At 50.2% G+C, this 57,671-nt stretch carries 53 protein-coding genes (1 of these 53 running past the window's edge); 6 read left to right on the forward strand and 47 right to left on the reverse strand.

Translation table 11 applies throughout. The features are described from left to right. Nucleotides 1-343: 343 nt before the first annotated feature. The 3 genes from E3J62_07020 to E3J62_07030 all read left to right on the forward strand — a co-directional run bounded on the left by E3J62_07020 (nucleotide 344) and on the right by E3J62_07030 (nucleotide 2,731). A complete protein-coding gene (locus E3J62_07020) occupies nucleotides 344-1,531 on the forward strand; it encodes an ImmA/IrrE family metallo-endopeptidase (GenBank protein ID TET45503.1) in 1,188 nt (395 codons plus the stop codon). An 8-nt stretch (nucleotides 1,532-1,539) separates the two neighbouring features. Then, complete coding sequence (locus tag E3J62_07025; GenBank protein ID TET45504.1) at nucleotides 1,540-2,010, forward strand: DUF4411 family protein; 471 nt, start codon at nucleotides 1,540-1,542, stop codon at nucleotides 2,008-2,010. Between the two features lie 130 nt (nucleotides 2,011-2,140). Further along, complete coding sequence (locus E3J62_07030; protein ID TET45505.1) at nucleotides 2,141-2,731, forward strand: hypothetical protein; 591 nt, start codon at nucleotides 2,141-2,143, stop codon at nucleotides 2,729-2,731. Nucleotides 2,732-2,866: 135 nt separating this feature from the next. Here the strand turns inward: E3J62_07030 and E3J62_07035 are convergent, their stop codons facing one another. The 5 genes from E3J62_07035 to E3J62_07055 form a co-directional block, all read right to left on the reverse strand. After that, a complete protein-coding gene (locus tag E3J62_07035) occupies nucleotides 2,867-4,657 on the reverse strand; it encodes an ATP-dependent endonuclease (protein TET45506.1) in 1,791 nt (596 codons plus the stop codon). A gap of 118 nt (nucleotides 4,658-4,775) precedes the next feature. After that, nucleotides 4,776-5,279 (reverse strand): hypothetical protein, encoded by a 504-nt coding sequence (locus E3J62_07040; GenBank protein ID TET45507.1) that lies wholly within the window; start codon nucleotides 5,277-5,279, stop codon nucleotides 4,776-4,778. 24 nt (nucleotides 5,280-5,303) lie between these two features. Continuing rightward, nucleotides 5,304-7,478, reverse strand: a complete 2,175-nt coding sequence (locus tag E3J62_07045; protein ID TET45508.1) for a hypothetical protein — start codon at nucleotides 7,476-7,478, stop codon at nucleotides 5,304-5,306. A gap of 4 nt (nucleotides 7,479-7,482) precedes the next feature. Beyond that, nucleotides 7,483-7,713 (reverse strand): hypothetical protein, encoded by a 231-nt coding sequence (locus E3J62_07050; protein TET45509.1) that lies wholly within the window; start codon nucleotides 7,711-7,713, stop codon nucleotides 7,483-7,485. Between the two features lie 199 nt (nucleotides 7,714-7,912). Beyond that, nucleotides 7,913-9,400, reverse strand: a complete 1,488-nt coding sequence (locus tag E3J62_07055) for a T9SS type A sorting domain-containing protein (GenBank protein TET45510.1) — start codon at nucleotides 9,398-9,400, stop codon at nucleotides 7,913-7,915. A gap of 265 nt (nucleotides 9,401-9,665) precedes the next feature. Between E3J62_07055 and E3J62_07060 the strand changes: the two genes are divergently transcribed. Continuing rightward, nucleotides 9,666-9,956, forward strand: a complete 291-nt coding sequence (locus tag E3J62_07060) for an ArsR family transcriptional regulator (GenBank protein ID TET45511.1) — start codon at nucleotides 9,666-9,668, stop codon at nucleotides 9,954-9,956. A 413-nt stretch (nucleotides 9,957-10,369) separates the two neighbouring features. Here the strand turns inward: E3J62_07060 and E3J62_07065 are convergent, their stop codons facing one another. The 4 genes from E3J62_07065 to E3J62_07080 all read right to left on the reverse strand — a co-directional run bounded on the left by E3J62_07065 (nucleotide 10,370) and on the right by E3J62_07080 (nucleotide 15,216). After that, entirely contained in the window at nucleotides 10,370-11,275 is a 906-nt protein-coding gene (locus E3J62_07065; GenBank protein TET45512.1) for a hypothetical protein, read from the reverse strand. Between the two features lie 70 nt (nucleotides 11,276-11,345). Then, complete coding sequence (locus E3J62_07070) at nucleotides 11,346-11,825, reverse strand: DUF2321 domain-containing protein (GenBank protein ID TET45513.1); 480 nt, start codon at nucleotides 11,823-11,825, stop codon at nucleotides 11,346-11,348. A gap of 370 nt (nucleotides 11,826-12,195) precedes the next feature. Further along, nucleotides 12,196-13,503 carry a hypothetical protein gene (locus tag E3J62_07075; GenBank protein TET45514.1) on the reverse strand — a complete coding sequence of 436 codons (1,308 nt, stop codon included), beginning with the start codon at nucleotides 13,501-13,503 and terminating at the stop codon, nucleotides 12,196-12,198. Between the two features lie 24 nt (nucleotides 13,504-13,527). Then, nucleotides 13,528-15,216 carry a CRTAC1 family protein gene (locus E3J62_07080; protein TET45515.1) on the reverse strand — a complete coding sequence of 563 codons (1,689 nt, stop codon included), beginning with the start codon at nucleotides 15,214-15,216 and terminating at the stop codon, nucleotides 13,528-13,530. 344 nt (nucleotides 15,217-15,560) lie between these two features. Between E3J62_07080 and E3J62_07085 the strand changes: the two genes are divergently transcribed. Then, the gene (locus tag E3J62_07085) at nucleotides 15,561-15,896 is read left to right on the forward strand and encodes a hypothetical protein (GenBank protein TET45516.1); all 336 of its coding nucleotides are present in this window, start codon (nucleotides 15,561-15,563) and stop codon (nucleotides 15,894-15,896) included. Nucleotides 15,897-16,159: 263 nt separating this feature from the next. Beyond that, nucleotides 16,160-16,450, forward strand: a complete 291-nt coding sequence (locus E3J62_07090) for an ArsR family transcriptional regulator (protein ID TET45517.1) — start codon at nucleotides 16,160-16,162, stop codon at nucleotides 16,448-16,450. Between the two features lie 313 nt (nucleotides 16,451-16,763). On the opposite strand, the gene E3J62_07095 is transcribed toward E3J62_07090, so the two are convergent. The 38 genes from E3J62_07095 to E3J62_07280 form a co-directional block, all read right to left on the reverse strand. Beyond that, nucleotides 16,764-17,531, reverse strand: a complete 768-nt coding sequence (locus tag E3J62_07095; GenBank protein TET45518.1) for a hypothetical protein — start codon at nucleotides 17,529-17,531, stop codon at nucleotides 16,764-16,766. A 403-nt stretch (nucleotides 17,532-17,934) separates the two neighbouring features. Further along, on the reverse strand, nucleotides 17,935-20,100 hold the full coding sequence (locus E3J62_07100) for an NTPase KAP (GenBank protein ID TET45519.1): 2,166 nt from the start codon (nucleotides 20,098-20,100) through the stop codon (nucleotides 17,935-17,937). Between the two features lie 162 nt (nucleotides 20,101-20,262). Beyond that, entirely contained in the window at nucleotides 20,263-21,402 is a 1,140-nt protein-coding gene (locus E3J62_07105) for a T9SS type A sorting domain-containing protein (GenBank protein ID TET45520.1), read from the reverse strand. Nucleotides 21,403-21,938: 536 nt separating this feature from the next. Continuing rightward, the gene (locus E3J62_07110; GenBank protein ID TET45521.1) at nucleotides 21,939-23,450 is read right to left on the reverse strand and encodes a T9SS type A sorting domain-containing protein; all 1,512 of its coding nucleotides are present in this window, start codon (nucleotides 23,448-23,450) and stop codon (nucleotides 21,939-21,941) included. Between the two features lie 290 nt (nucleotides 23,451-23,740). Beyond that, the gene (locus tag E3J62_07115; GenBank protein TET45522.1) at nucleotides 23,741-24,325 is read right to left on the reverse strand and encodes a hypothetical protein; all 585 of its coding nucleotides are present in this window, start codon (nucleotides 24,323-24,325) and stop codon (nucleotides 23,741-23,743) included. A 763-nt stretch (nucleotides 24,326-25,088) separates the two neighbouring features. Then, on the reverse strand, nucleotides 25,089-26,804 hold the full coding sequence (gene rpoD, locus E3J62_07120) for an RNA polymerase sigma factor RpoD (GenBank protein ID TET45523.1): 1,716 nt from the start codon (nucleotides 26,802-26,804) through the stop codon (nucleotides 25,089-25,091). After that, on the reverse strand, nucleotides 26,805-28,547 hold the full coding sequence (locus E3J62_07125; GenBank protein TET45524.1) for a DNA primase: 1,743 nt from the start codon (nucleotides 28,545-28,547) through the stop codon (nucleotides 26,805-26,807). 222 nt (nucleotides 28,548-28,769) lie between these two features. Further along, on the reverse strand, nucleotides 28,770-31,091 hold the full coding sequence (locus tag E3J62_07130; protein TET45525.1) for an endonuclease MutS2: 2,322 nt from the start codon (nucleotides 31,089-31,091) through the stop codon (nucleotides 28,770-28,772). Between the two features lies 1 nt (nucleotide 31,092). Beyond that, nucleotides 31,093-31,719: a CvpA family protein gene (locus tag E3J62_07135; GenBank protein TET45526.1), complete on the reverse strand. Its 627-nt coding sequence runs from the start codon at nucleotides 31,717-31,719 to the stop codon at nucleotides 31,093-31,095. Between the two features lie 32 nt (nucleotides 31,720-31,751). Continuing rightward, nucleotides 31,752-31,928: a 30S ribosomal protein S21 gene (locus tag E3J62_07140; protein ID TET45527.1), complete on the reverse strand. Its 177-nt coding sequence runs from the start codon at nucleotides 31,926-31,928 to the stop codon at nucleotides 31,752-31,754. Nucleotides 31,929-31,964: 36 nt separating this feature from the next. Then, nucleotides 31,965-32,309, reverse strand: coding sequence for a histidine triad nucleotide-binding protein (locus E3J62_07145; protein TET45528.1), 345 nt, complete (start codon nucleotides 32,307-32,309; stop codon nucleotides 31,965-31,967). Continuing rightward, nucleotides 32,309-33,076, reverse strand: coding sequence for a 16S rRNA (uracil(1498)-N(3))-methyltransferase (locus E3J62_07150; GenBank protein ID TET45529.1), 768 nt, complete (start codon nucleotides 33,074-33,076; stop codon nucleotides 32,309-32,311). Before E3J62_07150 ends, E3J62_07145 begins: the two co-directional genes overlap by 1 nt. Continuing rightward, on the reverse strand, nucleotides 33,039-34,190 hold the full coding sequence (gene dnaJ / locus E3J62_07155; GenBank protein TET45530.1) for a molecular chaperone DnaJ: 1,152 nt from the start codon (nucleotides 34,188-34,190) through the stop codon (nucleotides 33,039-33,041). The genes E3J62_07150 and dnaJ overlap by 38 nt, the downstream gene beginning before the upstream one ends. Before the next feature lie 30 nt (nucleotides 34,191-34,220). Then, nucleotides 34,221-36,167 (reverse strand): molecular chaperone DnaK, encoded by a 1,947-nt coding sequence (gene dnaK / locus E3J62_07160; protein TET45531.1) that lies wholly within the window; start codon nucleotides 36,165-36,167, stop codon nucleotides 34,221-34,223. A gap of 27 nt (nucleotides 36,168-36,194) precedes the next feature. Next, nucleotides 36,195-36,863, reverse strand: coding sequence for a nucleotide exchange factor GrpE (locus E3J62_07165; GenBank protein ID TET45532.1), 669 nt, complete (start codon nucleotides 36,861-36,863; stop codon nucleotides 36,195-36,197). A 99-nt stretch (nucleotides 36,864-36,962) separates the two neighbouring features. Next, the gene (gene lepB / locus E3J62_07170; GenBank protein TET45533.1) at nucleotides 36,963-37,745 is read right to left on the reverse strand and encodes a signal peptidase I; all 783 of its coding nucleotides are present in this window, start codon (nucleotides 37,743-37,745) and stop codon (nucleotides 36,963-36,965) included. A 93-nt stretch (nucleotides 37,746-37,838) separates the two neighbouring features. Further along, a complete protein-coding gene (locus E3J62_07175) occupies nucleotides 37,839-38,762 on the reverse strand; it encodes a PorV/PorQ family protein (protein TET45534.1) in 924 nt (307 codons plus the stop codon). 295 nt (nucleotides 38,763-39,057) lie between these two features. Then, the gene (locus E3J62_07180; GenBank protein TET45535.1) at nucleotides 39,058-40,164 is read right to left on the reverse strand and encodes a hypothetical protein; all 1,107 of its coding nucleotides are present in this window, start codon (nucleotides 40,162-40,164) and stop codon (nucleotides 39,058-39,060) included. A gap of 341 nt (nucleotides 40,165-40,505) precedes the next feature. Then, nucleotides 40,506-41,762 (reverse strand): adenosylhomocysteinase, encoded by a 1,257-nt coding sequence (locus tag E3J62_07185; GenBank protein TET45536.1) that lies wholly within the window; start codon nucleotides 41,760-41,762, stop codon nucleotides 40,506-40,508. Continuing rightward, nucleotides 41,759-42,898 (reverse strand): methionine adenosyltransferase, encoded by a 1,140-nt coding sequence (locus E3J62_07190; protein ID TET45537.1) that lies wholly within the window; start codon nucleotides 42,896-42,898, stop codon nucleotides 41,759-41,761. Before E3J62_07190 ends, E3J62_07185 begins: the two co-directional genes overlap by 4 nt. A gap of 26 nt (nucleotides 42,899-42,924) precedes the next feature. Further along, on the reverse strand, nucleotides 42,925-43,911 hold the full coding sequence (locus tag E3J62_07195; GenBank protein ID TET45538.1) for a nucleotidyl transferase: 987 nt from the start codon (nucleotides 43,909-43,911) through the stop codon (nucleotides 42,925-42,927). Further along, on the reverse strand, nucleotides 43,911-44,972 hold the full coding sequence (locus tag E3J62_07200; GenBank protein TET45539.1) for a bifunctional phosphoglucose/phosphomannose isomerase: 1,062 nt from the start codon (nucleotides 44,970-44,972) through the stop codon (nucleotides 43,911-43,913). Before E3J62_07200 ends, E3J62_07195 begins: the two co-directional genes overlap by 1 nt. A gap of 2 nt (nucleotides 44,973-44,974) precedes the next feature. Further along, nucleotides 44,975-46,780: a phosphoenolpyruvate--protein phosphotransferase gene (gene ptsP, locus E3J62_07205; GenBank protein ID TET45540.1), complete on the reverse strand. Its 1,806-nt coding sequence runs from the start codon at nucleotides 46,778-46,780 to the stop codon at nucleotides 44,975-44,977. After that, nucleotides 46,737-47,003, reverse strand: coding sequence for an HPr family phosphocarrier protein (locus E3J62_07210; GenBank protein TET45541.1), 267 nt, complete (start codon nucleotides 47,001-47,003; stop codon nucleotides 46,737-46,739). The genes ptsP and E3J62_07210 overlap by 44 nt, the downstream gene beginning before the upstream one ends. 107 nt (nucleotides 47,004-47,110) lie before the next feature. Beyond that, nucleotides 47,111-48,121, reverse strand: a complete 1,011-nt coding sequence (locus E3J62_07215) for a T9SS type A sorting domain-containing protein (GenBank protein TET45542.1) — start codon at nucleotides 48,119-48,121, stop codon at nucleotides 47,111-47,113. Between the two features lie 142 nt (nucleotides 48,122-48,263). Continuing rightward, on the reverse strand, nucleotides 48,264-48,554 hold the full coding sequence (locus E3J62_07220; protein TET45543.1) for a hypothetical protein: 291 nt from the start codon (nucleotides 48,552-48,554) through the stop codon (nucleotides 48,264-48,266). A 386-nt stretch (nucleotides 48,555-48,940) separates the two neighbouring features. Continuing rightward, on the reverse strand, nucleotides 48,941-49,477 hold the full coding sequence (locus E3J62_07225) for a 3-isopropylmalate dehydratase (protein ID TET45544.1): 537 nt from the start codon (nucleotides 49,475-49,477) through the stop codon (nucleotides 48,941-48,943). A 1-nt stretch (nucleotide 49,478) separates the two neighbouring features. Then, nucleotides 49,479-50,732 (reverse strand): homoaconitate hydratase family protein, encoded by a 1,254-nt coding sequence (locus tag E3J62_07230; GenBank protein TET45545.1) that lies wholly within the window; start codon nucleotides 50,730-50,732, stop codon nucleotides 49,479-49,481. 15 nt (nucleotides 50,733-50,747) lie between these two features. Next, nucleotides 50,748-51,866 (reverse strand): isocitrate/isopropylmalate dehydrogenase family protein, encoded by a 1,119-nt coding sequence (locus E3J62_07235; protein TET45546.1) that lies wholly within the window; start codon nucleotides 51,864-51,866, stop codon nucleotides 50,748-50,750. Next, the gene (locus E3J62_07240) at nucleotides 51,859-52,347 is read right to left on the reverse strand and encodes a 3-isopropylmalate dehydratase small subunit (GenBank protein ID TET45547.1); all 489 of its coding nucleotides are present in this window, start codon (nucleotides 52,345-52,347) and stop codon (nucleotides 51,859-51,861) included. The genes E3J62_07235 and E3J62_07240 overlap by 8 nt, the downstream gene beginning before the upstream one ends. A 15-nt stretch (nucleotides 52,348-52,362) precedes the next feature. After that, the gene (locus E3J62_07245) at nucleotides 52,363-53,616 is read right to left on the reverse strand and encodes a 3-isopropylmalate dehydratase large subunit (GenBank protein TET45548.1); all 1,254 of its coding nucleotides are present in this window, start codon (nucleotides 53,614-53,616) and stop codon (nucleotides 52,363-52,365) included. Between the two features lie 8 nt (nucleotides 53,617-53,624). After that, on the reverse strand, nucleotides 53,625-54,152 hold the full coding sequence (locus tag E3J62_07250) for an HD domain-containing protein (GenBank protein ID TET45596.1): 528 nt from the start codon (nucleotides 54,150-54,152) through the stop codon (nucleotides 53,625-53,627). A gap of 47 nt (nucleotides 54,153-54,199) precedes the next feature. Continuing rightward, on the reverse strand, nucleotides 54,200-54,985 hold the full coding sequence (locus E3J62_07255; GenBank protein TET45597.1) for a hypothetical protein: 786 nt from the start codon (nucleotides 54,983-54,985) through the stop codon (nucleotides 54,200-54,202). 18 nt (nucleotides 54,986-55,003) lie between these two features. Further along, the gene (locus E3J62_07260; GenBank protein TET45549.1) at nucleotides 55,004-55,294 is read right to left on the reverse strand and encodes a hypothetical protein; all 291 of its coding nucleotides are present in this window, start codon (nucleotides 55,292-55,294) and stop codon (nucleotides 55,004-55,006) included. 329 nt (nucleotides 55,295-55,623) lie between these two features. After that, nucleotides 55,624-56,226, reverse strand: coding sequence for an epoxyqueuosine reductase QueH (locus E3J62_07265; GenBank protein TET45550.1), 603 nt, complete (start codon nucleotides 56,224-56,226; stop codon nucleotides 55,624-55,626). Next, nucleotides 56,192-56,887 (reverse strand): SagB/ThcOx family dehydrogenase, encoded by a 696-nt coding sequence (locus E3J62_07270; protein TET45551.1) that lies wholly within the window; start codon nucleotides 56,885-56,887, stop codon nucleotides 56,192-56,194. The genes E3J62_07265 and E3J62_07270 overlap by 35 nt, the downstream gene beginning before the upstream one ends. Before the next feature lie 10 nt (nucleotides 56,888-56,897). Then, nucleotides 56,898-57,473 (reverse strand): hypothetical protein, encoded by a 576-nt coding sequence (locus tag E3J62_07275; protein TET45552.1) that lies wholly within the window; start codon nucleotides 57,471-57,473, stop codon nucleotides 56,898-56,900. Nucleotides 57,474-57,585: 112 nt separating this feature from the next. Next, a protein-coding gene (locus E3J62_07280; protein TET45553.1) for a ComF family protein crosses the window boundary here: on the reverse strand, nucleotides 57,586-57,671 show its 3' end. The gene runs 631 nt beyond the window's last position; 86 of the gene's 717 nt are visible here — the last part of the coding sequence; the start codon falls outside the window, past its right edge — the gene reads right to left on this strand; it ends in the stop codon at nucleotides 57,586-57,588.

Consider the following 57,671-nt stretch of genomic DNA (forward strand, 5'->3'; position numbering starts at 1 on the left):
GCTCTTGCTCAACCCACGATCGATCATCAATCTCAGATCTACAATCTTCAATGTAGAGGCCTCTCCCCCAGTTTTTTGCCTTTACACCCCCCCACAAAAACTGCTACATTCTTCCTGGGAGACGAGAATTGGCAAAGTCAACTACCATACCAAGTTCGAAAATGTCAGAAAGTCGAAGATCCTTCGAGTATTCGGAGGACACGGTCCCCAATCTTGGTCGACGTGCCAATCGGAAAGATCAGGGAATCCATCGACCTGCCCCGCGAATACCGCAGGGCGCTCATCACCTTTGCGTTAACCGGCACAATTGGTGTGGAGGGCGACACTGGGGGGGAAATTACCGATGCCAAGTAAAGTTAGAGCAATTGTCACGCCCGAGCTGATGGTTTGGGCTAGAGAGAAAAGGGCTAGACTTACCTTGGAGGCTGCCGCCAAAAAGATCGGAAGACCCAAAGAAGAAATAGAGGGCTGGGAGAATGGCACTCTCAAGCCAACCATGCCTCAGGCCAGGAATGCGGAGGAAGCGTACAGAGTCCCTTTGGCCTGTTTTTACATGGAAAAACCTCCCAAGGGTTTCGCAGTCTTACGAGACTTCAGGTTCCTCCCGGATGAGTACAGCCCAGAATACAGTCCTAAGCTTTCTTTGCTTGCAGAGGAAACGCAGGACCGCCAACAGTGGATGCGTGATTATCTGATTATGGAGGGAAGGAAGAGGCTGGATTTTGTCGGCTCTGCCGACGTTACAATGGAGCCACGGGACCTGGCCAAGTCCATACGGAAGACCCTCAAGACAACGCCAGACGATCAGATTTCATGCAGTAGTAGAAGCGATGCACTTAAACTGTGGATGCAGAGCGCTGAGCAAGCAGGTATCTTTGTCTCTCGCGCTCGAGACGTTTCCTGCCTGGAGGCCCGCGGATTCGCGATCTGCGATCCCTACGCTCCTATCATTTTTCTTAATACTAATGATAGCAAGGCTGCGCAGTTCTTTACGCTGGCCCATGAGCTTGTTCACATATGGATCAATCAGACTGGCGTTTCTAACCTTGAAGATATCTACTCCATGCCAGATACTGATGAAGCTCGAATCGAAATATTCTGCAACAAGGTTGCCGCCGAAGCCGTCCTTGACTCCAAGACATTCAACCATCTCTGGGCTGAAAGGTCGAAAAACCGTACGATCAATGAGCAAATTGAGGTAATTTCCGGGGTTTTCAAGGTGAGCGAGGAGGTAGTGGCGCGGCGGCTTCTTGATAAAGATGTAATCTCCCAGCATCGCTATCGTGAGTTGCGTGAATACTATCAAGAACGCTGGAAGGAAATGGAGGAAAAAAAGAAGAAAGGCTTTGCTCCCTATCACCTTAGGATGGTGGTGAAACGGGGCTACACGTTTACACAGTTGGTCCTCGGAGCTTATTACAGGGGATCTGCGGCAGCAACCGAGGCGTCGGCTTTACTGGGAGCTAAGGTCAACCATTTCAATAAAGTGGCGTATTACGCGCATCTTCCGGAACCTCCGAGCCAGAGATAATACATACTATGGAACTGTACTGTCTTGATACGAATGTTCTTATTGAGGGCTGGAATAGGTACTATTCAATAAGGATTGCACCCAATTACTGGACCACGCTTGATAGACTGGCCATGAAAAAGAGAGTGTTCTGCACAATGGAGGTTAAACGGGAGATCAAGAGAAAAGACGATACATTATATGAGTGGGTTAAGAACCGTCCGCACCTCTTCTGGGAAGTAGACCGAGAGGTTCAAAAAAACCTCAGATGCATAATGAAAGAATACCCGGCGATCGTCAGTCAATGCAGGAATCGCAATGCTGCCGATCCTTGGGTAATTGCCCATGCATTGACATTGGGAGCAATAGTTGTTACAAAAGAAGAACCTGCATCAATGAGGATTACGAAGATCAAGATTCCTCACGTTTGCGACAAGCTTGGAGTGCCGTGGATGAATGACTTTCAATTTGTGGAAGAACTAAAGATTCGACTCACCTGATTATATGGTTACGGACACACCTGGGTGCTTGACTTTTGGCACGGTCCTATAGTTGTCGGAACTTGAGTCTGAATGACAACGTAGAAGGAATTGCCTGACGCCGAACTTGTGATAACGAGATGAGAGGATTATGAAATCTGTCGATGAGAAACGCCTATCGCGCAACGAGCGCAAGATCAGCGAGTGGTTAGAACTCTCTTCAGTCTCAGAATTGCCCGAGTTCCCATTCAGTTCTCTTGAAGAAATCAAATGCGCCAAGCAATCAGGGGATATCTCTTTTGCCGCTGTATATAGATGGAACCTCATCGGAGTGCTGGGGACTCGTGCTGACACTATCATCAGTTACCTCGGGAGTTTGGTTCCCCTTCTGATCAGCATTACCTTCATTGTCGTATCCTTCATAGCATCCAATCTCTATTACCTTGTTGGGACCCTTTCCACGGCTTTTGGCTTGGCACTTACAAGCTCATATATAAGAGGATGTGTCTATACGCTATTAGGCCTCTGTTGGATACCTGGTATCTACTTCGCATTCAGGAATCCGGCCTTGAGCTGGGTGATAGGTGGTTTCTATGCAGGATACATCTCCGGAGGTATGATCAGGTGGCGTTTTGGGAGACTGGTTGAAACACGTGCGTTGCAGTCCGAGGTATTCTTCTGCTACCTCTACCTTAACAAGGTTCTGATCATCAAAGACAACAAAACAGGCATGCTCATATAGCAGGTCTTTGGCATGGGGTCAAGAAATAGTCTTCTTGGAGACGGTGTATGACATTTCATTTTCAAAGACGATATTCTCGTCACTTCCCACGAGCGGTTCCATCCCAGGTCCTGAGACTTCTGGAAGAGGCTGTACTTACATAAGTAATCCTAGGCCTTCGGTGAAAATCGTCTTGAGGGTTTCCTCGTGTAAGATTGACTGCTCCCCGCTTCTGACTCTTCTTGCTGCCTCTACATACTTTCCCTTCGAGCTCGCAGACAGCCCGACATAGTCCTCAATCTCGCCGTGGGGGAGCACCCAAATTCTGCTGTTTTTCAGTTCCTTAAGAATGATTTCCCTTTCCTCCTGAAAGTCCTGGTCTATGATTTCTGCGGCCCTACGCTTCTTGCCTCTCTTAATACTCTTTTGCCCAGCATTTGTTTCAACAATTCCTTCCGCGCCCGCTTTTTCCCAGAAGCCCTCAAGAAACTTGGAGTATTCGCCCCCCTTGCACACCACTCCAGCACCACGCCAGAGGAAATCGACATCTGTGACGCAGATCGCCTCTAGTCCAAGGTCCTCTAGCATTCTAGTGCAGTCAAGGGAGACATCCTTGGACTCGCTATCGATTATTGCCAGACCAAGAGAATCAAGGGATTTTTCCGCCCACTTCTCAACGATTGCTTCGTATAAAATCACGTCTGATGGACCTTCTACGACTGCAACCTTGTCGGCAAAGAGGAATTTGGAACTCCTCTGATACTGCAGCAGGTCTCGAACTCTCCTCTCGTTAGTTTTGAATAGGTCTCCACTATGAGCAGTCAGCTTAGTGGTTTTCGCTTTTCCGGTTTTTGCCGAGGACTTCCTTACCAAGATGACATCCGGAAGTGTCTGCCTGCTAACCATACTTGGAGAGTGGGTCGCAAGCGCGACTTGATTTGATTTCGAGATATCCTCCAGTGCATCGCGCATAGTCCCCAATACCGTGGGATGAAGGAATATTTCCGGCTCCTCGATGAGAAGCAAGAATGGTCTCTTGAGTCCACTCTCACTCTTCTGGTCCTCGCGCAGTTGTTCCGCCAGGCTACGCAATAAAGCCACATACAGCGCTCTCTGGACGCCTTCTCCCTTTCCTTCCGTAGGCGTCCAGGTGCCGCCGTCAAAAAGTTCCAGTCGCGAGCTTGCCATCAGTCCAGACACCTCTGGGAAGTCTATCTTAATCCGAACATCTACATCTCCAAATACACGCTGCAGGTTCGCACGGATTCTTCTTTCAATGTCTTTAATGCCCTGAGCTCTCTGATCGACTTGCTTGGTTTTGCCGTTATCTGTAATGATTTCGGCCACATTGAGAAGATGATTTGCCTGCTCATAGGCTTCGGCCAACTCTTTGGATACTTCTTCTTGAACTCTCGCTAGAACCTGTTTTATCAGCTTCCCAAGGGTTGCGGAGGACTTCCCCTGCGCCTCGGCGCTGGGGTCTTGAAAAGCCTCAATGAAGATGACTTGTGGCAGAAGTTGTTTTAGGGCTGCATCTATGCCAGTCTTCAGTCCATAGGCGCCTTCGTTCAAATCGAAAACTTCCAGCTTTCCAGCAGAACCAGTTGGGTCAACTTTCCTACGAACTCTGAGACGCCCGTCTTTGATGTCCGATTCAATCTTTGCCCGGTGGGCCTTGGAACTCAAATCCAGAAAATGATCGACATTCTCTATTTTGGCTTCGAATTCGATGCTAGTATCCGTTGCATAGAAGTCCTCCTGTGAGAAATCCTTGCTTGTACCCTCAAGCAGAAGCCTAAGTGCACACAGAACATTTGATTTCCCGACATTATTCTTGCCTATCAGAACGGAGAACGGCTCGAAGGAAAATTCTTCCTTCTCTATCGACTTGAAGTTTTTTACCGACATCTCGCTTATATACATGACCTTGGTTCCACTATCCTGCATTTCTCCCCCTCTTTCTGACAGGCTTCCCAAGGGTCAGAGGCCGGCTCCCTTCGGTTCGGCGTCAACAAACCAGGATGTCGCTCAGGAGCTTGGCTTCACATTTACCATGCTCGTCGCGCTACCGTGTTAAGTCTTTCTCCTCGCTGAGTTTTTCATACAACACCTTGGTACCAAGGGTTGCCAATTCAAGTCGCTCTTCCAGTACATGCGGAAAGACTTCATTTACTTGGTCTTCCAGGGAACCTATGGAATGCTGCTTGAGAAATGAGATCGGCCATTTCCCCGGACTCAATTCGTCGGCTTTGGCAAGAACCCAGAGGCAGTCCAAATCCGGATAGGACAGAACGGCGATTATCGAACTGTCGAGATACTCCTTGACACCTTCTAGGTCATCATCTTTGATTGCTGCTTCGGCGCTCGATTGAGTCTTAACCTCAATTGCAAGCTTTTCGTCGCCCCCGATAGCAACCATATCAGGTCTGCCAGACAGCTGGAATATCTGAATCTTGAAGCCTAGTCTGAGGAGACAGAAGCCAAGTAGGATTTGACATATCTTTCCGAATTCCTGGGCGCCATGTCTCGCCCACAGCTTTTCCAACTGAGAGTAAACCTTGGTTCTCACTCTTTCACCCTATTGCCTTCTCCCTTACATCTTGACTATGGGGCCCTCCTTGCTCCAGCCTTCATATTTGAGGACGACATATCCGCCTTTGGGGGAAAAAGCAGTCTCGACTTCGTTTCTTAATTCTGAGTCCTGTGTGGAAATTATTACTTGATGTTGGTTGGATACGTCTTCTAACACTTTCACTAGAGATCGCTTATGCTCTGTATCAAGGCTCTGAGAGGGGTCATCCAGTATGATGAAGTTGGTCTTACGGTCCAAGATTGAGGCAAGAGAAAGGAAAACCGAGAGAGCAGCGCAGTTCATCTGACCTGCACTGAACCGTGTACTTATAAGAGTCTGCTTTTTGTCCTTGATATTGAGTGCTCTGATGTTGTAGGTGTTTTTTTGAACTCCGCGAACATTGCGCTGGTCTGCGTCTATTCGTATAGCGCTGTAATAGGGATGATTACAAAGAGTATTGTAGTAGCTGGACATTTTCTTTTTTCCTTTATCAATAAACTCACGAGCAAGATTGGTCTGTGTCGTTGCCAGAGCATCCGAAATCTTTTTCAGGCGCTTGTGGAGCGAAGCTATCTCGGTAATCTGTCCTTTAAGTGTCCTTATCTGGGAGTCTTCCTTGGCGAAGGTTGCCCTAATTTTTTCGTATTCTGAATCCTTTTCAAGCACGCGTAAAATGACTCTGCATTGGTCCACGGATTCTTCAATTCCCTGAAGGGTCTCATTCTTTTTGCTAAGAGTTTTTTCTGCTTTCGTCGCCTTATCCTTCAGCTCAGCTATCTTTCTATGCGCCTCCCCGATGAGACTGGAAGCTTCCTTGGACTTTGATTGGAGGATCTTCGCCAGGGAGTCAATTACCTTGTCTTTTGCCTCTTTGGCCTCCTGGACAACCTCGATTGCCTTAGATATGGTTCTCCTGTGGTCTCGAGATTGCATCAAGTCTTCCCTTATTTTGTTCCGTTCTTTATCGATTTCCGAAAGCCTTCTCTTGAGACCCACGCTGACCTTCTTTTCCAGCCTCGTGCGGACATCGTGGGCGTCTATTCTGCCATCGCAGAGCGGGCAGTTCTTCGGCTTTAGCTTGGAAAGTATCTCTATTCCGTCCGCTACGAGCCTAGAAGTGCTGTCCACGGCTTCTCTCTCACTTCTCAGCTTGTTTTCCTTGTTCTTGAACTTGATCTCACTCTTTTCTATCTCCTCTATTGTACCCCATTTTTTCTCCATTGCCCTGTGTTCGTTTGTAGCCCCCTTCAGTTCGGAAACAGCCGTTTTCAATTGCCCCTCCCCACTTGCCAGTTTCCGTAAGTCTCTTTGGAGTTTGTCGAGCCTTGATGTGGCTGCAATCTGTGTTCTGCACCTGTTGACCGCAGTCTTGACTTTCCTTAGGCCTTTGGAAATATCTTCCTCAGTGGACACCTCCAAGAATGGAGGTTCTTGTATGCCACAGTCTTCAGCTGCACCTAGTGTGTCGCTTTTGATCCCTTTGAACCTTCTGAGACATTCCTCAAGCTTGAAGTCCTTCCTCTTCAAGCCCAGGTCGAATGCTTCCTTCCTCGCTTTTGCTATCTCTATCTCTGCCTGCTGAGTCGCACCCTTTATCCTTTCTTCCAATTTCTCCTTCTCGTCCACAAGGGTGTCGTGTTCGTCTCGGACCTTTGTGATCGGTATTGCTGACATCAACTCTCTCGTCTTCTCGAGTCCAAAAAGTCTATCTAGAGCTGAGTCCCTCTCCTCCGGATTCTCCGTTAGCATCGCTCTCACTGCTTCTTGATGTAGGAACACCGACCGATGGAAATCCTCGAAAGTACCGAATATCGAGTGGATACGATTTGCAGCGTCATCACCCACTAGTTCTTCTTCGGGACTTGTGAAAAGCAAATCAGAGCTTCTTTTCTTAGCGTGTTTCTCCCTGCAAATGGTGTATTCTGCATCGCCGTCTTTCAATTTGAGTGTGACCCTCGCCGTTTGATCTATCTTGTTCGCATTGACGAACTCTGCCTGTGTGCGACTTTCAGAACACTTTATGTGAGCAATGCTCCCAAACAGTGCCCACTCTATTGCACATAGAGTGCTGGATTTGCCTGTTCCTATCGGACCCGTCAGGAGGGCATGCGAACTCGCGAAGTCCATCGTCTGAGGACCATTGAACCCTCTCAGCCCTTCTATGGCAATACTGTCTATTACAAAACCTGTCGGCATCGGTTCACCTCCTGGTTCTGGTTTTTCTCTTCTTGGGCATTGCTTTCTTTGTTTCTCTAATTTGCTTCCTGGCAACGCTCTTGATGTTGTTTGCCATTTTACTAATGCCCTCACGTACTACGTCTGGCCCTCCCACTTCAAACCACTCAGTCATTTTCCCCCAGAGCTCAATTGTTTTCGAGTCAGCACCGGTCTCTTTGAGGTGTTTTGTCACCATGTCCTCTAGTGTCACCATGCTTCTCACCTCCTCGGCACATCAATACCTACCGTGCTTGAACACCTTCATATTGCTTCTCACACTCTCTGCCACAGCACCAGACAGGCACGCGTGGCAGCTGAACCTTGGCTCGGTGTTTAACACTATGACAGTTCTATTCCGGTTTGCGCATTCCACCGTTTGCCCTTCTGTAAAACCCAGCAACGGAAGAGAGCTTCTACCGAGAAAGTACAATTACCTTTTCAGTTTCAACAGAACCCTCAACCGCAACGCGACAGACATATGAGCCTGATGGGAGATTGCCAGCGTTCCAGATCTCGCTGTAAATGCCCGAGGCCATGTGTTCGTCCATGAGGGTAGTCACGAGCCTGCCGGAGACATCGTAGACACTCATATTGACATACGCCGAAGTTGGTAATTGATACTGAATTCTTGCGGTTCCAGAACAAGGGTTGGGATAAATCAGGAGGTGGGGCTTCGCGTCATGGCCTAGTATTGTGGCTTCATTCTCTTCTTCAACCCCCACCCTGCCGAGGGCATCCGTTTTTATGACCAGAAGGTCTTTATCGACTGGGCCGCGCGAGATCAATCCAGTGATGACGTATCCGCCGTCTTCCGTCTGCTGGACCGAGTTACCCCACATACCGTCAAAGACTCTCACCAACTGCGTCTCGCCGTCCGTATCGACTTTCAGAAGGAACACATTCTTGGATGATCCACGGATTCCAGTCGCTACTACGCCTCCATCGTCTGTAACCCATACAGAATATATAGCCCTAAATTCAAGTACACCGTACTCCTTAGACCATATGAATCCACCTAGGGAGTCACGTTTCTCCAGAGTCGCAGTTCCACCCCAAACAATCTCCAGCTCTCCGCCGAGAATATAACTCCCATCTTCAGTCTCTTGGACAGCGTAGCCTGCGTCATATCCGTCAAGACCAATCGTTTCCGTCCAACTGACATTCCCATTTGAATCTGTCTTCACAAGCCACTGATCTAGGTCACCCCAGACACTGTATGACCGCGTCATTCCAAACATGATGTATCCGCCATCCCTTGTTTGCTGTACACACCGTGACTCCTCAAATGCTGTGTCGCCATAGGTTCTTGCCCACATGCTGTCGCCGCCCGCGTCTGTCTTAAGCAACCAGATGTCTGCTTCTCCTGCACCATAGGAATATGTTCTGGATATCGTGATGAATCCACCGTCCGTTGTTTTTTGAATGCAGAATCCTTGTTCCCATGAATCCCCACCATGTTTCTTCTCCCACGTGATTTCGCCCAGTGTATCCGCTTTTATGACCCACAAATCTGCGCTGGTGCCACCGAACGTCTCGTTCATGCCAGCAATGATGTACCCTCCGTCCTCAGTCTGTTCTACCCAGTAACCCCAGTCGCGACCGGAGTCTCCGTAGGTCTGGCTCCACAGTTCGTTGCCGAAAGCGTCTAGCCTCAATAGCCAAACATCTCCTTTATCGTGGGATTCTGTTCTAGCGCTTGTTCCCACGACTATATATCCACCATCTGAAGTCTGTCGCACACAGTAGCCCTCGTCTAGAGAATCGCCTCCGAAGGTCCTTATCCAGGAAATGGCTGAGTCGCCTCGTTCAGCAGTGCAAAAGACAGCAATCAGTGCCGCCGCCAAGGCGTAGACAATTAGCCCCCTCATTCCGTCCTCCAGTTTTTGTTTTTGTGGGCGCATGGGCGCCCTCCAATTTCTTTGCCAAAACTCAACTGAGTGTAGCAGGAAACACCCGATACGTCAAGAGGCTGTCCACAACTACATCACCACATCCCCACCATTCCCCAACCCCCCTACCTTCTTACATGCGCATGTTCACATTTGCGCAATTGCGCAAATGCGAGAATCCGCGACCGGAGATTCTGGTACTTGACTGAAGCCCCTCCGTCTGCTACGCTAGTGTCGCAGTGGCCTCTCTCATTCCCGCCGATTCAAAGAGGTCTCAATGGAAGATCTAAGAAGGGCTTTCAATGCCCTCGGAAATAGAAGGCGTCTCAAGATTCTCGTGTCACTTCTGGAATCAGGTGGGGCCACAGTCGGCGAGATCGCCCAAAGACACAGGATCCATATTACCAGCCCCTCCAGGCACCTGACGAAGCTTGAGTCCGCCGGCCTCCTAAGAACCCGGCAGCGCGCACAGTACGTCTACTATTCACCTGACACGTCCAGCAAGTCATCTACGATCCGAACCATCCTCGACCTGATCCGAAACTCACCCAAGCGCCGTATCAAATAATGTGCTTACTTGCGCATTTGCGCAAATGCGCGAATGTGCAAAAAGAATTCCGGCAGGGTCAAGGGATGGAGGGGACACACCTCGGTGCTTGACATTTTGACCCGACTACGTCTCCCTTGACTCCGTCGGGCTTCGCATTTTTCTTGTGGTTTGCGTGCATGGGCGCCCTCCAGTTTCTTTGCCAAAGCTTGCCTGAGTGTAGCAGACAACCCCTCGCCCGTCAACCCCCACGGTTGAAGGATATGAAAAGAACGAAAACCTTGGACTGCCCCACACTTTCAGCCGAACACGTTGATATGTTGACACCCTTCGGCTTTGCTCAGGATCCCAACTATTTAAGTGCCCATATTTCGGTTAATTGTGCACATGTCGATGACTTCAGAATGCATCTAGTGTGATACCTCAACAGCCCACTATCCTCCGTTGGTGGTATCGAGAAGCCACTGCTTCAATTCGTCATAGCCCCAAACATGTCTTTGTTTCCATCCGAAAGGAACCAACAACCGCATCATGTCGCGCTGCCTTAAATCGGATGAAACAAAGGCATCGCCGGCAGCTAGATAAACAGCCTGTGCTGTATCGATACCTCCAGGGGTTCGTCTCTTGCTGAAATGGTGACTCCTCACGGACCGCACATAGAAACCGTAAGTCATCCCGACCCAAAAGAAACGCCAAGTCTCCAGCTGTTCCATAGCCTCGTAGGTTGATGCTCTTGTCACCGACTCTACGGCCTGATTGATGACCGTTCCACAGGTGAATTCGGCGACAAAGTCCCTGCGACTGCACAAATATCGGACTAGTTTTGCAAATCCACTTGTGATTACATCCCGGTCTGCTTTAGAGAGTCCGGCTATGAACTGTTGGACATGGGGCCGGCCCTGTTCATGGATATCGTCATACCATTTTTGATGTTGTTTCCTCCACCCGTCAACTGTTGAATAGAAACTCTCTGCGGCTTGGTCGGGATGGTAAAGAGCGTGTGACACCGCACCCCATTCAGGTCCGATAGTCGGATCTACATCTCTAGACCCACCTTGGAGAGCAACCAGGGACCTGTCCAGGATCTCTTTCGGCATAGCAAGCAGCTTATAGCCGGAGAGAAGCTTTCTGGCAAGGTTGATGAGCCCGGTCCTTCTCTCTCTGCAGGGAGTGGACGCCAGCTCAAGAAACGTATATAGACTCAGGCGAACATGTGACTCGCCGACGAGCCTTATAGTTAGCGCACCACACTGCGGATCATCGTACAACGAGTTTATTGTTGAAGTATCAAAGTATAGCGCGGATACTACAAATGATTCGGACTCTTGACGCTCTACCAAAGTTAGGTCCACCTAGTTGAACTTCATAGAGATGAGAATGACCTCGCCCGTTCTGACGTCTGCCGACTCCCTACTGAGGCCATAAGACTTTCTTTGCTGTATCGCTTGCAACATCGACCAGAATCTCCTTGAAAGCCTCCGCAACGGGTTTACCTGCTTTGCTCACTATCTTCTTGAATCGTGTGACTGCCACCGTGGTCGACGGACTGTCCTTCACTATCTCATCTATGCTTTTTGTCAGCTTTTCCTTCTCTTCATCAGAGATCCCATCTAGCTCTCCGGCAAGCTGGTGGGCAGCCTCGATACGCGCCTGAGTCCAGGGATATGGTTTCCCGCAATATATGCAGAAGGCAGGAGCCCTTCTTGTAGTAGTATAAGATGTGATCAGTCCACCGCGTATCTCACCTCCGCATAACGGACATGTTGTAATCGCAGCAGCTCCACACTTGTCGCAGAAGTCCTTGCTGCGCTCCGGCGAGGTCTTGGTAAACCCATTGACGACATGACCATTCTCACAGATCTGAGCCACGTCAAATTGAAACTTCTGCATCATGCCTCCTCATACTTGGGGACGGTGCTTGACCCCCTCCTTCGCTCTTACGAGCTTCGAATACTCCCCTCGATACACTCGGGATTTCACGAAGGATTTTCAGCATTCTGACATTCTTGTTGTGCTTTGGGTGCATGGGCGCCCTCCAATTTCTTTGCCAAAACTGTCCTGAGTGTAGCAGACAAGGCTTCTGAGGTCAAGGAAGTCAACAAAAATGACATCTAATCTGTGCCAATTCTTGACCAAGAGCGGGCAGAGCTGGCATAATCATGGCGGTACAGAACAAAGCTGAAACCCCAGTGCGGCTCTTTGTTGGAAAGTCGTCCACCGTCCACAAGGTTCTTGGTATTCACCTCCGTTAATAGAAAATTCACTCCCTTGCGTAACACACCAAGCGGTCCTCGAACTTAAAGGCTATCTGGCCAGCACTTGGGGAGATCGCACAAAGCGCCGGGAGGGGAGTTATCCCGAAACCTGCACCTTCGAATGTTTTGCTCCAAACCAGGTCACCTGCAAGCACGCCAAAAACTGAAACCCGGGCATGTTGGTGGCTGTGGCGCACTGTCATGTGAGTTTCAACTACAAGCCAGGATCCATCGTCTGACATCAGGATTTTCGCAGGTCGATATTCGAATTTTCTGCGAAAGATACTCCTGCCGCTTGCCGTCTCGTATACCTTTACGTTCCGCTCTACCGCGTTGGAAAGAGCAACAAAACGAGCGTTTTTTGAGAAACTCGACCGATGAAACAGCATCGGTTCGCTCAATCGGATTTCCTTGCCGCCCACGTCAAACAAAGAGGCAGATACACCTTCTATCGGCCCCCTAGGTGCCCTCATTCTTCTACCTGAGGCAACAAGGTATTCTCCTTTGGACGAGATATCTATGCTTACGCCAATTTGCGCGCCCGTCGGCTCCTGCTTCCACAATTCACGGCCGGACCTGTCATAGAGGGCAACCCACAGAATTCGATCGACAGCGTCGCCCGAGGATTGTCCTTCTCCCATAGGTTCGCCGAACATCGCCGCAAAATACTCACCGTCGTCGCTAAACCGCCCTGCAGGTTGCAAGGGTGCGTAAGCGATATCTCTTTGATTCTCGCCACGAAGGAAGCGAATGCCGCCAAATCGAGAGCGCATAAAGGCAATTGAGCCATCTCGGTCAGAGACTTGAAAATTGGGTGACTCATCATAGGCCAGAATGGGTTTGACGGTTCGCCAGACTTCTTCGCCCCGATCATTAAAGATCCTAAGCTCCCGCTCAACAATTTCATGGTTCTGTGTTTGAGTTAGTACGCGAAACACAGCCACGTACTTTCCGGATCTTGATAGGAATACTTGTGCGTCTATGCGAATCCTCTCAACGACTGGGGCTCCGGGCTCGTTCGCCTCGACCATATCTCGTGTATATAACAAATCTAGCGAGTTAATAACACTACCCAGACTACTCAAAAACAGAAGCTTATCCTCTAGCACGACAATCCTTGGGTAGATGTTTCCGCCTTGGGAGCCGAAAATGGCACTTTTAATCTCGTTCTCATATTGTTTTTCCCAAAGCACTTGATATGTTACGGCGCGTTTAGCTTGAGAGAGGGCCGTGCCCGGAGCAATTAGTGCTAGAGTGCCTATCAAGCAGAAGTAAGCCGTAAATTGACACAGGCTTTTTCTTCGATCTGCCATTTCTAGCCTTTCCTTTTTCAAATGTTATCGGATTAGCTCCAGGCGCCTTCTCTCCTGAAGCTCCCCAATTCTTAAAACACAGAAATAGACACCACTCGGTAATTTGTTGCCAGCTCGATCTGTTCCATCCCAATGAGTTTCATAGACTCCAACTTGACACTTGGACCTCAGCAAGTTTGCGACATGCCGACCGGTTATGCTGTATACGTCCAATGACATTGATCCGACGGCCGTAGATGGGCATCTCTTGATTTCACAGGGAATTATCGTTACTGAGCGAAACGGATTGGGTTGATTCTGCTTGAGCCTTAACACCAGACGCGCACTCTCATGTCCCTCCATGCTCTCATCTATCCCAGTCACAGCACAATCTTCCCTCACATTGAGAACAGCTGGAGGTATCACATCCTCTACCAGACATACTCCCCCACTCACTGGCCAGGTTACCTCGACATCAAAAGTATCCCCGGCGGGGACCCCGAACTCCGCCTCCAATGAGTTCATCGAGCAATAGCCACTCCCTGCACTGACTTCTCTGAAACCTCTGAGGTTGGTTGTCCCTGCATCGTATATCTTAACCTTTGCTCCTATGCCATCTTTGTTGCTGTACCCGGGTGGACCCAGGCCTTCAAGTCTAACCTTTATGTAGTCCCCATCATCCTCATCGTTTCGGCAGAGCTTGTTCTGTCCTCTGTTGGCGACCGCCAGGTCCAGATCGCCGTCGTTATCATAGTCTCCCCAGGCAAGAGCATAAGTCTCGGCATCACCGCCAACGGGAATAACTCCTGGGGGAATGAAGTCTGTTCCATGATTTACGTATATCTTGTTTCCACTGGTTAGGCTTGAGACCGCAAGATCCAAATCGCCATCGTTATCGTAGTCTCCCCAGGCGAGATCAAAACCCACCCCTGTTCCAAAGCGCAAGAGTTCAGTGAAAATGTCCCCGCCCACATTCCGGTACAACCTGTTCTGTTCGCCATAATTGATGACCGCAAGATCCAGATCACCGTCGTTATCATAATCGCCCCACGCAAGACCTCTGGAGTTTCCCGAACCAAATCTGTCGAGCTCAATGAAGTTTCCTGAGCCGTCGTTCTTGAACAACTTGCTTGGTTGTGAGTTACCGTTCGCCACTGCCAGGTCCAGGTCACCGTCGTCATCGTAGTCTGCCCAAGCAACACTGTAGGTTCCCCAACCCGAAAAATTGCTTAATTCTGCGAAAGTCCCGTCTCCAAGATTCTCGACCAGTATGTTCGGACCACCGTTTCCAAGGGCAAGGTCCAGGTCCCCGTCATTGTCATAGTCGCCCCAGGCCAAGGAGAGTGTCCGGAAGGCTTCTCCAAAAGTGTCGACTTCGGCAAAAATGTCGCCCCCATCGTTCCTAAAGAGTATGGTGCGCCTTTCATTCTGTGATGCTGCCACATCCAGATCACCATCATTGTCAAAATCTCCCCAGGCTAGCCCCCCGAACCCTTTCCCAGCAGCATTCAATCCAAGGAAGACTTCCGCTCCATCGTTTCTGTAGAGTCTGTTCTGTTCATTCAAATTGGAAATCGCCAGATCCAAGTCGCCGTCGGCATCATAGTCCCCCCACGCCGCGCCGGAACTGACGCCGGACCCAAATTGATCGAATCCAGTGAAGCCTGCAAAGGAAGGGGTTACTAACCCTAGAAGAACTGCGACTATTGTAGAATTGACTCGCCCGTGTATCACTTCAACCCTCAGCTTCTGGAGGGATTTGGGGATGGTGCCCCTTTACAACTTAGAACACAGATCTCAGAACGCAGAACTTTAAGCGATGCCACCATCACTTCCAAGATCAAACCCTGGAGGCGGTGTTTGACATTTTTCTTTTGCTCTGGGCGCATGGGCGCCCTCCAATTTCTTTGCCAAAACTCAACTGAGTGTAGCAGGAAACACCCGATACGTCAAGGGGCTGTCCACATGTAGTTTTGCATTTGAAATGACCTAGTTTTTTGACATTTGAACTGTCCGCTTCATGTAAGCTACCTTCGACGAGGTTTGTCCAGCAAGACTTTGTCAGAGAGAACTTCGGCGTGGAGTCCATCGACGAACTGAATCGGAGGTTCGTTCGCTGGCAAAGGTGGTTTAACTACCAGTTCCATTCTAATGTCCCGGGAATGGCTCAGCGGACCCCTGGCGAAGCTTACCATCCCTTCAGGAGAAGAAGAAGCCCAAGAGAGCTGAGAACGATGCTCGTGATCGAGGACAGAAGAAAGGTGATGCGAGATTCGAGAATCTCTCTTTACGAGCATCGCTATCGAGTACCGCCTGGGTATATCGGCTGTCGTATATGGGTGAAAATCATCGGAGACAAAATCATCTTCGAGGCAATGAACAGGGTCATCTGGAAACAGAGGCTGAGGCTCTGATCCCGCCCCTCCAAAGGATGAAGTTGGGACAATTCAAACGCAAGAAAACCGGACAAATCAAATGCAAAGTTACATCCACAAGTACATCACCAAATCCCCACCATCCCCCAACCACCTTCTTATATGCGCATGTTCACATTTGCGCAATTGCGCAAATGCGAGAATCCGCGACCGGAGATTCTGGTACTTGACTGAAGCCCCTCCGTCTGCTACGCTAGTGTCGCAGTGGCCTCTCTCATTCCCGCCGATTCAAAGAGGTCTCAATGGAAGATCTAAGAAGGGCTTTCAATGCCCTCGGAAATAGAAGGCGTCTCAAGATTCTCGTGTCACTTCTGGAATCAGGTGGGGCCACAGTCGGCGAGATCGCCCAAAGACACAGGATCCATATTACCAGCCCCTCCAGGCACCTGACGAAGCTTGAGTCCGCCGGCCTCCTAAGAACCCGGCAGCGCGCACAGTACGTCTACTATTCACCTGACACGTCCAGCAAGTCATCTACGATCCGAACCATCCTCGACCTGATCCGAAACTCACCCAAGCGCCGTATCAAATAATGTGCTTACTTGCGCATTTGCGCAAATGCGGGAATGTGCAAAAAGCATTCCGGTAGGGTCAAGGGATGGAGGGGACACACCTCGGTGCTTGACCCCCTCCTTCGCTCTTACGAGCTTAGAATACTCCGCTCGACTTCTCTCGGGAGGCCGTGAAACGGCCCGGGCAGGCGGGATTTCACGATGGATCTACGACTTGACCCTCCGAGTACTCGAAGGATTTTCAGCATTTTGACATTTCTGACCGCACCTAGTTGTATGCCAACTACCAGGCAAGTAACTGTATGGAGACAGTCCTACCGATGGCTGGATTCGGTCAGAGGTTATCCTGGTCCTTTTGCCAGATCGTCAGTCTTCCTTCTTCGTCGTGAATCTTTATCCAGCCCAACGGAGGCATCTTGCTGTCGTCACCTAGGGAGTCCTCCTGCCAACCCTGTCTTATCTTCACGAAGTCACCCTTCTGTTCAATGATCCTGAACGTCTTGTATTTGTAGTCATCCTTCTTAATGACGGTTGCCTCTGCGTCTTCCTTGGGCTGGGCATAGATCTTTCGTGTTCCGTCTTTTGAGCCGAAGAAGACGTCACTAACAAACCAACTAGGCGTCCCTATGGAGTCCAGCATGGCAACGTACGTGAAGAAATCCCGTTCCAGTTCTTCCAACTTGACCCATGTTCTAGAATTCTCGATCTGCTTGTACACTATCCGCAAGTAATCACCGGACCTACCCACAATGGGAAACCTGTAGCTCGCCACGTGCACTTCGATGAATTCAGGGTGGTATCCGAAATTGCTGACTGGTACCGTCCCGGCAAGCACATGAATGGGATTTGCGCGCGTGAACTTGCCGAGCGCTTTGTTGTAGGCCTTCATCTGAGCTTTTCCTGGCTCACGTGACGTAATCGTCAGAATACCCACAGCATCCTTCAGAACGTTTCCTGAGATGCTATCATACGGCACATGGTAGAGCTCGAAAGGTGCACCAGCAAAAGCAGCACTAGAAAACGAACAGACTGCAAAGCCAAGTGCAAAAGCGATATATCGGTTCATCCTCGAATAGTCCTTTGGCAAATTGTTTGGGTGCATGGGCGCCCTCCAGTTTCTTTGCCAAAACCCAGCCGAGTGTAGCAGAGAACACCCGATACGTCAAGGGGCTGTCCACAAGTACATCACCAAATCCCCACCATGTCTCAACCAACCCACGCTCTCACATGCGCATGTTCACATTTGCGCAATTGCGCAAATGCGCACATATGCACGCATTGGTCGATTCCGCCTTTTCGAGAAGCCGAAAAAGGCAAAAGTCGAATATCTCCTCAGCCGAACATGTTGACAATTGTGCACATGTCGTCATGTCGCTATTTTTACCAAGGGACTGTGCTTGAGCGCCGAGCATACCGAGGGGTACCTCGATTCAGTGGGTACTAATGGGACCTTGGGCGTTGAGTCCCGAGTCTGTCGGGGGACAAAGGTGATGTCTACAGTCCTTTCACTTTCGCCATGCCATCGGGGAATCTGGGTCTTCTCCGCGCTGGCGCATTTTGTATTCTTCTACGAACTGCGCTGCTGCGCTTCTCTGCCTTTCTGTCAGTTTCGCGCTATCCCTTAGACGTCTTACCCTATCAATAATCTCATCAGGATCAAACAGATGTTCAAACCACTTCGGGTCAAGCCGATAATGCTCTGTACCAGCCACGTCTGAGACGGACTGCCGGAAGCTTTTCTGTAGAAAACGCTCCAGGAGTATGACAAGGCCTGAATCATCCTTGATGACTCCATTGACCCAGGATTTGACTTCATCTATGGCATCCCAGTTTTTCCACATTGACAGAACTCGTGGCAATGCTGGCGCCTGCAAAAGTGTCTCCCCGGAGGCAGCCTGTCGTATCTTTTCGACAGCCACATTTTCAAGTTCTTTGAGATGTGCCTCAGTAACGAACCTTTTTTCCTCCTGATACGGCTCCTTCACGCCGTATTTTCCGTGTTCTTGGCCCAAGGTCGCAACCTCATCGACAATTGTGGAAATGGCGCCACCATTTGACATCCCCTCCCTCAGTATCTTGAATCTAGCTGGCTCATCCAGTCTCCGTAGCAGTTGTCTCAGAACACGTCCTATGTTAATCCCGACCCCGAGATCGAACATACTACTCCGTTCCCCTTCAGCAGCCACCAGATTGTCCCCCACTTCGAATAAGGCCTTTGCGATCTCGGGAATATGGTCAGGCGGGATTGCCTCTGCTGTGTAGTCTTCTAGTCGATTCAAAAATGCCCTAGCCTTCGTTCTCCCACCAGGGTATTTGTGCCCTGCAAGGTCCACCAGAGTATTCCCCAACGCTTCCGCATCTCCTGTATGTGCCAACAAAATCTCCATCTCGAGGTTAGAGATGCCAGTCTCCGGCACACTAAGGCGGAAATAGACCGAGAAGACATCTGCGCTGCACACGCGGAGTTCTTTGCGCCATGTGGACTCCCAATCAGATCCATAGTGCATGTTCGACCAGACTGCCTCCAGCTTCGGAAACACCTCCATTATGAGCTGCTTGATAGACTCTTGGTCAGTTTCAGCGATCTTCTTTAGCCACGATTCGTGGAAGGGCTTGAGCTCATCATCCAAAGACCCCCCACTAATCCCGTCGGAGCTCGGTCCAACAAATGCTTCAGGATTCCTCCGGATGATGTCGTATACGAAAGGACAGAAAACGCGCAGAGCCTCCACAGCAACAAAGTCAACGGGATTTACTTCTCCTCTGACAGGTGCGTACGAAACAGTTAAAGCATTGGACAGACGGACAACGTCCCTTGGGGTGTTTATGAAATGGTCAATTCCTTTTTTGTAGACATTGGCGAAGCGTGTACGATCAAACAACTCTTCATCAGTGCCAGCGGACACGGCATCAAGTCTCTCGAACAAGAGTTCTACGAGCGAGAACTTTTCGGGAAGAGGGAGTTCAAATGGTACTTGGACAATTTTCTCTAGATAGGCCTCGCCAGACATCCCCTGAATGGGCTGTAGGGCCTCTACAACAACCTTCCGGTCAAATACGAGAAGATAGATAACATTAGGAAAATCGGCAACTGACTTGATTACACGAAAGAGACTCCTTATTTCTTCTGCGGCAAGTCTGTCTATGTCGTCCATCACGACTAGTATTCGGTTCTTCTGATTCCTGAGCAAGCCGGAGATCCTAGACTTCACTTCGGGGACATCTCTCTCCTTGGGGCGTACTCTTCGGGCAAACAATTTGGCCCCAGCTGTGTACGGGGTCGGAATCACAGAAACCAGCTCAGCGAAGTCGGCAATTCCGACTCTGATTCCATCCCATATGTCCCCTCGGCTCCGGAGCACAGCCTGCAGTTGCACAAAGAAGCGCCTTGTGAGATCCTCATGGCCGGAAAACCACCAAGGGTTAAATCTCACGACGACTGGCTGTTCGGATTCAGACATCTGCTGCAGATAGTGAACCACGAAGTTCAGCAGCGTTGATTTACCTGAACCCCACGGCCCGTAGACGGCCATAACAAGACCCTCAGTGGGTGCCATTCTGCAAATTGACTCTGCAAGATGCTTCGCGAACGGAGCGTAACCCAGGTTGTCGTCGTCCGGATGCTCTTTCGGCCTATCAGCTGATAAAGTACCTTGGCTAACTTCTGTCATAGCAATCTACCTCCAGAAGACACGAGAAAGCTCTCTCTCGCGTCTCTCAATTCGAAACCTTGGCTCAACCTTTCCCCGGTGCTTGACACTATGACAGTTCTATTCCCGTTTACGCATTCGAGCGTTTGCCCTTCTGTACAACCTAGCAACGGAAGAAACCTTCTACCGACTCAGTACGATTACCTTCTCTGTTTCCACAGAACCCTCGACCGCGACGCGACAAACATATGAGCCTGATGGGAGATTACCAGCGTTCCACATCTCGCTGTAAATGCCCGAGGCTATGTGTCCGTCCCTGAGGGTAGTCACCAGCCTGCCGGAAACATCGTAGACGCTAATATTGACATAGCCTGAAATTGGCAAGGAGTAGTGAATTTTGGTGTTACCGTAGCAGGGGTTCGGATAGATATATAGCGAAATTGTCCGTTCAGGGCTGGTCTTAGGCTGCACCTCCATCTCCGCTATACCGGGCACAGTAAGCCAGGGATCGTAATCCACATAGTTGCTTACAATATCGCCTTTTCCGCCAGGATTTGTCCAAGGGTTGTAGGGACCACTGGCATCTCCCCACCAATTCCACTCTGCATCGACGAAGCCTGGACCGCCAGCCAGGTTCTGGACTCCGAACATGGTGTTACCAAAGATGTTATTGTAGGTCAACACAGTATTAGCGCTGGTAAGGCACGCCCCCCCTCCATCTGGCGCTGTATTGTACGCAATGGTGTTATTGCGACAGATACACCTGTCGCCACCGCCATAGATACCGCCTCCTCGCAAATCGGCAGTGTTGTAAACAATCAAATTCCATTCGATAATTCCATAACCTGAAATCGCACCTCCGGTGGTTGAACGATTGTTTTCGATCACATTTCCGCGAATTGTGGCTGAACCTCCCCCGATCGCTGCCCCCTGTGCACCGGGTGCGTAGCCATGGCGTATTGTGAACCCCTCAACCACAGCCAGTGAATCAGAGCGAGAGAAGCTAATAATGGGGTCTCCGGGCTGACTTAGGCCATTAATAATGGTGGAGTCAGGACCGAACTCGCTCCTGAGCACAATGGCTGGGACGTTTTCCGGCCACTTTACACGCAGAGTCTCGTGGTCTGCGAAATAGAGGCCAGGGGCTGCGAGAATGGTGTCCCCTGAATCCGCTAGAGTAAAAGCCTGCGGTATATTTGGCCAGCTGTCAGGGTAGCAGTGGATGGTCTTTGCTTGAAGAAGACAAGGGAACATAACAAGAATTACACAGACAATGAATATGCCTCTCATCCCGCCCTCCAGTTTTTGTTTTTGTGGGTGCATGGGCGCCCTCCGATTTCTTTGCCAAAACTCGGCTGAGTGTAGCACGCAAGGCCCGATACGTCAAGAGGCTAGCCACAAGTACATCACCAAATCCCCACGCCCCTATTTGCGTATGTTCACATTTGCGCAAATGCGCAAATGCGCACATATGCACGCATTGGTCCATTTTACCTTCTCAAAAAGCCGAAAAAGTCGAATATCTTCTCAGTCGAACATGTTGACATGTTGACAATTAACCAAAACAGAGACATTCAATAGTTGGGATCCTGAGCGAAGGCGAAGGGTGTGCACATGTCGTCATGTGGCTACTTAACCTAGTGCCTGTCCCCGATACTTCGAAATTCGGAAACAGTCCCCCACCTCACATATGCATATCTGCTCATGTGCTCAAATGAGCATGTGTTCAAATGTTCATGTGCTCATGTGCTCAAATGAGCATATGAGTATGTGAGAATGTGAACATATGTGTGAACGAGCATGTTTTGTCTCAGGTGGTGTGTTGGGGTCAAAGCTTGAGAATTGAATTATCACGCTGATCAACGGAGCAGTAGCATCTTCCTGGTGTCCGTGAAGACACCTACCTGTAGCCTACAGAAATAGATGCCGCTGGGGTTGTCCTTTGAGTTCCATTGAACCTTATGTGCACCACGCTCCTGTGTCTCATTCACGAGGGTCTCCACCAGTCGTCCGGTGATGTCAAACACCTGTAGGGTAACGTAAGCGGAGGCTGGCAGGGAGTAAGAGATCAAGGTGGAACCATGAAATGGATTCGGCTTATTCTGGAGCGGTTTTCGTTTTTCGATTTTCAATTCTGGATCTCGTTCCTGGATTCCCAGTACTTGCCCAAGACTGTCTGTCTTGATCAAATATATGTCATACGAACCCGCACCAAAAGACAACGTGAATCCTGCGATGATATACCCTCCGTCGGAGGTTTCCTGAACTGAGGAACCACCATCGGGGAAACTGCCACCGGGGTAGGTTCTTTCCCAGAGGAGGATCCCCCCAGAGTCGGTCCTGATAAGGTAAACATCCCATGTAGGCCAATCCCCGGTAACGCCTGTGATGATATACCCACCGTCAAGTGTCTGATACACAGACCTCCCCACATCGGCATAACTCCCACCGTAGGTTGTGTCCCAGAGGACGGTTCCCGCGGAATCCGTCTTAATCAGGTAAACATCTGTCGAGCCTGCGCCAAAGGATTCTGTTGCTCCTGCAATGATATACCCGCCATCCTGTGTCTGCTGGATCGAGGAGCCACGATCCGACAAATTCCCACCAAAGGTTTTTGTCCAGAGTGTGTCTCCCAGGGAGTCCGTCTTGATGAGATACACATCGCTGCTGTCTGAACCGAAGAAGAGGTAAGTCGAGCCTGCAATAATGTAGCCACCATCTTGAGTTTGCACAACTGAGTAGCCGCCTTGATACAGACTATCGCCGTAGGTCGCATCCCACGTAAGGTTCCCTAGAGAGTCCGCCTTAACAAGATAGACGTTAGTGCTGCTTGGTCCCATGGTTCTACCAACGACTATATAGCCCCCATCAGAAGTCTGCTGGACTGAAGAACCAATTTCATATGAAGAGCTGTCACCATATGTGGCATCCCACAGGAGGTTTCCTAGAGAATCAGTTTTCACCAGATAGAAGTCGCGATATCCTGCTCCAAAAGATTCTGTGAATCCTGCGATAATGAATCCTCCATCCAGAGTCTGCTGAACAGAGTAGCTTGCATCATCGAGATTCCCACCATAGGTTGTGTCCCATGTAACGGTCCCCATTGAATCTGTCTTGACAAGATAAAAGTCCCACAGGCCTGCTCCGAAGGACTCTGTGAATCCAGCCACAACATATCCCCCGTCGGGGGTCTGCTGGACGGAGGTTCCCCAATCCCAGGAAGTCCCTCCATATGTCTTCTCAAAGGTGATCATGCCGTGAGCCGGAACGCCTGCCAGCAGTATCCAAACGATGGCAATCAGTATCACTGACGAAGCGTGAATGCCTGAGGCTTTCATTCCGCCCTCCAGTATTTGTTTTTGCGGGTGCATGGGCGCCCTCCAGTTTCTTTGCCAAAGCTCGGCTGAGTGTAGCAGGAAACCCTTCGCCCGTCAACCCCCATACGCTATGCGACATGACAACATCGAAAATCGAAGACTGCCCCGATACTCTCAGGAACATGACGACATGTTGACAATTGTGCACATGTCGTCATGTCGGTGTTTAGCGTAATTGGAGTCAAACCCTGACATTTCCGTTTTGCCAGGCCAGGCGTTGGAGAGATCTATGCACGCTCATCACAGGTCAAAAGTCCATGCCTGTCCCCATGGTTTTCCTATGATCACCTTACGCCGAGTGTGATAATCTCTGGTTGCCCTACTCGTGCTTGGGTGAATCCCAGGTAGCCAGGAGGCGAGGAAAAGCCAAGTTCGTACTGCAAACTGTCCACACCCACAGAGGGGTAGGTCAAAACTGAGACGCCAGAGGAATCGGTGCTGGCTTCGAGAGTTGTATCAGCTGGTGGAAATAGGCGCACATAAAACTCAATACCTCCCACGGGGGCTGCTGTCTCAGGATCTACAGTGGTAACATTGAATCGGAATAGACTGTCGGAAGCTGCAGTTGGAACTGTAAGTGAATCGCGATAGGACGTGGTATCTCCTACCACAATGACAGTGTAAGTTCCGGCAGCAAGAACTCCTAGGGAGACAGCGTCTATTCTTGTCCAAACGTCATCGGGGCACGCGCCGCCCGTAAGATATTTGCCAAAGGGAGTTATGATGATATGATGATCAGAACGGTTTACTTCCACATATGCTATGGATCGTAGACAGCCCCCGCCATGCCAGATGTATTTGACCACAGCGTTTTCCCCTGCATCGATTCTGCCGGGGATGATCAAACCACGCAGAGGTACTTTAACCAATATGTAATCGCTTCCCGTTGGACTATGACACGAGGTACAAGCACAAAGTACCAGCACTGCGAGTAATATAGGTCCAACAAGACTCTTCATGATGGCCTCGGTCCTGCCACTCCTGTTGCCATTTGCCGTGGCAGGATTTGCAGTCAAGCCTTGAGAGTTGAGTATTGACAATCCTTCACCCGTCGCTCGTTTCCACAAAGAGGATGTTCTCGTCGCTTCCAAGATCAAACCCTGGAGCCCGTGTTTGACATTCTTCTTGTGGTTTGGGTGCATGGGCGCCTTCCAGTTTCTTTGCCAAAACTCAACTCAGTGTAGCAGGAAACCCTTCGCCCGTCAACCCCCCACTGAGATTACGAAATTCCCGTCATCGTCTCCCTGCACCTGCGAAATTGCGAAATTGGAAGAGCTTGCCGGAGATTGCTTCGCCCGCCTTCGCTCTTCCCAGCTTCGTCGGGCTTCGCCGGTGCGAGTTCAATCTGGCAAAGGTTAGCCACCACCTCCTACCCATCAGTAATCACCCCTCGCCCCTGGGGCGCGCCGCAAGCGGCGCTACTCCAGAAATACGAAAATAGAACCGAAAAAGCGAAGGATTCGCTTGAACCAGATTGCTTCTTCGCCCTTGCGGGCTCATCGCAATGACATTTGTTTTCTTGCTTTGGGTGGGTTATGCGCTGGGAGATTTGTTTCGTGTAGGAAGCTGAGGGGGAGGACGATCAACAACTGAGGGCCGCTGGCGACAGCGGCCCTTTTGTACTTTGTCTATCTATTCCGGCATTTTAAGAAAACCTTTCAGCTTTTTCGCTCGGGTGGGGTGCCTCAGCTTCCTCAGAGCCTTGGCTTCTATCTGCCTCACCCTTTCCCTGGTAACATTGAAGATTAGCCCAACCTCTTCGAGGGTTCTCGGACATTCATTATCAAGACCGAATCTGAGTTGAAGGACTTTCTGTTCCCTTTTGGAGAGGCTTCCAATCACATTTCTCAGCCTGTCCTGGAGCATCGCCAGTGCTGCTGAATGTGCGGGCGAGGTTTCCTTCACGTCCTCCAGAAAATCTCCAAGGTGCGTCTCTTCATCTTCGCCAATGGGTCGATCCAGGGAAATTGTCTCCTGGGCCACCTTGTATACTGATTTCACCTTTTCGGTGGGAAGCGAAAGCCTCTCCGCGATCTCTTCTGGTGAAGGCTCTCTTCCGTATTCCTGGACAAGGACCTTGGAAGCCCGGACAACCTTATGCATAACTTCAATCATGTGGACTGGAACCCTTATGGTTCTAGCCTGATCTGCTATGGCTCTCGTTATCGCTTGCCTGATCCACCAGGTCGCGTAGGTGCTGAACTTGTAGCCTTTTCTGTAATCAAACTTGTCCACAGCCTTCATCAACCCACCGTTACCTTCCTGAATCAAGTCCATGAACTCCAGGCCCCTGTTCGTATATCGCTTCGCGATACTGATGACAAGTCTCACGTTGGCCTCTATCATCTCCTGTTTCGCGCCTCCCACAACCCTTTCCCACCTTTCTATTTGACCAACCAGGGATTTCAACGAGGCACTGTCCATGCGAAACTCATGTTCATCCTTCTTGATTTCGGATTGATGGTCCAGTATCACCTTGGCCATTTCTTTCAGTTGGGCCTTCTTTAGTCCCAGCTTCCTGATCTGCCGGGCATTTGCCTTGCTTCTACTCCGACTTAGCCTTACAACCTCTTCAGGGGTAGCGGCCACTCTCCTTACTGTCCTTGAAATTTCGCGCTCCTCGCCCCTGATCCGCGCGCATGCAGCTTTCAGCTCCACCACGAACTTGTCCCGCTCTCTGTTTTGAACCTTGAGATTCATAACCCTGAAAAGAATCTTCTCCTGTTTCTTTTCTATTCGCGCCAGGCTTTCTTCCCGTTTTGACTCGGTCTTTAGCTTCTCAAGTCTGGTTCGGAGTTTTCTCACCTCACTCAAATCCCGGCCAACGGATTTTATAGTCCTTAGAACCTTCTGCTTCTCTCGCCAGCCGGTATATCTTGGAGACCAGTCACTAACATCAGCCTGAATCAACTCTTCGATATGGAGTTTTCCGTTCTTCAGCAGATCCTCAAATTGGAGGAGTTTCTCAACACTCCACGCCGCTGAGAAAACGGTTTCAGTCACCTTTTGATGGCCCTCCTCTATTCTCTTTGCGATTTCTACCTCTTTCTTCCTGGTGAGAAGGGGCACCTTCCCCATCTCCCTGAGGTACATCCTAACAGGGTCATCAAACTTCATCTTTGGTCTGAACTTCCCCGGAAGTTGAGTTGCAATCGCGTTCGAGTCCACGACCACCAATCCCATCCCCTGGAGCTTGGAGATAATCTTATCAAGTTCCTCAGAAGTTACGACCTCACGAGGTATGTGCTCGTTTATGTCCTTGTACGTAATTGAACCTTTTGAGCTTGCAAGCTCAGCAAGAGCATTCAAGTAGGGTTCGCGCCGCATAAAGCGTTTCCTCCTTGCCATCTATTTAACTACAGACTCCTTCCGCCTCAACTCAATAAGGCTCTGATATTCCTTTTGCAGGCGGCTTACGTCCTCTCCCCTGTCTTCCCTATCTCTCATCTCTTTCAGCTTATGTTTCATACTCCTTTCTATCCGGCTCTTTCTAATCTTTGAGATCAGACCTTCACATTCTTTGATCACATCAAACCCAGGCCCAGCGACCATCATCGAGCCTGAGATCGCTTTCAGCGCATCTCGGTCCGTTACCGGACTCAACAGGTCTGCGGCTTTCACCTCCCTCCCATCATCCTTCAACTCATAAATCTTACTGAAAACCTCTCTGGAAGCCGTTCCCAAAAAGTCATCAATGGTGAGCGACTCACTGGCCAGGCTCAGGGCTGCACTATCTGCAAGCATGAGCCCCAGAAGACGCAGTTCCAGTTCTTGTGGCCCCGCCGGCAAGACTGACGCCTCTGGCAAATCTTCCTTAAATGATGATCCAGGCATTGACCGGATGAGTGCGTCTTCCGACACAGAGAGTCTTTCGGAGAGCTCCCTCACCCAGAGGTCCCTTTTCACGATGTCTGGTATCTTGACCAAGCTCGAGGCTATCTCCTTTATGGCGTCGGCTTTTGCTCTCACCTTTGACATATCATATTTCTTTTTCAGAAGGCCGAGTTTGAAGTCGAAAAAGGTCAAGGGCGATTTGATGAGATCTAGAAGCACCTCTCCACCTTTTTCGCGCGCGAAGGAATCCGGGTCATAACCTCCAGGCAGAGAAACGACAGAAACATCCAGCCCGTGCTCCAGGAGTATGTCAAGGCTTCTCACAGCAGCTTCATCTCCAGCAGTGTCTGCGTCAAAGAGAATGACAACAGCTTCTGTGTATCTTGCTAGAAGTTTCGCCTGTCCGTCTGTCAACGCGGTTCCGAGAGATGCGACGACCTCTTCAATTCCCACGGACCGCAGTGACAAGAGATCAGTGTAACCTTCAACCATGATGGCCCGGCCACTCTTTCTGATCTCCTGCTTGGCCTCCCAAAGTCCATAGAGGATGTTCCCCTTTCTGTAAACCGCCGTGTCAGGAGAGTTCATGTACTTGGGGGTTGAATCGCCGACAGACCTACCTCCAAATCCCACAACCCTGCCTGAGAGGTTCCGAATAGGGAACATCAGCCTGTCCCTGAATCGATCGTAGGTTCTTCCACTTTCCGACTTAACAAGGAGCCCGGCTTTCACCAAAACATCTTCAGACTTGGACTTCGCAGCACTTTTGAGGCCATCCCAGGAAGATGGGGAGTAACCAAGGTGAAACTTTTCAATGAGCGTCTTACCAAACTGCCTCTTCTTTACATAGTCTCTACCCCTCTTCCCTGACTCCTTTCCCGCAAGAGTCTCAAAGAAGAAGTCATCAGCCCACTCGTTCGCTTTGTAAATGGCTTCCCTGGGCCCGCTAGTCTTGTCGGGTTCCTTGAGCCTTATCCCGGATTTCTTGGCCAGCAGTCTGACTGCTTCCGGAAAACTCAGTTTCTCCATCTCGATCAGGAAGGTGTATACATTGCCACCGGCCCCGCAGCCGAAACAGTGGTATACCTGTCTTTCAGGAGAAACATAAAAAGAAGGCTTCTTCTCCGAGTGAAAAGGGCAAAGAGCCGTATAGTTCTTGCCCGCCTTCTTGAGGGAAATATACTCGGACAGAAGCTCTACGATATCAGTTGCTTCTCTTGTTCCATCTATGTCTTCTTGGCTCAGCCGGGCCGCCATCGGAGCGATAATATCTCCTTAGAAATCATCTTAAATATAGCTAAAATGATGGACTTCGCAAGTCCACGGACGCATTTTTCTTCAAGAACTTAAGCTAGGCCTTCCTAAGTGCCTTGATTCGCAGGTACAGTGACGTTCCATTCAAGAGACACTGCCCCAGATTGCTCACTCAGCACTTGTCCTGAGTGAATGAATTCGTCATCGAATTCGTGAATTGAAGGACTAAGTATTTAGTTTTACGATAGTTACACCCCATCCACCCTCTTCTGGTACGCCCTCCCTGAATGATTCAACCCTCGTATCGGCCCTCAGGGCCTCCTCAATTGCTCTCTTTAGAATCCCCTTCCCCTTCCCGTGGACGATGCTCACTCTTGTGAGCCCTGACATCACGGCTCTATCTATATGTCTATCAAGGGCTTCCAGTGCTTCCTCCTTGGTCATTCCCCTCAGGTTGAGCTCGAATTGTCCCGAGGGTTCGGGCAGTCTGGTCGTAGAAGCCAGGTCCTCGGCTGCAACCTCAAGCTTCCTCACAGACCAGATTGGGACTTCGCACCTCACCTTGCCCACGTCAATCCGTGCTGAGTTCTTTGAAATAGAAACGACTCTGCCAGCGGTCTTAAAGGGCTCCACAAAGACGAGGTCTCCCGGCTCGGGTGGTTCTCCTCCCACCTTCTGACTCTGTTCAGATTCCTCGTACTTCCTGAGTTCGCTCTCCAGAAGCTTCTTTCCCTTCCTGACCACGTCGGAGCGGGCCTGGGATTCTTTTATTTCTCTGACCAGATTCTCAACCAGAGCTCTTGCATTCTCAAGCTCGCGTCTTGCCTGTTCTTTTCTCCTTTTCTTGGCGGTTTTCTCTTGCTTGCGAATGCTCTCAATCCTCTTGTCGAATTCAGAAATGAGTCCGTCGAGACGCTTGCTCTCCAGCATTGCTTCCTCAGCAAGTCTGTCCGATTCAGCAAGCGACTTTTCCAGGGAGGCAATAATGTCTTCTGCCCACGAACTCCCCTCAACAGCGTACCTCCTGGAGCTCTCCAGAAGCTTGGGATCCATGCCAAGTCTTTCGGCTATCTCAAAAGTGTTACTCGAGCCGGGAATCCCCATTCTCAATCTGTAGGTTGGCTGGAGTGTTTCTGGATTGAATTCAACACTGGCATTGCTCATCCCTCCTGCTGCTTGTACAAAAATTTTGAGATCTCCATAGTGACTTGTGGCAATGGTTCGGACATCCCTTCTGGTAAGCTCTGAGAGGACTGCCATGCCAATACCTGTGCCTGAGCGTGGATCTGTGCCTACTCCAAGTTCATCAAGGAGGACCAGAGTTGTGGAATCCGCTTCCTCCATGACCTTGACAATGTTCCTTACATGCGATGAAAATGTGGACAGGTCGCTTTCAATGGATTGTTCGTCTCCGATATCTGCAAATACCTTTCTGAATATGGGAAGATTGCTCCCTGGGCTGGCAGGAACATGCATTCCGCATTGACAGAGGAGGACAAGAACTCCCACTGTCTTCAGGGCAACCGTCTTTCCTCCCGAGTTTGGACCGGATATAAGAAGTGTCTTGTACTCAGGTCCAAGTCTCAAATCCAAAGGGACAACTCCCTCAAACCCCTTCTTCTCAACAAGAACAGGATGCATCCCTCCTCTCACATCTATCTTCCCGGAATCATTTATGTCTGGCCTTGTGCAGTGGAACTCTGAGGAAAACCTGACCTTTGCAAGCAAAAGGTCAAAATGCTTCAGGACATCAACGGATCTTCTTGCCTCTTCAAGCCTCTTTCTCAACATCGTACTGAGCCTGCCGAGGACTTTCTTTATCTCTTCCTCTTCTCTCCTCCTGCTGCTCTGTAGTTCGTTGTTCCGCTCAAGAACAGAAAGAGGCTCCACAAAAAGGGTCGCTCCGCTTGCAGATGTATCATGGACAACGCATTTCAGCCTTGCCTTCGCTTCACTCTTTATGGGAATCACATACCTTCCCTGCCTCATGGTCACCAGGCTTTCCTGGACAATATCCTGTTTTGACCGTATCAGGGAGTTCAGTTTCTCCCTTATGACCTCCTTCGTTTCTTCTCTTCTCCTTCTGATCGAAGCAAGCTCTGGACTTGCCGAATCGAGGACCAGTCCCTCCTCGGATACGGATTTGAAAGCAGCATCCTCAAACTCCTGGTAGGACAAAAAGTCGGAGGCCAAAGAGGAGAGAAGTGGATAGTCCTCCTTATTCTTTTCGAAGTAGACCTTTGCCGTTCTTCCAGCCTTCAGAGTCCCGGCCACACCGAAAATGTCATCAGGGGATAGAACTGCTCCCTCCAGAGAGCATCTCTTGAGAGCATCCCTTATGTCTCTTATGGTACCAAAAGAGAAACCACCCGAGTCCAGCGCCTCGCCAAGCTCAGTGACTCTATCCATTTCATCCTCAATCTCCTGGAGGTCAAATGAAGGAGCCAGTTCCTGTGCTGCAGTAGTCCCGAGGGGAGAGGTTGCCTTTGATGCAAGAATCGATCTTATCTTTTCGAACTCCAGCACCTGAAAAGTGTGGGTATCCATCTTAGATTCGCCTGGTGGAGAAGATCCCTGATACAATCTCAGAAATAGCCAGGGCCGGATCAGCCTGTGTTGATTCGCCAACAGCGCGAAATTCGGGCAGCCCGGACCTGATTTTGCCTCTTGTACGGTCCAGGATCCTGAGCAGGGCAGGTGCAGCTGCCCGCAGATATTTCCTGAAAACTGGTGCTGTTTTCTCAACAGCCCCGTACATGAATGAACCCTTCATCTGGCTTGCCGCCCCACCTCGGAAAGGAACAACAGATAGGAGCAAGAGGATGACAAATATGATGAGACCGGCCTTTAGAAGGCCTAGCAGCCCGCCGCCCAGACGATCGAATATGGAAAGAGGAGACGCTCGAACAATCTTATGGAGAACGTACCCAACAATATGAAACACCACAACGAGTCCAAGAAAGACTGCGACGAACCCAATCAGAAGCGAAAGCGCCGCTGGTATGGCCACCCACTTCTCCACCCAGGACGCCGCAAATCCCATCAAATGGAGGGAAATGAAGAAACTCACTACTATTCCGGCGAGGATCAGGACTTCTCGTATGAAACCCTTCACCAACCCCATAAGAAAGAAGATGGATAGAACCAAAAGACCCAGCAGGTCAATCCAGTTCATTCAGATTCCACCCCAGACCAGATAGCGCTAGACTACCGCTTGCTCCTCCTTCTGGCAGCAAGCACCTTTTTCTTCTTCTTCTCACTCGGTTTCTCGAAATGCTGGTGCTTGCGTATCTCGCTGAGGATCCCGGCCTTTTCGCAGGCCCTCTTGAACCTCTTGAGAGCTGACTCAAAGGACTCGCTGTCCTTCACTCTAACTTCGGCCATAACCTAGAATTCACCCCCCCATCCTTCAAGTATTGTTCATCCAGGCGGCCACTCCATCGGTCTTCCACCCATCAAGTGAAGATGGATGTGTTGAACCAACTGGCCACCATCTTTTCCATAGTTCAGTACAAATCTGTAGCCTTTCGATTGAAGCCCTTTCTTCCTTGCAACGGATACTCCGGCCTGCACCATTTTTCCAAGAAGACCTATCTTCGATTCCGGGATGTCCACGACTGTGGCAATATGCTCCTTGGGTATTATCAAAATGTGAACCGGTGCCTGCGGGTTTACGTCCTCGAAAACCAGTACATCCTCGTCTTCCTGTAGTATCTTTGATCGTATTTGTCCTGCTGCGATCTTACAGAAAATGCATCCTTCCATCAGATGTCACCTAACCTTTGAAGAACAAGAGTGGTAAGCACGACGGAAGCAGTTTCTGATCGGAGTTTCCTTTCACCAAGAGTCAGAGTAATTGCTCCGGCAGACCTTGCAGCCTCAACCTCACTCTCCTGCAAACCCCCCTCTGGGCCGACTCCAATCAGAACTGAGTTTGTTCTCTTAGTGTCAACATCGATCATCCTGTTCTTCTTCTCTTCTTCCCATCCTAGTACAAAAAGATCATACTCCTTAGACAGAGTGAGCAGGTCGTCAAAGCTGACGACCCCTGAAATCGCCGGGAGTATGGATCGCTCTGACTGTTTCATGGCAGCTACGGAGATTCGACGCCACCTCTTTACTTTCCCTCCCTCGTCGTCGGGTAGAACGGTCGACCTTGCTGAGACGAATGGGATGATCCTCTTCACCCCTAGTTCAGTCAGCTTTTCCACTGCGTAATCCATTCTCGAACCTTTCAGGACCCCCTGGGCAACCGCAATGGAAGAGATTGGTTCGTGTGGCCGCCTCCTCTTCTTCACAATTCTTGCTTCGACCAGCGAGTCGGAGATTCGACCGATTTTTGCCTCGTACACCATTCCTCTTCCATCCACGGCGACTATTCTGTCTCCTATCCTGTGCCTCAGAACATGCGCGGCGTGGTGAGCTTCATCGTCAATAAGAAGGAGCGTGCTCCTTTTCACGTTTTTTGGTTCGCAGTAGAAGTATGGCACGACTCTACTCCCGGGTCGAGTACTTACCAGGTGGAGGAGGATCGTCTGTTCTCACATCTTCAAGTTGCCCGAGGAGGCTTTTCTCCTGAGCAGAAAGTTTCCGAGGTGTCCACACAATGACCTGAACGAGTTCATCTCCCCTACCATAGTTGCTGAGGCGCGGCAATCCTTTACCTCTGAGCCTGAAGACCTTTCCCGACTGCGTGCCCGGAGGTACCTTCAGCTTGACACTGCCGTCCAGAGTGGGAACTTCCACCTTCCCCCCGAGCGCCATTGTACTGAAAGGCGCAAAAACGCGACAGGCTATGTGTTCTCTGTCCCGTTCAAAAATTGGGTGTTCCTTCTCCTCAACTACTACAATCAGATCACCAGAAGGAGTACCGTTCCTTCCAGCATTTCCCTCTCCTGGCAATGGAATGTAATTGCCCGTTGAGACACCAGCAGGTATCGAGATGGATATGGTTTTCTCCTTCTTCACTCTACCATCGCCACCACACTTCGGACAAGGGTCAGTGATTATTCTCCCCTCTCCGCCGCACTGGCGACACTGTGTAACGTTGACGACCCGTCCGAAGATAGAACTGGACACTTGCTTCAATTCCCCTGTTCCCCTGCAGGACGGACAGGTGATGGGGGTCGAACCCTTTTTCGCTCCAGTCGCCCCACATTTAGCACAAGTCTCATACCGTTTCAACCTTATTTTTTTGCGTGTTCCTGTTGCTATCTCTTCGAGTTTGAGCTTCACGTGGACTCTTATGTCCGACCCTCTTGCTGCTGCGCGACGCGTCCGCCGCGTTGCTCCACCACCAAGGAACATATCAAAGATCGATGATCCGCCGAAGAGGTCACCTAGGTCGCCAAAGATGTCTGCTATGTCGGATCCTCTGGTGAAGTCTTGCCAGGTGAATCCTCCCCTACTGAAGGCATCACTCACGCCCTGATGGCCAAACTGGTCATACCTGGATCGTTTTTCCGGGTCCATGAGGATCTCATAGGCCTCAGAAATCTCCTTGAATTTCTCCTCGGAAGCCTTAGGATTGTCCCGATTTGCATCCGGATGAAACTTCTTGGCGAGCTTTCGATAGGCAGATTTTATCTCGTCTTTGGAGGCAGACCTGGAGATTCCGAGAGTCTCGTAGTAATCCCTCTTTGTCATGTGCTCCACAAGAGCTATCGAAACAGGGGATTACTTGTTTTCACCCTCGTCCATAACCTCGTAATCGGCATCGACAGCCTCTTCATCTCCCCTGTCGGCATCCTTGGATTCACCTCCTCGCCCTGTTTGCTGTTTTGGTTCCTCTTCGGAAGGGCCTCCTTCTCCTGCTCCAGCCTTGGCGTACATCCCCTCAGCAAGCGCATATGATACCCTCTGCAGCGCATCAATGTCCTTCATGATCTCATCCCTGTCACTGCCCTTGACACTCTTCCTCAGCTTATCAATCGCCTTTGCAATCGCCTTCCGCTCCGGCCCAGACACTTTTTCTTTGAACTGCCTTGTGGTTCTTTCAACGCTGTAGATGAGCGTATCAGCCTGATTTCGCACATCGATCAGAGCCTTGATTCTCCTATCCTCTGCCTCGTGTTCTTTCGCCTCCCCCACCATCTTACTGACCTCTTCCTCTGACAGTCCGCTCGAAGCAGTTATCCTTATCTTCTGCTCTTTCTGTGTGGCCAGATCCTTTGCTGAGACGTGAAGAATCCCGTCAGCATCGATGTCAAAGGCCACCTCCACCTGAGGAACACCTCTTGGTGCGGGCGGAATGCCCACCAGCTCAAACCTGCCCAGAGTCCGATTGTCAGGAGCCATTTCACGTTCGCCCTGGAGAACATGTATCGTGACAGCGGGCTGGTTGTCAGCAGCAGTGGTGAAAATCTGGCTCTTCCTGGACGGTATCGTCGTATTTTTATCGATGATTCTAGTCATCACAGAGCCCAATGTCTCAATTCCCAGTGAGAGGGGTGTGACATCAAGAAGAAGAATATCCTTCACCTCTCCTGCGAGGACAGCTCCCTGAATTGCTGCTCCCATTGCGACAACCTCGTCAGGGTTGATACCTTTGTGGGGCTCCTTCTGAAAAAACTGCTTAACCTTGTCCTGAACAGCCGGCATCCTGGTCATTCCTCCCACGAGTATCACCTCGTCAATGTCTTCTGGAGTCATGCTCGCATCTTTCATGGCTTGTCTGCACGGTCCCATGGTTCTTTCAACCAGGTCACCAACAAGTGAAATCAGTTTCGCTCTGGTCAGCTTCATGTCAAGATGCCTTGGCCCGGATTCATCTGATGTAATGAACGGAAGGTTTATGTTCGTTTCAAGTGTCGTCGAAAGCTCGCACTTGGCCTTTTCCGCACCCTCTCTGAGCCTCTGTAGGGCGGTCTTGTCCTGTTTGAGACTGATTCCGCTTTCTTTCTTGAATTCCTCTGCCATCCAGTCCACTATTCTCTCATCGAAGTTGTCGCCGCCCAGATGGGTATCTCCGTTCGTTGAAAGTACTTCAAAAACGCCTTCACCAATCTCAAGAATAGAAATGTCAAAAGTCCCGCCGCCCAGATCGTACACTGCGATCTTCTCGTTCTTCTTCCTCTCAAGGCCGTAGGCCAGAGAGGCAGCAGTGGGTTCATTGATAATACGGAGAACTTCCAGACCAGCAATCTTCCCTGCATCTTTCGTCGCCTGCCTCTGAGAATCATTGAAATAGGCAGGAACGGTTACTACCGCCTGTTTTACCGATTCTCCAAGATAACTCTCCGCTGCCTTTTTGAGATACTGGAGGATCATGGCAGAGATTTCAGGTGGGCTGTAATCTTTCCCTCCTATCTTCACCCTCACATCGCCATTATCCGCCTCGGTCAGCCTGTATGGCACCAACTTGATCTCTTCGGGAACCTCAGCATACCTTCGGCCCATGAACCTCTTTATTGAATAGACCGTGTCCTCGGGGTTGGCAACCTGCTGTCTCTTCGCGAGTATCCCGACGATTCTCTCCGAAGTCTTTGAGTATGCCACCACCGAGGGTGTTACCCTTCCTCCATCAGGATTCGGGATGACTGTGGCCTCTCCACCTTCAACGATTGCCACGCAAGAGTTTGTGGTTCCTAAGTCAATCCCAATTACCTTTGATTTTCTTGGCATTTGCAACTCCTCCCTTATCGAAAACTATTACTCATCCTTCTGTGACTCATCCGCGTCCTCTGCTTCCTGATCTGGAGTCTGCGGACAGCCTTTTGATACAGTTACTTGAGCCGGCCTGAGCAACCGGGCATTTCTCATATAACCCTTTTGAATTTCGTTAATGATTGTTTGCGCCGGATGGTCCTCGGACTCAAGCGCGTAGATTGCCTCATGTCTTGCGGGATTGAACTCCTCCCCAACTGAGCAGAAGTCCTTTACACCTGCTTGTTCCAGGACAGCCCTGAGCATGTTGTAGATGAGTTCGATCCCCTGCTTGAACGACTCCCCGTCCTTGGGATTTGCTGGACCAAGAGCGCGCTCGAAATTGTCAAGTACGGGAAGTATCTCATAGATCAGCCTATCATTCGAGGCCTCGGAAGCTATTTGGCGTTCTTGTCTTACCCTCTTGCGATAGTTAGCTAGGTCAGCCAAAGCCCGTAAGCACTTATCACGATAGTCTTTAGATGCCTCTTGCTCTTTCTTGAGCTCGTTTCGCAGCTTTCTCATCTCCATCTCCTTGGCCGGCTCCCTCCTGGGTTTCTTCTCCTTCTTTGCTTTCTGCGCAGCGACCTTCTTGGAAACGGCCTTCTTCGAAGAAGCCTTCTTGGTAGAGACTTTCTTCACAGGTCTGGGTTTGCTCTTGTCAAGTTTTTTCATATCTTGAACTTACCTCGCCTATCCATGCTTTTGTGCCTTTCGGCTATAATATAACATTGCACATGGCATTTGTCAAGACCTTATCAAGTCAATTGAGTCTTATTTTATCAATTTACCTATGCGTCTCCACCTAATCTTATGCCAGAACCTCCAGAGTGGGGTCCATTTCTTCCACGACCAGTACAGGATCACCGCTTTACCCTTGATGAATCTGTTGTGGAGTGGGCCCCAGAATCTTGAGTCCTCCGAGTTGTCTCTGTTGTCCCCCATCATGAAATAACTGTCTTGTGGAACCTCAACCGGGCCAAAATTGTCCCTGCACAGCCTGCCTATGTGGATGAACTGGCCGGATTGCCACGCTTCCTGGTAATTCTCATTGTCAAGGGTCAGACCGGGCGTCACATAGCGGTCTGTGTGAGTAACATATGGTTCTTCTATGGCAGCTCCGTTTACGTACACCATCTTGTCTTTAACCTCAACGGTATCGCCAGGTAATCCGATGCACCGCTTTATGAAATCTCGATTCTCAAAAGGATATCTGAAAACGATTATGTCTCCCCTCTTAGGCTGCCGAATCGGTAGTATCCTGCCATCTAAGAATCGACTATGACCTTTGGGTAGACCGAGTATCTTTCCAAGTCCTCCTTCTCGCAAGAAATTGACGATGAGAACGTCACCCTTTTTTGTCCCGTAAAGGAACTTGTTCACCAAGAGAAAATCTCCAACGAGCAGAGTCTTTTCCATGGAGCCCGATGGAATCTTGAAAGCCTGAACCACAAAGGCCCTCAGTATGAGAGCACTTATGATTGCGATGACTATTGATTCAAACCAATCTCTAAGTGGCGATTTCCTCCGCCTGGGCCTCCGTTTGAAAAACCGCATCCTCCCCTCCTGGAAGAAAATACGGGCAGTATCCCTGAGGCTGCCCGCACTATCTTCTTGACTCTATTCCCTGGACTATCAGCTCCCCCCAGATCACATATCTAACGAGATTGAGAGCCTGTGCACATAACCAAAATCTACTTTGGGGACAAGGGCGTAGTCCAAATCATATTTCTTCCACTTCAAGCCGAGGCCGAAAGATAGGCCTCCAAGTATGTCCGCGTCAGAGCCTGAGTGGAGGTCCCGCCCCAATGAGTAATATCCAAACCTCAATCCCAACATCTCATTCACCCAGTATTCCGCACCCAAGGAGAAGAAGATATCACTGTCAATTGATTTCCCTGCATCCAGTCCGACTAGAAAAGGTGCTTCTCTATGCCTGTATACTCCCCCAACCTTTGCGGTAATCGGAGGAAGGTCTTTCTCCTCGACGAAAGCCTTTAGCTGCTGGCCCAAATTCTGGACCACCACAGCAAAAGAGTATGGTACCTCAGTCGGCGCATAACTCCCGCCTACATCCAGTGCCATACCGTAGCTGTTGAAGGTGTCTATAGACTGATAAATGAGCTTGACCGCCACACCAGCAGAAAGGTTCTCACTGAGCCTTCTAGCATAAGCCACTCTTGGAACCAACATCGAAGAGCCGAACTCGCCGAGCTCGATATTGTTCTCGTCAGTCCTGGTTAAACCACCAACATAGAAGCCATTGATCATGGCTCCAAGGTATGAGTTGACGCCCATTGGTTTTGCATATGCCAGGAAACCGGAGTTGATACCAGCCATGTACTTGGTGTAGCCGAATGCTAGTTTAGCGCCTTCCATCTCCGTAAGCCCAGCCGGATTCCAGTGGATGGAAGTAGCATCATCTGCCACTGCAGTATAGGCACCGCCCATGCCGAGAGCACGCGGCCCAATGCCTATCTTGAGGAAGTTGAATGCGGCGGTCCCTGCCCCAGATGCTGCAAAAACAGACCCCGCCGTGAACACAAAAAGAATTGAGATCGTCAGGGTTTTCATTTTTTCCTCCGCTCGAAGCCCCAATACCTAATCTACTAGACTATCAAAGCTTACGACGACTGTCAAGCTGAAAATGTTCCCAACCTAAAGCTATAGGCTATAAGCTGTAAGCTATGACACAGCTCTCGGTTGTCAATCGCCAGTCCTGAGCCAATCGAGGCCCCACTCGCCGTCTACAGCACTATGGCCCAGCACTGACAGCTCCATTTCTCATCTTTCACAGCTTGTTTTGGTTTGGGCTGATAGCTGACGACTGACACCTGTGTTTTCGTCTTACAGCTTTACAGCCTACAGCTTATGGTAAGTGTCCTTCCGCGACAAGTTCTTGATATAGCCTCTTTCCATTTCTCAGGCTGTCAAATATCAATATGCTGGTGATGGTTGCGCCTGTCACTGCATCCACCTCCAGGTCGAATCCCTCGCCACCCAGGACTGAATGGCCTATAAGCCTATCCTTCATGAACTCTACATCATCCTCGTCCCAGTCCATGTTTGCTATCTTGCTCAGGCTGATTGGAATGAAGTCGACTATTTTGCCCACCTCGTCAAAAACATAGACGAAATGCGTATCGTGGCAGTCCCCGCAGATTGTTCTCCTGCTTTCTAGTTTTGCGAATAGCTTTCTCCTCTGCCGACCATATCCGGCTCTGATGACATAGACCGAGTCTTTGGACTTCAATTTCACCAAGTCTATTCTTCTGGTCTTGCCTGAAAGGGTATCTACGGTCTGCGTTATCAACCTTCTTATCTCCTCCGCTGAGATGACACATTCTATATCCTGGGCGACTTCTTGCATGCGGGGTTCACCTCTGATGAGGGACAGTTCATATTCCAATGTCACTCTAATCTCGTCCAGCAGATCCTTGGCGGAGCGGAAAGGACCGCCGTGCGTGCTGACGACAAGTCTCCTACCGTCCTCTGTCTTCCTCGCAAATAAAGTGTATGGGGCTCTTCCTGGTTCTCCGAGCTGTTTGAAGGCTGACAATGAATCGTCCGGCACAAGCGGGAATGATACAGAGTGCGTCTCCTTGAACGCGCGAACAGATGTTATAGAATTGCCAATGCCAATACCAATGAAAGCTACCCTGTCTCTAATCTCAGAATCACTCGATACGGCTTTGAAGGCCTCTTCGTATATGGGAACCTGCTTCTCACATTTGAAACACTGGGTTATGAAGAGTTCGATGATGACTAGATCAGCATCTATTTTGTTCAGGTTGAGGGGCTCACCGGCCCTGAGCCCAAGGTATCTTGCATCATCCTCGCCCAGAACAAAGCTGAAGGAAAGCTCTGGCAGGTAATCGCCCAATCCAATACGTACCGGGCCCTCGTCTCCCACTGTGCCAAAGACAGACCCAAGCGCCAGTATTGGAACTGCAACCAGACACTCAATCCGTTTCATTACACAACCCTCATAACCACGAGATTACACAAGATTATCACAGATTCAAACCCCATCCTTATCGCTTAACCCAAGCCAAAAGAATAATCTTGTGGGAATCTGTGTTAATCTGTGGTTCCAGAGGTTTCAGTTAAACGCGTAACCCTTGAAACCACGAGAACCCTGAACATGAAAATCGAAAACGAAAAAGACCCATGCCATCGGTAGAGGGCATGAGGTATTTTTCGTCCTGAGCGGAAGCGAAGGATCTGCTTGAGCCAGATTGCTTCGTCGCTCACGCTTCTCGCAATGACATGGTTTTTCTTCCTGATGTGAGCTATCGTACAGCGTATAGCCCTAAATTATGTTCCTTCTTGCCATGCCGCGAGGTATGCTTTCTGCTCGTCGGTAAGCTCATCAATTGACACCCCCAGGGATTCCAGCTTGAGCATCGCTATCTGGTGATCAATCTCATCCGGGAGTGTGTAAACCCTTTTCTCCAGACTCGAATGGTTATCCTTGATGTGTTTTGCTGCCAGTGACTGATTCGCAAAACTCATGTCCATTACCCTGGCTGGGTGCCCCTCTGCTGCTGAAAGATTGACGAGCCTCCCCTGAGCCAGAAGTACTACTTTTCTCCCATTGGGAAGCACATACTCCTCGGCAGACTCCCTGATTCTCTTTTTGGACTTGGCCGCTTTTTCAAGACCTTTTACGTCAATTTCAACATCAAAGTGGCCGGAGTTGGCAAGGATGGCTCTATTCTTCATCAGCTCAAACAGCTCTGCAGCAATGACATGCTTGTTTCCCGTGGCAGTTACAAAGATGTCCCCTATTTTCGCCGCTTCCTCAATTGGCATCACCTGAAACCCGTCCATGATCGCTTCCAGCCCTTTCACAGGATTCACCTCAGTAACAATTACTCGGGCTCCCATGCCAAGTGCTCTCATCGCTATGCCCCGGCCGCACCAGCCATACCCTGCCACCACAAAGACTGACCCTGCGATGAGAGTATTTGTGGCCCTCAAGATACCATCTATTGTCGACTGTCCGGTCCCATATCTGTTATCGAAAAGATGCTTGGTCTTAGATTCATTGACTGCGATGACCGGATACTTGAGAGCACTGTCCTTTTCCATGTTCTTCAGGCGAATCACTCCGGTGGTAGTCTCCTCAGTACCTCCCAGCACACCCCCAACGAGCTCGCTCCGTTTTGAATGGAGTGATGATATGAGGTCAGCACCGTCGTCCATGGTTACGTGCGGTTTCATGTCCAGGACGCTTTCTATGTGGTCATAATAAGTCTTGTCATCTTCTCCTCTGATGGCAAATACCGGAATGCCGAAGTCTTTCACCAGCGAGGCCGCAACATCGTCAGAAGTAGAAAGTGGATTTGACCCACACAGCTTTACCTCTGCTCCTCCAGCCCTCAAGGTCCTCATGAGGTTAGCTGTTTCAGTGGTGACGTGGAGACAGCAGGCAACTCTCAATCCTTTCAGGGGCTTGCTCTTTTCAAATTCATCTCTTATTGATTCAAGAACAGGCATGTTTGCATCAGCCCATTCTATCTTCGTCAAGCCCTCCTCCGAAAACGAAACATCCTTCACATGGTTCTTCATGCCTCTGCTCCTGTCTTTATGCTGTCTGCTGTATCCCTCAGCTCCCACGTGAATCCCTTTTCCTCACGGCCGAAGTGGCCGTAGCAGGCGGTCCTCTTGAACATTGGCCTGAGCAGATCGAATTTCTTGATCATTCCAGCGGGGGATAGGTCGTATATATCTTTGATAACCTTCGACAGGTTTTCGTCATCGCAGCTGCCGAACGTATTTAGATTCACAGCCATTGGCTGAGAAACGCCGATAACGTAGGAAAGCTGGACCTCACAGCGGTCTGTCAGGCCACTCGCGACCACGTTCTTTGCTATGTGCCTGGCCGCATACGACGCTGACCTGTCCACCTTCGTGGGATCCTTCCCTGAAAAGCATCCCCCCCCATGGCTTCCCACGCCACCATAAGTGTCCACGATTATCTTCCTTCCAGTCACCCCGGTATCTGCTTGTGGACCACCCTTGACGAACCGCCCTGTCGGGTTGACGAAGAATTTGGTCTTGCTGTCGAGGAGGTGTTCGTCAATCTCTTTCTTCACAACGAGCTCTATAACTTGCTCCTTTAACGTCAGCTCGGAGATGCTTTCACTATGCTGGGCTGCTACTACCACAGAGTCAACTCTTACCGGCTTCCCATCACGGTACTCTACCGTAACCTGAGACTTGCCATCTGGCCTCAGGTGGTCCAACTCTCCTTTTTTCCTCACCTCTGCCAGCCTTCTGGCGAGTTTGTGAGCCAGATAGATTGGCATGGGCATCAACACCTCGGTATCTCTGCATGCAAAACCGTACATGATTCCCTGGTCTCCCGCGCCGCCTATGTCCACACCGACCTTTATGTCTGAAGACTGTTCCTGGATTGAAGCCAGAACTGCGCAGCTCTCCCAGTCAAACCCAAGGGCAGGATCATCATATCCGATATCATGTATGACTGTTCGGGCTATGGCCGGGATGTCCACGTAGCAACTGGTCGTTATTTCACCGGCCACAAGGACAAGTCCATTGGTCACCAGAGTTTCGCAGGCAACTCTCCCTTCCTTATCCCCGGAAAGTACAGCATCGAGAATCGCATCTGATATTTGATCGCAGATCTTGTCCGGGTGTCCTTCAGTTACTGATTCTGAAGTCAATATGGCGAATTTGGACATTGCTATCCTCCGGATCCTCTGAATAACTATAGATAAGACAGCTTGGAAAGCTCAGAAGCGTTCACGCTTGCTGCCTTTCCCTCAATCCGTGCCGCACGACCAACGAGCGAGCGTTCCAGTATGGTGTTCTCTATCCTGGCTCCGGCTTCGACGATGGAGCTTCTTACAGCCGAGTCTATTATAACAGCCCCTTTGGCGACGGTCGTATGAGGGCCAATGACCGACCGCAGTATCGTTGCCGACCTGTCCACATAACTGGGCTTCAGCACAACCGAATCTTTGAAGCGGCGCCTGTTCCCCCCTGAGAGCTCCAACAGACTCACATTGGCATCCAGAGTTGCCTTGACGGTGCCGCAGTCATACCATCCTTCCACCTTGAAGGTTCCAAGGCGCAGACCTCTCTTCACCATTCCCGCGAGACCATCTGTGAATTGGAACTCACCCTTTGTGCTCTTTCCAGAAGAGACCAGCCTGTCCAGCTCTTCCAGCAGCACGCGGGAGTCCTCGATGTAGTATATTCCTACTATGGCCAGGTTGCTCGTTGGTCTTTTTGGCTTTTCGATGACCCTTCTGATCCTCCCTCCCTGCACCTCAACAACTCCGAAGCGGGACGGATCACTCACTCGCTTAACCCCTATCGCGTTTTTTCTTTTGCTTATCACGCGCTTGAGGTCTGTCTTGAATATTGTATCACCAAGTATTATGAGAAGAGGGCCACCACTCAGCTCCTGTCCGGCAAGCGATACGGCGTGGCCAATCCCCTTTGGCTGAGGCTGGTGTACGAATTTGTATACGCTATTTCTCTTTTTTTTCACGTACTCCTTTATCATGCTGGCCGCGTGGCCGACCACCAGGACCACCTTTGATGGTCTCAGGCTTTCCACCTCGTCCAGGATGTGCCCCAGAATGGGCTTCCCTGCCACATGGATAAGCGCCTTGGGCATGGAGTAGGTATGAGGTCTGAGCCGCTTGCCCACGCCTGCGACAGGTATGACAACTTCCAGTTTGCCCATCAGTGTCCTTCCTTGAGCCTTTTCTTCAAGAGATCAATACGCTCTATGGGAGTCGGGTCCACCCCGTTCAGCATTGCCAGATAGAAACTGACATAGTCACCCAGGAAAACCAGAGAGAAGAGCCTGGCAAGGTTCCCAGTTCCGCTGGCCGTCAAGCTCTCCACTTCGGCCATCTGGGAGATGATCTCCTTCGTAACCGCAAGCCTTCTCCTTAGTTTCTCAGAGAGGTTGCCAGGATCAAGAAACAGGACATGGGAAGCGTACGAGACTTCCCTCGGAATCCCCCAACCGACGATTTCATTGTGGTCAAGCTCAGGCAGACTGCTGTAATGGCATAGACTCTTTGCATTCTCGTTGATCTGAGTCGACCATCTTCTTGCGACCGGGTCGGTCATTCTGCTCGAGGAGTATACGAACGGCAGTTTGTGTGCCAGCTTTCCAGCTATTTTCTTGGCAGGGTTCTTCTTCACTGGGTTATCAGGTTCAAGAACATTCTTCATTTTCTTCAGGACATCTCCCACTTCTTCAAGCTCGGTTGTAAGTCCCGAAACGTCAAAGGCGAGGCCGATAGATAGTAGAATAGAAGTGCTAAGAAACCCGATTGCACACCTGGGTGGCATCCCCCTAGGAACGGTCAAGAAGGGGATTGACTCCGATTTTGCAATTTCCGTGAGACTGCCCCCACTTGCTATGCACACAATCCGAGCTCTCTTTCTCTTACCATCCTCAAAAGCGCTCAGAGTCTCCTCTGTGTTGCCAGAATAGCTCACGGCAATAAGAAGTGTATTCCTGGTTACGAAGGATGGTACTTCATAATTCCTGACCACCCAAACCGGTGCAGGAAGGTTCGAGGAGAGATATGCACTGACCAAATCCCCGCCAATGGCCGAACCACCCATCCCGGCTACGACCACCGAACTGAAGCGTGCTTTCAAGTTCAATTTGGCTTCCTGAAAGCTCTTGCTTGCCATAGAGAATTGGTCAGGCAGGTTGCCAATGAGCATCCGCATCTTGGATTTATCGAGCTTGGTAATATACCCGGGATCATCCAGTCTTTCCAAGCTTAATCTTCTCCGTCGTCAAAGAGAACCTTTGCCAGATCGGGAAACTTCCGCTCGAGTTGTTCTCTAAGGTATGATCTGATTTCTTCCGGACTGTTGAGCAACATGACTTTCTCAGCCATGGCCCTCGCTTCATCCGAGTGTATTCCTCTTATAATCTTCTTCGTCTCGAGTAGAACGATGGGGCTGGTAGAAAGCTCGTCCACGTCCAGACCAATGAGAACGGGAACAGCCAGCGGATCTCCAGCCATTTCGCCGCACACTCCGACCCAGATGTCGTTATCGTGACCAGCGTCAATCGTCATTTTGATCAGTTTGAGCACAGCCGGATGCAGAGGCTCGTAGAGGTAGGCTACTCGTTCGTTTGTACGATCAACGGCAATAGTGTATTGGGTCAGGTCGTTCGAACCAATTGAGAAGAAGTCGCATTCCTTGGCAAGGTGAGTTGCAGAGAGCGCTGCAGCAGGCGTCTCGACCATTATGCCAACTTCTATCTTGTCGTGAAAAGGAATGCCCCTCTTCCGTAGTTCAACTTTGGTTTCTTCAAGAATTGACCTCGCCTGCCTCAGTTCTTCAATCATGGAGATCATGGGAAACATTATCTTTACATTTTCTTTCACGCTGGCCCGAAGGATCGCCCGGAGTTGCTGCTTGAAGAACTCAATCTCCGACAGAGATATCCTGATAGCCCTCCACCCCATGAATGGGTTTGGCTCGCTGATATTCTCTGTAATTTTGTCTCCGCCAATGTCCAGGGTCCTGATTATCACAGATTCTGGATAGACCCTTTCTGCGACCGTGGCGTATGCCGCGTACTGCTCTTCCTCACTGGGTGGCTTTTCAGTGGCAAGGAAAAGGAACTCCGTCCTGTACAGGCCTATGCCCTTGGCTCCCCGGGCGATAGCGGTAGTCACCTCCCCGGGCATTTCGATATTACCGGAAAGTTCGACCGAACGCCCATCGAACGTGGTGGCGGGCTGATCTTTGAGAAGCATAAGGCGTTCACAGAACCGCTCATATCTTTTCTTATCCTGCTCATAGTTTCTAAGGGTAGGTTCCTTAGGATTGACGATGACTATCCCTCTATTGCCATCAACAATCATTCTGTCCCCATCCTGAATGTCTTTCAACTCATGCGTCAGACCAACCACTGCTGGAATCTCAAGGGCTCTGGCCATTATGGCTGCGTGCGATGTCGTTCCACCGTGCTGGGTCGCAAAACCAAGAACCTGGTGGCCGTGAAGCTTTGCCGTGTCAGAAGGGCTCAGGTTGTCAGCAACGACAACAACCTCTTTCTCTGGGAGGGCAAAGCTAAGTACACAAGAGCGGTCAAGATGGCAGAGAACTCTCCTGGAGACGTCTTCCAGGTCCGCAGACCTCTCTCTCAGATAACTATCACCAACACTCGACAGCCTTTTTATCGCCCGATGGACTGTATCATAGAAAACAGATTCTGCGTTTCTCCGTTCCTTTCTGATCTTATTTTCGGTATCCTTGATTACAGCCACGTCATCCAGCACGAGTAATTGAGCATCAAGGAACATCGCATGACCATCACCCAGGTCTTCAGAAACTTTCGTCTTCAGCTCGGTGAGCTCAGCCTTAGCCTCAGTTATCGCGCGGTGAAACTTTTCGATTTCCGAATCAATCTTGTCATTATCTATGGACTTGGCGGCAACAGAAGGATTTTCTCTGTCGACCATGTACACCTCACCAACAGCTATCCCTGGTGACGCGCACAGACCTCTAAGAACCTTTTCCCGCCTAGTCCTCATCAAACTTCCTTTCCACAAGCCCAACCAGGGCATCCACTACCTCTGCCTCGTCCTCTCCTTCTGCCCTTATGGTCACAATGCTCCCCTTCTCCGCAGCCAGCATCATGACTCCCATTATTGATTTGGCATTCACTTCCATGTCGTCTTTTGAAAGCGTCACCTCGGACTTGTATTTTCCTGCGGTCTTGACGAGCATGGCGGCAGGCCGGGCGTGTAAGCCTAACTTATTGATAATCTTGACCTTTCTCTCTGTCAAAATGTCGCCCCGGGATTCGAGAGACAAAAAAGACTACACACTCCCTTCCCCACTGTCAACCCCAATTTCAATTCAGTTGGGTCAATCGATAGATAGAGAGAAGAATGCTACTTGATGAGGTAGGCCGCCTTTGAAAACGAGCTACTGCCCGCGCCGACCCTGAAGAAGTAAACGCCGGAAGCGACGGGCTTGCCCTGAGAATCTGTTCCTCCCCACACAAACGAGCCATTGTCCGATTCACATGTACAGACCAGGCGGCCAAGTGAGTCATATATGCGGAGAATGATGGGTTGTCCCATATCCGTAGTGCCATTCATGCTCAGCCTGATGTCGGTCTTGAGCCTGAACGGGTTCGGATAGACACTAAGACTGATCCCAGTACCTGGACCCAGGGTGTTTGATTCTTCAATGCCTGTCTCTGAAATGTCAATCTTGTAAACCAGATTCGTACCTGCATCCACATTCCAGAGGTAAGTACCATCAAAACCAAGCCCTTTTGGCTGGTCACCCGGGGCGAGAAAGCAAGTCTCAACTGTGCCGGTTTGTGAAACTCTGAATATTGAATCTCTTTCAGTGTCAGCGATCCACACATCTGAACCATCAAAGGCGAGCCCTGAGGCTTCTAGCCCCGGGGCCTGGAATTCCGTGAACACGAATCCCGATATAGGATCCTGTTCATATGCTGCTGAAGGTGAGGAATGGTTAGTTGACCAGACATGTCCATTCCCGTAGGCCACACCCCAGACGCTCTGGTTTGATTCGGCGGGAGCGTCGATAAAATAGAGCCTCTCCCCATTCACTGGATTTATCTTATTGATGCGCTTTTCGAAATCTTCGCCCATCCAGAAAAAGGCGCCGTCCCAACCGAGCCCGCCTATTTGCCAACCGGCACCAAGAATCAGAGATCCGACCATGTCGCCGCTGTCCGGATCGTACTTGTAAATGATATTAGAGGTACTATCAACAACACAAATGTATTGACCATCAAAGCAGAGTCCTGAGGGCCTGCCGCTGGGTCCCTCAAACTGAAAGACCACATCCCCAAACCCTGCAAATAGTGGAGCCACCATAGCACCTGAAAGAACCATGGAGACACATATGAGAACGAGTTTTGCCATTTGCTCCTGCTTTTTCTCTGTTGAGAATGGCTAACCAGACCCGGCTATCGTCTTGATTGGAACCAGATACCACTCTGGGCAACATGCCTGGAAAGGAGAGCTGCCTCGAATTGTCGTTAGAGTCTCTGATCTTCAGCAGAGGTCAGTCCTTCACCTCATTAACAAGATACCCGGCATATCGGTCGTCAGACTGCTTCTTCAGGCTGAGCTTCAGTCCAGAAAACCTACCACCATTCGACTCCACCATGTGCTGGAGAGGGTCGGCAAGGGATTTCGCTCCAATGAACATTGTCCGCTCCTCGCCTGTATCTTCAACCCGGACATTAACCGCAGGTGCGTAGCCCCTTGTCGTATTAATAACAAATGGTTCCGTCATTATCTTGATAGTCACACCAACGGTATCAACTCTCAACGGGTCTTTTCTCTCAGGCATCGTTACCTCCACTTTGCACTACTGTATTATACTGTGCTGTACACCGCAAGTCAAGCCCGAAAGCGCTGTACGCTATACGCTGTATGTTGTACGAAGAGAAGCTTTCAGCTGTCAGCTTGACCCCTGGAACCACAGATTAACACACCCTCCTTCGCTTCCTCCTTCGCCATATTCGGCTACGGAGGACTGACGCTTTCGAACTACGAAGGACAGGGATTTTCACAAGATTGTTCTTCTGGTTTGGGTTGAGCCATAAGGATGTGGTTTGAATCTGTGTGAATCTCGTGAAATCTCGTGGTTTCAATGTTTTCAGTTTCGCAATTTCGGGGGGAGGAGGTAAGATGGGAAGGGAATTTCCTAATTTCGGGCTTCTAGGTGCGCCCGTCTTACGTCTTAAGTGTCCGGCCGTACGCGAACAGGCCTCCCGCTTCATATATGTCCAGCTCTACCTTGGATGCAGAATTGCCTTGAATGACAACCTTCCTTGTCAAATCAGTCACATTGCCCGATTCCAGATCCAACTCTATCTCATCACCACTCTGAAGAGGAGGTTTCACTTCCATTGAAGGGATTGCCAGTATCGCAAGCCCGCTATTCACTGCATTCCTCTTGTAGATGGCTCCGAATGAGATCGCAACTACAGCAGAAACGCCAAGACTGCGAAAGCAGTCGACTGCCTGTTGTCTCGAGGAACCGCATCCGAAGTTCTTGCCGACAACAATTATGTCACTCTTCCCCACTTTTTCTGGAAACCCCTCCCAACCCTTCAGATTGCCAAAGGCGTACTGGCCCATCTTTTCTATGTCTGTGACCGCAAGGTGTGAGTTGTGGAAAATCTGGTCCGTATCGATATCATGTACGAGAAGGCCGTCCTTGCCAGCGATCACCCATACTTTCCCCTTTATGTTTTTCGGCCTGGCCACTCTACACAAACTCCAGTGGATTTGTGATTTGTCCTTTTATGGCAGTCGCTGCCGCCGTAGCAGCGCTTGCCAGGTATGTCTCCCCCGCCCCCTGCTTTCCTGCAAAGTTGCGGTTACTCGTGCTTATTTGTATTTCGCCAGCACCGGTCATGCCTATCTGTCCACTGGCACATCCCCCGCAACCTGGATTGGAAACTATGACGCCTGCCTCAAAAAGGATTTTAAGAACGCCGGTTTTCAGCATTTCACCATAGACTTCTTTTGTTGCTGGAACCGCCTTGGCCATCACACCCGCAGCCACCCTGTTGTCCTTGAGTATGTTGGCAGCAGTTTGGAAATCGTCGAACCTGCCGTTCGTGCATGAACCAAAGAAGACTGAGGTTACTTTTGTTCCCGCAAGCTCGTCCACAGGCTTCACGTTGTCAGGCCTTCCTGGAAGTGATATCTGGGGCTTGAGGTCTTCAACGTCAATCGCCAGTTCGTCTGCATATGAGACATCCTCGTCCGCGTTCATGACAGTCAACTTCTTTTTGCCAGATCTCTCGCCACAGAACTGCAGAACCTCCTTGCCAGGTGGAATAAAGGCTGCTATTGCACCCATTTCTGTGGCCATGCTTGCAACCGTGATTCTTCCTGAGAGGGGCAATTCCTCTATGGTCTCTCCATAGAACTCAATGCACTTGCCCAGCGCTCTCTCAGTCTTCAAGACGTTCAAGACAGCAAGTATCAAATCCTTTGCCGAAGATGGAGGCGAATATGAACCGTTGACCTCCACCTTTACAGTCTCCGGGACTTCAAACCAGACTTTCCCAGTCTTGAAAGCAAAAGCAATGTCTTGATCTCCCATTCCCTGTCCAAACGCTCCCACGGCTCCGAGGATATTCATGTGGCTGTCGGTGCCGACAACAATGAGACCTGGCAGAACCAGCCCCTGTTCCATGAGGACGTGTGTCCCTATCCCCATGTCGACATCGAAAACCCTTATCCCTTGCACCTCTGCAAAGTCCCTGCAGATCTGCTGGTTGTTGGCGTAGGGCACATTCTTTGCCGGCACCACGCAGTCAAAGGTGAAAAAGGTTTTGGATCTATCCCCGACACTGCTTCCAGCATATTCGCGTTCGAAATTCTTCACGACGTTTGCGCCCCCAAAATCACGCGCTGACCTGAGATCGAGATCCATCCACACTACCTTCCCCGGTGCGACCTCGTCACTCGTATGATTCTTGATTATCTTCTCAATTACAGTATTGCCCATGGCGAACATGCTGAGCTAAAGGTTTCTTGCTACCTCTTCTGCAACCTCAAGTGTAGTGTTCTTTCCTCCCATATCGTACGTCCGCACCTTCTCCGCCCTGATAACAGCTGCAATTGAATCTTCAAGCTTGTTTGACATCTCCTGCTCACCTATGTGTTCGAGCATCAGCTTCGTGGATATGAGCATGGCAGTTGGATTAACTTTGTACTGGCCTGCATACTTTGGTGCTGACCCATGTGTCGGTTCGAACAACGCGTAATCGTCACCTATGTTCGCGCTCGGGGAGAACCCCAGTCCGCCAACAAGCTGTCCGCAAAGGTCAGAGATTATATCCCCGAACATGTTCGAAGAGACAAGAACACCGTAGTCTTGAGGATTCTTGACAAGCCACATACACATGGCGTCAATGTTTGCTTCCCACAGTTCCACTCCCGGATACTCAGACGCCATCTTCCTCGCTTCTCCCACCATCAGCCCGCTCGTCTCACGGATCACGTTCGGTTTTTCGACGACTGTCACGGTCTTCCTGCCATTCTTCTTCGCATAATTGAACGCGCTCTTCAGGATCCTCTGGCACCCTTTCCTGGTGAATATCCTGCAAGACAATGCTATGTCTTCACAATCAACATCCTTGAATTTCGACATCTTCTTGTGCTTTTCGAGAAGAAGGGCCTTCAATTTCTCGGGCAGCGGCTGGAACTCAACACCGCAGTATAGTCCTTCTGTGTTTTCACGAAACACGACAAGGTCAATACCATCTCTGTAGTTCAGGGGATTGCCAGGATATGCCTTGCAGGGTCTCATGTTTGTATACAGATCAAACTCCTGCCTCAATCTGACGATTGGGCTGAAGTAGACGTACCCCTTGTCTGCGAGCTCAGGATCAATCTCCTTCGCGGCCTCTTCCCTCGGCTTGGAGGTTATGGCCCCAAAAAGACAGCACTCAGTCGTCTTCATCATGTCTATTGTTCTCTGAGGAAGAGGTTCACCCTCATGACACCAGAATTCCCATCCAACATCTCCGTAAACATACTCAGTATCTAGCTTCAGGGCTTTCAGGACGATCATTGCCGCTTCCATCACATCTTTTCCGATTCCGTCACCTGGAAGGACTGCAATTCTATGTTTAGCCATTTGTTTCCAGCTCCTTCTTGATATGGGCCAGCAAACCGCCATCTCTTATTATTTCCATTATGAATTCCGGAAACGGAACAAACTCATAGACCTTGTCTTTGGCGCGTATCTCTCCACTGACCAGGTCAATTTCGATGATTTCACCGGGCTTCAGAGTTCCGGCCGCGTCAGGGCATACTATCGCGGGAAGTCCGAAGTTGATTGCATTCCTGTAGAATATCCTGGCGAAAGACTCTGCGATGACTCCTTCAACTCCAGCGTATTTAAGGCAGGACGCGGCCTGCTCTCTGGATGAACCGCACCCGAAGTTGCTGCCCGCGACTATTATATCGCCCTTCTCGACCTTGCCTGCAAAATCCGGATCCAGGTCTTCCAGCGCGTGGCCTGCTATCTCCTGTGGATCAGTAACAGTGTAGGTGTACTTACCAGGAAAGATTACGTCTGTGTTAACGTCATTGCCGTACTTCCAGACTTTGCCCACTACGCAATCCTCCTCTCAGAGATCCCTCGGGTCAGTGATTACTCCCCTCAAGGCCGTTGCCGCTGCAGTTGCCGGGCTTGCGAGGTAGACTTGGGCATCTTTGCAGCCCATCCTCCCTTTGAAATTACGGTTCGCTGTGCTCAAACAAACCTCTCCTGGCGCAAGCGCACCCTCATGAGCACCAAGACATGGCCCGCAGCCAGGGTTCATGATTACAGCTCCGCTCTCACTGAGCGTTTCTATTATCCCCTCACTCAGCGCTTCCCTGTAAACCTCAGTTGATGCAGGAAATACGAGGAGCCTCATCCCCTTGCCTAAGGACTTACCCTCCAGGATCTCCGCAGCCTCCTTCAGGTCTTCTACCCTCCCATTTGTGCATGTCCCTATCAGAACTTGGTCAATCTTGACGTCTCTTAACTCATTTACCGGCTTGACGTTGTCTACCGTATGTGGACAAGCTACTTGAGGAACAAGACTCCCCACATCAAACTCCACCGTCTTCTCGTATTCAGCATCCCCATCAGAAACGACCACTTTATATCCAGTATTTGTACGTGTTTGTAGCCAGTCAAAGATCCTGTCGTCCGGTGCTACGTAGGCTATCTTCGCTCCCATCTCCGCGCCCATGTTGCAGAGCGTCATCCTCCCACCAACAGATAGATCGCTAATTGTCTCACCAGCAAACTCGACTGCTTTATAGATAGCAGCGTCAGCGCCAAGCTCCCCAATAATGTATAGAATTAGATCTTTGGGAGAGACTCTCTCGGACAGTTTACCGCTTATCTGAATTCTCATTGTCTGAGGAACTCTCAACCATAATCTGCCAGTCGCGTAGATGGCAGCAACTTCGCTCCTTCCCACCCCTGCGGAAAAAGCGCCAAGTGCACCATAAGAGGTTGTATGGGAATCAGCACCCAGGACGAGGCTTCCAGGGAGGGCGTGCCCCCTCTCAACCATGACCTGATGGCACACACCCGAGTTGATATCGTAGAAGTTGGTTATGTCCTGCTGCTGTACAAAATCCCTTATTACTTTGTGGTTGAGAGCATACTTCTCAGTAGCCGCAGGAACACAGTGGTCGAGAACGATGACTATGCGGTTCGGATCCCAGACCTTATCTGTGCCGATGGAGAGGAACTTCCTGGATATGTCTGCCGTGTTGTCATGAGACAGTACAAAATCGGGCCTGGCATCAACGATCTCTCCTGCCTTCGCTGAATCGAGCCCTGCATTCTCTGCCAAAACCTTCTCAGCAAAGGTTCTCCCCAAACCTCACCTCACGTCAGTGTTTCAAATGTGATAAAGTCAGCGTGGTGGAGTATTATGGCCTCGGGAGTTTTCCGTTGACCCTCGCCCTCTTTCGAATGGCAGGCCACGGCATGGATTATCTCTTCTGGTATGTCTTCCAGGTAACAGAGGCCCACGCCTGAAAATGGGTGTCTCAGAAGTTGGCCGGATTTTGTCTTCACAAACTTCCCATCCTCAGCTTGCCCAATTTCCAAAAGCTTCCCTACATCGTGCAAGAGACCGCATGCAACCACGTAGTCATCCTTGATCTGGATAGAGTCCAAATATGCCGTCTTGAGATGGTCCTTTGCTGCGATACATATGTTGGTAACCAGGCGGGTATGTTCTATGATGTTAACCTTTGCATCTTCCAGCAATAGCGTGAACGGCATCTTGAGTAAAGCCTCCATTTCCCAGCCCCCGGCTTCCAGGGCTCTTTGCCAGACACGAATACATTTCTCCCTGAGCTCTGCGTCCTGAATCAGATTGAACTCCGGTATGCACTCAATCAACTGCAATCTAGTCGTCAAGCGGACGGCTCCTCTCTTCAGCTTGTCGAGAAAGACTACTTTCCTTTGAACTGAGGCTTTCGCTTTTCAAGAAAAGCCTTCGTCCCTTCATTCTTGTCCTCTGTGTCGCAGACTTCACCAAATCTCTCAGATTCCACTTTCAGTGCTTCAGCCATGGGCATGTCGAAACCAGTATCTATAGAGTTCTTCGCAAGTCTCAATGCAATGGGTCCCAGGTCCGCCAGTTTGGCGGCAAGGGCTTTGACCTCACTCATCAACTTCTCATGGGGAACAACTCTCTCCACAAGGCCAATCCTCAAAGCCTCCTGAGCATCAATCACCTCTCCCGTCAGTATGAGCTCTTTTGCTTTGCCCTTCCCCACAAGCCTGGAAAGCCTCTGGGTCCCCCCATATCCAGGAATGAGGCCCAGAGTCACCTCTGGCTGGCCGAATTTCGCCTTTTCAGAAGCGATTCTTATGTCACATGCCATGGCAAGTTCACAGCCTCCACCAAGAGCGTACCCGTTGACCGCGGCTATTACTGGCTTGGGAAGAGCCTCAATCTTACCAAATGCGGCCTGGCCGTTGCGGGTGATCTCCAGGCCTCCTTCTCTGTCTGCTGCGTTCAGTTCACTTATGTCCGCGCCGGCCACGAATGACTTGTCGCCGCTCCCGGTAACTATGACAGCCTTTACGTTCTTATCGCTGGCGAGCTCATCGAAGCACTGGAGAATCTCCGCTACGGTTCGTTTATTGAGGGCATTCAGGACCTGAGGACGGCTCACGGTCACAACAGCATATCCATCCTTCTTATCGACGAGCAGATTCTTGTAGCTCATCAGCCGCAACCACCTTTCTTTTCAGGCTTCAAGGATGAGAACCACTGCCCTCTCCCGAGCGTGGAGGACATATTCCTCGCCCTCGCTAATCTCGAGTAAGTCGCCTTCTTGCACCTTTTCGGACGTATCTCTCACCACAGCTTCGAGACTTCCAGTGACACAGAAGATGTAAGTGTCCTTCATGGCATTCTTAGGAGCCTCTTTTCCCTCAAGCACCTTAGCTCTAAAATAGTACAGTTCCAGGGACGCAAGGTCTAATACAGTCCCCGGACTCGCCCAGCCCAGTTCAACCGGTATGCTTATCTTTTTCATAGTATGACTATTCTATGTTAACACAAAATTCTGTCAAGACCAAACATGAAACTACGAAATTCCCCTCGCGCCGTCCCCCCCCACCGTCGAAATTCCCATCTACCCACCCTGCACCTACGAAACTGCGAAATTCCTCCCAACCCTCCCTAACACCTTCGAAATTGCTGGATCGCCCCCCGTTCACCCTACCACAGCTCTCAGCCTCCAAATCACCCGTACGCTATATGAGGTACACTGTACGATAGCTTTATGCGTACTTTGGGCGTGAAAGTACATCTTAGGTTTTCAATTTCGCAATTTCGTAGTTTCGTAATTTCGTGTTTTTCGTTCTATCTGCTATACTTGCAGCCGCAATAGTCCTGCCTGATCAAACCATACTTCTTTGAGAGCTCGACGCTCCTCTTAAAACCTTCATTCTTTTTCCAGTCACCTTCCAGAAATGCAACTCCTACTTCCATGGAAACACGCTTGCCTATTGCATTTATGAGGGTGGCATTCTTCTGGGGGCCTATGGTCAACGTGGTTGCGAAATAGTCTGCCCCGATTAGCTTCGCCTTGCCGCCCGTCCTTTGAAGCCTCTTGCGGAAGCATATCTCGCACCTTTTCCCACCCTCGGGCTCATTCTCTAACCCCTTGGCCTTCTCAAACCAGATGTCTATATCGTATTCGTCGTCGATGAATGAGGCCTTCATGATTTTTGACATCTCTCTTGCCTGGTCGAGTCTGAATCCGTATTCGGCTTCTGGATGGATGTTGGGATTGTAGAAATAGCAAGTTATCTCGTAGTCGTTCTTGAGCCTGTCTATGACTCCGAGAGCGCACGGTCCGCAGCAGGTATGCAAAAGCAGCCTTGGTTTGTCCTCTTTCTTCTCCGGGCCGCCCCGGTCTTTCACGCTTTCACCTCGTCTTCTTGTGACCCACTGGAATAACATAAAGAGGTGCTTCATCTTCAGACAAATTGAGGAGTCTCTTCACCTCGGCATCCTGGAAAGCGCCTATCGTGACGCCCCCAAGACCGAGCGCAATGGTCTGTAGAAGAAGATTTTCAGCAGCGTGGCCAACCTCTATGTGGACATATCTCTGAGCACGCTTCCCATATTTTGCTGCCGTGCGCGAGTAAAAGCCGGAAATGACGAAGCAAGCTGGCGCCTGTCTTATTGCGGACTGCCCCAGGCTCGCATCAGCCAAATCGTCCTGTGCTATCCCTTTTCTGTTGAGCTCAATGGAATGGATTTCTGGCAGATAGTGCCATAGCATATTCCGCCAGAGCACATAAACCTCAAGCGGATAAAGCGCACCTGCTGACGGTGCTGCTCTTCTCCTCCAGGCAGCTGTCTCGGTCACGCCCTGGGCTGCCCAGAAAAGCTGAGAAATCTGGAAGAGAGTGAGATCCTGCTCCTTGAATGACCGAACAGAACGTCTGGCAGAGATTGCTTCTTCTACTGACAATTTTCCGAGGACTTTTGCTTGTGGCAGGGAAAGAGTATCTCCAATACTTGTAGCCTTATCAGGATCTGAGACCATCTTGGCCCAGCAGGTGCCGGCTGCAAGTAGAAGTAGAATAGCCACCAAGATTGAGCAAAGCTTGAACATAGGCTCCTCCTCAGTCCAGTCTTGGTTTGCAGATGATTTCTCTTACTTTCAGGTCGAAGAACATGTGGACGTTCGCAGGCCTGATTACACAGGCGGTGTCCGCACCCTTGGATGTCCCAGCAACAGCGATAACGTCCTTGTTGCCGCTTATCAGTCCGGCATCCATGGCCATGAGGACAGTTTCACAGGCGACCTTCATCCCTTCACCGAATATGCGGAGGGTGTACGCAACAATCTCTTCTGTCATATATGTACCGAACTTCTTCCTGACCGCTCTACCTACGCCGCCGAATGCGTGCTGGCACGTAAGGATCTTGCCTCCGTTCTTCTCAATTGCCTTTCGGTACTCCTCCCTCAACTGCTGGACATCCGTCTCTGAGAATCCGGCAGAATGCGTCACGACTATTACCTTCTTACCCTTAAACCTTTCTACAGCCTTCACGCCTGTATCACCTCTTGTCGAGGCGACGACTACAGTATCTATGCCTAACTCATTTGCGCGCTTTGAGACAAGATCAAGAACTCTGGCGGTATTAACCTCACCGGCCTCTTTGAAGTACTCAACTTCCACGCTGATGTTTTTCATGTCTGAACTCCTCCTCCCAGGCTCATTAACTCAGATATCCAAGAGATAATATTCACATAGGATGGTCGAGTCAAGAACTTCATTGCATAGGCTATCAGCTTCCCCATAAGTATCAAGTGAGTGCGTTCGCAGCAGTTAAGCAGTATACAGCACACGCCCCGGCATCCAGCAATGCCTTCGTGCATTCCTCAAGTGTGG

This window comes from candidate division TA06 bacterium, from assembly GCA_004376575.1.
In the GTDB taxonomy this organism is placed as follows: Bacteria; Hydrothermota; DG-26; order E44-bin18; family E44-bin18; genus E44-bin18.

Coding starts and splice junctions, on each gene's coding strand:
- E3J62_07020 (TET45503.1), top strand. CDS start 344: ATGCCAAGTAAAGTTAGAGCAATTGTCACGCCCGAGCTGATGGTTTGG.
- E3J62_07025 (TET45504.1), top strand. CDS start 1,540: ATGGAACTGTACTGTCTTGATACGAATGTTCTTATTGAGGGCTGGAAT.
- E3J62_07030 (TET45505.1), top strand. CDS start 2,141: ATGAAATCTGTCGATGAGAAACGCCTATCGCGCAACGAGCGCAAGATC.
- E3J62_07035 (TET45506.1), bottom strand. CDS start 4,657: ATGCAGGATAGTGGAACCAAGGTCATGTATATAAGCGAGATGTCGGTA.
- E3J62_07045 (TET45508.1), bottom strand. CDS start 7,478: ATGCCGACAGGTTTTGTAATAGACAGTATTGCCATAGAAGGGCTGAGA.
- E3J62_07050 (TET45509.1), bottom strand. CDS start 7,713: ATGGTGACACTAGAGGACATGGTGACAAAACACCTCAAAGAGACCGGT.
- E3J62_07055 (TET45510.1), bottom strand. CDS start 9,400: ATGCGCCCACAAAAACAAAAACTGGAGGACGGAATGAGGGGGCTAATT.
- E3J62_07060 (TET45511.1), top strand. CDS start 9,666: ATGGAAGATCTAAGAAGGGCTTTCAATGCCCTCGGAAATAGAAGGCGT.
- E3J62_07070 (TET45513.1), bottom strand. CDS start 11,825: ATGCAGAAGTTTCAATTTGACGTGGCTCAGATCTGTGAGAATGGTCAT.
- E3J62_07075 (TET45514.1), bottom strand. CDS start 13,503: ATGGCAGATCGAAGAAAAAGCCTGTGTCAATTTACGGCTTACTTCTGC.
- E3J62_07090 (TET45517.1), top strand. CDS start 16,160: ATGGAAGATCTAAGAAGGGCTTTCAATGCCCTCGGAAATAGAAGGCGT.
- E3J62_07095 (TET45518.1), bottom strand. CDS start 17,531: ATGCACCCAAACAATTTGCCAAAGGACTATTCGAGGATGAACCGATAT.
- E3J62_07100 (TET45519.1), bottom strand. CDS start 20,100: ATGACAGAAGTTAGCCAAGGTACTTTATCAGCTGATAGGCCGAAAGAG.
- E3J62_07105 (TET45520.1), bottom strand. CDS start 21,402: ATGCACCCACAAAAACAAAAACTGGAGGGCGGGATGAGAGGCATATTC.
- E3J62_07110 (TET45521.1), bottom strand. CDS start 23,450: ATGCACCCGCAAAAACAAATACTGGAGGGCGGAATGAAAGCCTCAGGC.
- rpoD (TET45523.1), bottom strand. CDS start 26,804: ATGGCAAGGAGGAAACGCTTTATGCGGCGCGAACCCTACTTGAATGCT.
- E3J62_07125 (TET45524.1), bottom strand. CDS start 28,547: ATGGCGGCCCGGCTGAGCCAAGAAGACATAGATGGAACAAGAGAAGCA.
- E3J62_07130 (TET45525.1), bottom strand. CDS start 31,091: ATGGATACCCACACTTTTCAGGTGCTGGAGTTCGAAAAGATAAGATCG.
- E3J62_07135 (TET45526.1), bottom strand. CDS start 31,719: ATGAACTGGATTGACCTGCTGGGTCTTTTGGTTCTATCCATCTTCTTT.
- E3J62_07140 (TET45527.1), bottom strand. CDS start 31,928: ATGGCCGAAGTTAGAGTGAAGGACAGCGAGTCCTTTGAGTCAGCTCTC.
- E3J62_07145 (TET45528.1), bottom strand. CDS start 32,309: ATGGAAGGATGCATTTTCTGTAAGATCGCAGCAGGACAAATACGATCA.
- dnaJ (TET45530.1), bottom strand. CDS start 34,190: ATGACAAAGAGGGATTACTACGAGACTCTCGGAATCTCCAGGTCTGCC.
- dnaK (TET45531.1), bottom strand. CDS start 36,167: ATGCCAAGAAAATCAAAGGTAATTGGGATTGACTTAGGAACCACAAAC.
- E3J62_07165 (TET45532.1), bottom strand. CDS start 36,863: ATGAAAAAACTTGACAAGAGCAAACCCAGACCTGTGAAGAAAGTCTCT.
- lepB (TET45533.1), bottom strand. CDS start 37,745: ATGCGGTTTTTCAAACGGAGGCCCAGGCGGAGGAAATCGCCACTTAGA.
- E3J62_07175 (TET45534.1), bottom strand. CDS start 38,762: ATGAAAACCCTGACGATCTCAATTCTTTTTGTGTTCACGGCGGGGTCT.
- E3J62_07180 (TET45535.1), bottom strand. CDS start 40,164: ATGAAACGGATTGAGTGTCTGGTTGCAGTTCCAATACTGGCGCTTGGG.
- E3J62_07185 (TET45536.1), bottom strand. CDS start 41,762: ATGAAGAACCATGTGAAGGATGTTTCGTTTTCGGAGGAGGGCTTGACG.
- E3J62_07190 (TET45537.1), bottom strand. CDS start 42,898: ATGTCCAAATTCGCCATATTGACTTCAGAATCAGTAACTGAAGGACAC.
- E3J62_07195 (TET45538.1), bottom strand. CDS start 43,911: ATGGGCAAACTGGAAGTTGTCATACCTGTCGCAGGCGTGGGCAAGCGG.
- ptsP (TET45540.1), bottom strand. CDS start 46,780: ATGCCCTGGTTGGGCTTGTGGAAAGGAAGTTTGATGAGGACTAGGCGG.
- E3J62_07215 (TET45542.1), bottom strand. CDS start 48,121: ATGGCAAAACTCGTTCTCATATGTGTCTCCATGGTTCTTTCAGGTGCT.
- E3J62_07220 (TET45543.1), bottom strand. CDS start 48,554: ATGCCTGAGAGAAAAGACCCGTTGAGAGTTGATACCGTTGGTGTGACT.
- E3J62_07230 (TET45545.1), bottom strand. CDS start 50,732: ATGGGCAATACTGTAATTGAGAAGATAATCAAGAATCATACGAGTGAC.
- E3J62_07235 (TET45546.1), bottom strand. CDS start 51,866: ATGGCTAAACATAGAATTGCAGTCCTTCCAGGTGACGGAATCGGAAAA.
- E3J62_07260 (TET45549.1), bottom strand. CDS start 55,294: ATGAAAAAGATAAGCATACCGGTTGAACTGGGCTGGGCGAGTCCGGGG.
- E3J62_07265 (TET45550.1), bottom strand. CDS start 56,226: ATGTTATTCCAGTGGGTCACAAGAAGACGAGGTGAAAGCGTGAAAGAC.
- E3J62_07270 (TET45551.1), bottom strand. CDS start 56,887: ATGTTCAAGCTTTGCTCAATCTTGGTGGCTATTCTACTTCTACTTGCA.
- E3J62_07275 (TET45552.1), bottom strand. CDS start 57,473: ATGAAAAACATCAGCGTGGAAGTTGAGTACTTCAAAGAGGCCGGTGAG.